At 66.8% G+C, this 55,428-nt stretch carries 52 protein-coding genes, 3 tRNA genes and 1 riboswitch (1 of these 56 cut by a window edge); of the genes, 24 read left to right on the forward strand and 31 right to left on the reverse strand.

Annotation, left to right across the window (positions count from 1 at the left end; genetic code table 11):
• Positions 1-77 precede the first annotated feature (77 nt).
• Positions 78-1,043: a threo-3-hydroxy-L-aspartate ammonia-lyase gene (locus tag WHX56_RS09975; protein WP_129239093.1), complete on the forward strand. Its 966-nt coding sequence runs from the start codon at positions 78-80 to the stop codon at positions 1,041-1,043.
• Positions 1,044-1,146: 103 nt separating this feature from the next.
• Positions 1,147-2,055, forward strand: coding sequence for a complex I NDUFA9 subunit family protein (locus WHX56_RS09980; protein ID WP_338881114.1), 909 nt, complete (start codon positions 1,147-1,149; stop codon positions 2,053-2,055).
• On the opposite strand, the gene ruvA is transcribed toward WHX56_RS09980, so the two are convergent.
• The 6 genes from ruvA to WHX56_RS10010 all read right to left on the reverse strand — a co-directional run bounded on the left by ruvA (position 2,056) and on the right by WHX56_RS10010 (position 7,556).
• A complete protein-coding gene (ruvA, locus tag WHX56_RS09985) occupies positions 2,056-2,628 on the reverse strand; it encodes a Holliday junction branch migration protein RuvA (protein ID WP_129239091.1) in 573 nt (190 codons plus the stop codon). It lies immediately after the preceding gene.
• A 100-nt stretch (positions 2,629-2,728) separates the two neighbouring features.
• Positions 2,729-3,277, reverse strand: a complete 549-nt coding sequence (gene ruvC / locus WHX56_RS09990; protein ID WP_287751898.1) for a crossover junction endodeoxyribonuclease RuvC — start codon at positions 3,275-3,277, stop codon at positions 2,729-2,731.
• A complete protein-coding gene (purH, locus tag WHX56_RS09995; RefSeq protein WP_129239089.1) occupies positions 3,277-4,866 on the reverse strand; it encodes a bifunctional phosphoribosylaminoimidazolecarboxamide formyltransferase/IMP cyclohydrolase in 1,590 nt (529 codons plus the stop codon). The genes ruvC and purH overlap by 1 nt, the downstream gene beginning before the upstream one ends.
• 102 nt (positions 4,867-4,968) lie before the next feature.
• A complete protein-coding gene (locus tag WHX56_RS10000) occupies positions 4,969-5,208 on the reverse strand; it encodes a helix-turn-helix domain-containing protein (protein ID WP_006217670.1) in 240 nt (79 codons plus the stop codon).
• Between the two features lie 36 nt (positions 5,209-5,244).
• Positions 5,245-6,270 (reverse strand): tRNA dihydrouridine synthase DusB, encoded by a 1,026-nt coding sequence (gene dusB, locus WHX56_RS10005; RefSeq protein WP_338881757.1) that lies wholly within the window; start codon positions 6,268-6,270, stop codon positions 5,245-5,247.
• Between the two features lie 116 nt (positions 6,271-6,386).
• A complete protein-coding gene (locus tag WHX56_RS10010) occupies positions 6,387-7,556 on the reverse strand; it encodes a UbiH/UbiF/VisC/COQ6 family ubiquinone biosynthesis hydroxylase (RefSeq protein ID WP_338881115.1) in 1,170 nt (389 codons plus the stop codon).
• An 80-nt stretch (positions 7,557-7,636) separates the two neighbouring features.
• On the opposite strand from WHX56_RS10010, the gene WHX56_RS10015 reads away from it, so the two are divergent.
• Positions 7,637-8,107 (forward strand): hypothetical protein, encoded by a 471-nt coding sequence (locus WHX56_RS10015; protein WP_287751893.1) that lies wholly within the window; start codon positions 7,637-7,639, stop codon positions 8,105-8,107.
• A gap of 21 nt (positions 8,108-8,128) precedes the next feature.
• On the opposite strand, the gene WHX56_RS10020 is transcribed toward WHX56_RS10015, so the two are convergent.
• Positions 8,129-9,472 (reverse strand): aminopeptidase P N-terminal domain-containing protein, encoded by a 1,344-nt coding sequence (locus WHX56_RS10020; RefSeq protein ID WP_338881116.1) that lies wholly within the window; start codon positions 9,470-9,472, stop codon positions 8,129-8,131.
• A 128-nt stretch (positions 9,473-9,600) separates the two neighbouring features.
• Positions 9,601-9,742, forward strand: a riboswitch (yybP-ykoY riboswitch).
• A 78-nt stretch (positions 9,743-9,820) separates the two neighbouring features.
• Between WHX56_RS10020 and WHX56_RS10025 the strand changes: the two genes are divergently transcribed.
• On the forward strand, positions 9,821-10,825 hold the full coding sequence (locus tag WHX56_RS10025) for a sodium:calcium antiporter (RefSeq protein ID WP_129239084.1): 1,005 nt from the start codon (positions 9,821-9,823) through the stop codon (positions 10,823-10,825).
• A gap of 92 nt (positions 10,826-10,917) precedes the next feature.
• Here the strand turns inward: WHX56_RS10025 and WHX56_RS10030 are convergent, their stop codons facing one another.
• Positions 10,918-11,163: a hypothetical protein gene (locus WHX56_RS10030; protein WP_129239083.1), complete on the reverse strand. Its 246-nt coding sequence runs from the start codon at positions 11,161-11,163 to the stop codon at positions 10,918-10,920.
• Between the two features lie 89 nt (positions 11,164-11,252).
• On the opposite strand from WHX56_RS10030, the gene WHX56_RS10035 reads away from it, so the two are divergent.
• The 4 genes from WHX56_RS10035 to WHX56_RS10050 all read left to right on the forward strand — a co-directional run bounded on the left by WHX56_RS10035 (position 11,253) and on the right by WHX56_RS10050 (position 16,917).
• A complete protein-coding gene (locus WHX56_RS10035; protein ID WP_129239082.1) occupies positions 11,253-11,585 on the forward strand; it encodes a hypothetical protein in 333 nt (110 codons plus the stop codon).
• Positions 11,586-12,004: 419 nt separating this feature from the next.
• Entirely contained in the window at positions 12,005-14,803 is a 2,799-nt protein-coding gene (mgtA, locus tag WHX56_RS10040) for a magnesium-translocating P-type ATPase (RefSeq protein ID WP_338881118.1), read from the forward strand.
• A gap of 53 nt (positions 14,804-14,856) precedes the next feature.
• On the forward strand, positions 14,857-15,960 hold the full coding sequence (locus tag WHX56_RS10045) for a porin (RefSeq protein ID WP_129239080.1): 1,104 nt from the start codon (positions 14,857-14,859) through the stop codon (positions 15,958-15,960).
• A gap of 96 nt (positions 15,961-16,056) precedes the next feature.
• On the forward strand, positions 16,057-16,917 hold the full coding sequence (locus tag WHX56_RS10050) for a cytochrome c oxidase assembly protein (protein WP_129239079.1): 861 nt from the start codon (positions 16,057-16,059) through the stop codon (positions 16,915-16,917).
• A 13-nt stretch (positions 16,918-16,930) separates the two neighbouring features.
• Here WHX56_RS10050 and galU read toward each other — a convergent pair whose 3' ends face one another.
• Positions 16,931-17,782, reverse strand: a complete 852-nt coding sequence (gene galU, locus WHX56_RS10055) for a UTP--glucose-1-phosphate uridylyltransferase GalU (RefSeq protein ID WP_129239078.1) — start codon at positions 17,780-17,782, stop codon at positions 16,931-16,933.
• 58 nt (positions 17,783-17,840) lie between these two features.
• Between galU and WHX56_RS10060 the strand changes: the two genes are divergently transcribed.
• A complete protein-coding gene (locus WHX56_RS10060; RefSeq protein WP_129239077.1) occupies positions 17,841-19,364 on the forward strand; it encodes a M48 family metalloprotease in 1,524 nt (507 codons plus the stop codon).
• Positions 19,365-19,605: 241 nt separating this feature from the next.
• On the opposite strand, the gene WHX56_RS10065 is transcribed toward WHX56_RS10060, so the two are convergent.
• The 4 genes from WHX56_RS10065 to WHX56_RS10080 all read right to left on the reverse strand — a co-directional run bounded on the left by WHX56_RS10065 (position 19,606) and on the right by WHX56_RS10080 (position 22,403).
• A complete protein-coding gene (locus WHX56_RS10065; RefSeq protein WP_129239076.1) occupies positions 19,606-20,706 on the reverse strand; it encodes a YheT family hydrolase in 1,101 nt (366 codons plus the stop codon).
• A gap of 17 nt (positions 20,707-20,723) precedes the next feature.
• A complete protein-coding gene (locus WHX56_RS10070; RefSeq protein ID WP_129239075.1) occupies positions 20,724-21,146 on the reverse strand; it encodes a YybH family protein in 423 nt (140 codons plus the stop codon).
• A 35-nt stretch (positions 21,147-21,181) separates the two neighbouring features.
• Positions 21,182-21,403 (reverse strand): zinc-finger domain-containing protein, encoded by a 222-nt coding sequence (locus WHX56_RS10075; protein WP_062679846.1) that lies wholly within the window; start codon positions 21,401-21,403, stop codon positions 21,182-21,184.
• Between the two features lie 79 nt (positions 21,404-21,482).
• Positions 21,483-22,403, reverse strand: a complete 921-nt coding sequence (locus WHX56_RS10080; RefSeq protein WP_129239074.1) for a branched-chain amino acid transaminase — start codon at positions 22,401-22,403, stop codon at positions 21,483-21,485.
• Between the two features lie 190 nt (positions 22,404-22,593).
• On the opposite strand from WHX56_RS10080, the gene WHX56_RS10085 reads away from it, so the two are divergent.
• The gene (locus WHX56_RS10085) at positions 22,594-23,343 is read left to right on the forward strand and encodes an AzlC family ABC transporter permease (RefSeq protein WP_165360050.1); all 750 of its coding nucleotides are present in this window, start codon (positions 22,594-22,596) and stop codon (positions 23,341-23,343) included.
• The gene (locus WHX56_RS10090) at positions 23,340-23,675 is read left to right on the forward strand and encodes an AzlD domain-containing protein (RefSeq protein ID WP_129239073.1); all 336 of its coding nucleotides are present in this window, start codon (positions 23,340-23,342) and stop codon (positions 23,673-23,675) included. Before WHX56_RS10085 ends, WHX56_RS10090 begins: the two co-directional genes overlap by 4 nt.
• Positions 23,676-23,684: 9 nt before the next feature.
• Here WHX56_RS10090 and WHX56_RS10095 read toward each other — a convergent pair whose 3' ends face one another.
• From WHX56_RS10095 to WHX56_RS10105, 3 genes are read right to left on the reverse strand one after another with little or no spacing between them, the layout of a single operon-like run.
• The gene (locus tag WHX56_RS10095) at positions 23,685-24,851 is read right to left on the reverse strand and encodes an FAD-dependent monooxygenase (protein ID WP_129239072.1); all 1,167 of its coding nucleotides are present in this window, start codon (positions 24,849-24,851) and stop codon (positions 23,685-23,687) included.
• Positions 24,844-26,097, reverse strand: a complete 1,254-nt coding sequence (locus tag WHX56_RS10100) for an MFS transporter (protein ID WP_338881119.1) — start codon at positions 26,095-26,097, stop codon at positions 24,844-24,846. Before WHX56_RS10100 ends, WHX56_RS10095 begins: the two co-directional genes overlap by 8 nt.
• An 11-nt stretch (positions 26,098-26,108) precedes the next feature.
• Entirely contained in the window at positions 26,109-28,187 is a 2,079-nt protein-coding gene (locus WHX56_RS10105; RefSeq protein ID WP_338881120.1) for a TonB-dependent siderophore receptor, read from the reverse strand.
• A gap of 108 nt (positions 28,188-28,295) precedes the next feature.
• Here WHX56_RS10105 and WHX56_RS10110 point away from each other — a divergent pair, with 108 nt between their 5' ends.
• Positions 28,296-29,267 (forward strand): helix-turn-helix transcriptional regulator, encoded by a 972-nt coding sequence (locus WHX56_RS10110; RefSeq protein WP_129239069.1) that lies wholly within the window; start codon positions 28,296-28,298, stop codon positions 29,265-29,267.
• A 190-nt stretch (positions 29,268-29,457) separates the two neighbouring features.
• Positions 29,458-30,924, forward strand: coding sequence for a DEAD/DEAH box helicase (locus tag WHX56_RS10115; RefSeq protein WP_129239068.1), 1,467 nt, complete (start codon positions 29,458-29,460; stop codon positions 30,922-30,924).
• A 68-nt stretch (positions 30,925-30,992) separates the two neighbouring features.
• Here the strand turns inward: WHX56_RS10115 and WHX56_RS10120 are convergent, their stop codons facing one another.
• Positions 30,993-31,376 (reverse strand): thioredoxin family protein, encoded by a 384-nt coding sequence (locus tag WHX56_RS10120; RefSeq protein WP_129239067.1) that lies wholly within the window; start codon positions 31,374-31,376, stop codon positions 30,993-30,995.
• Between the two features lie 64 nt (positions 31,377-31,440).
• On the opposite strand from WHX56_RS10120, the gene WHX56_RS10125 reads away from it, so the two are divergent.
• The 3 genes from WHX56_RS10125 to WHX56_RS10135 all read left to right on the forward strand — a co-directional run bounded on the left by WHX56_RS10125 (position 31,441) and on the right by WHX56_RS10135 (position 34,122).
• Positions 31,441-32,250 carry an EI24 domain-containing protein gene (locus WHX56_RS10125; protein ID WP_129239285.1) on the forward strand — a complete coding sequence of 270 codons (810 nt, stop codon included), beginning with the start codon at positions 31,441-31,443 and terminating at the stop codon, positions 32,248-32,250.
• Between the two features lie 34 nt (positions 32,251-32,284).
• On the forward strand, positions 32,285-33,100 hold the full coding sequence (locus WHX56_RS10130) for a competence/damage-inducible protein A (RefSeq protein ID WP_129239066.1): 816 nt from the start codon (positions 32,285-32,287) through the stop codon (positions 33,098-33,100).
• 155 nt (positions 33,101-33,255) lie between these two features.
• Positions 33,256-34,122, forward strand: a complete 867-nt coding sequence (locus tag WHX56_RS10135; protein WP_129239065.1) for an IclR family transcriptional regulator — start codon at positions 33,256-33,258, stop codon at positions 34,120-34,122.
• Between the two features lie 672 nt (positions 34,123-34,794).
• Here the strand turns inward: WHX56_RS10135 and WHX56_RS10140 are convergent.
• Positions 34,795-35,772, reverse strand: coding sequence for a tripartite tricarboxylate transporter substrate binding protein BugD (locus tag WHX56_RS10140; RefSeq protein WP_129239064.1), 978 nt, complete (start codon positions 35,770-35,772; stop codon positions 34,795-34,797).
• A 380-nt stretch (positions 35,773-36,152) separates the two neighbouring features.
• Here WHX56_RS10140 and phaP point away from each other — a divergent pair, with 380 nt between their 5' ends.
• Complete coding sequence (phaP, locus tag WHX56_RS10145; protein WP_129239063.1) at positions 36,153-36,731, forward strand: TIGR01841 family phasin; 579 nt, start codon at positions 36,153-36,155, stop codon at positions 36,729-36,731.
• 283 nt (positions 36,732-37,014) lie between these two features.
• Here the strand turns inward: phaP and WHX56_RS10150 are convergent, their stop codons facing one another.
• The 5 genes from WHX56_RS10150 to WHX56_RS10170 form a co-directional block, all read right to left on the reverse strand.
• A complete protein-coding gene (locus WHX56_RS10150) occupies positions 37,015-38,055 on the reverse strand; it encodes a quinone-dependent dihydroorotate dehydrogenase (RefSeq protein WP_129239062.1) in 1,041 nt (346 codons plus the stop codon).
• Between the two features lie 75 nt (positions 38,056-38,130).
• Complete coding sequence (locus tag WHX56_RS10155; protein ID WP_338881121.1) at positions 38,131-38,868, reverse strand: arginyltransferase; 738 nt, start codon at positions 38,866-38,868, stop codon at positions 38,131-38,133.
• Between the two features lie 41 nt (positions 38,869-38,909).
• On the reverse strand, positions 38,910-39,683 hold the full coding sequence (gene aat, locus WHX56_RS10160) for a leucyl/phenylalanyl-tRNA--protein transferase (RefSeq protein ID WP_338881122.1): 774 nt from the start codon (positions 39,681-39,683) through the stop codon (positions 38,910-38,912).
• Positions 39,680-40,261: an NUDIX hydrolase gene (locus WHX56_RS10165; RefSeq protein ID WP_129239059.1), complete on the reverse strand. Its 582-nt coding sequence runs from the start codon at positions 40,259-40,261 to the stop codon at positions 39,680-39,682. Before WHX56_RS10165 ends, aat begins: the two co-directional genes overlap by 4 nt.
• Before the next feature lie 10 nt (positions 40,262-40,271).
• Positions 40,272-41,204 carry a LysR family transcriptional regulator gene (locus WHX56_RS10170; protein WP_338881123.1) on the reverse strand — a complete coding sequence of 311 codons (933 nt, stop codon included), beginning with the start codon at positions 41,202-41,204 and terminating at the stop codon, positions 40,272-40,274.
• 130 nt (positions 41,205-41,334) lie between these two features.
• Here WHX56_RS10170 and WHX56_RS10175 point away from each other — a divergent pair, with 130 nt between their 5' ends.
• Both WHX56_RS10175 and WHX56_RS10180 read left to right on the forward strand, forming a co-directional pair.
• Positions 41,335-41,733 carry a DoxX family protein gene (locus WHX56_RS10175; RefSeq protein ID WP_129239058.1) on the forward strand — a complete coding sequence of 133 codons (399 nt, stop codon included), beginning with the start codon at positions 41,335-41,337 and terminating at the stop codon, positions 41,731-41,733.
• 39 nt (positions 41,734-41,772) lie between these two features.
• On the forward strand, positions 41,773-42,237 hold the full coding sequence (locus WHX56_RS10180; RefSeq protein WP_208742334.1) for a nuclear transport factor 2 family protein: 465 nt from the start codon (positions 41,773-41,775) through the stop codon (positions 42,235-42,237).
• A gap of 2 nt (positions 42,238-42,239) precedes the next feature.
• On the opposite strand, the gene WHX56_RS10185 is transcribed toward WHX56_RS10180, so the two are convergent.
• From WHX56_RS10185 to WHX56_RS10210, 6 genes are all read right to left on the reverse strand, one after another.
• The gene (locus WHX56_RS10185; protein WP_338881124.1) at positions 42,240-42,839 is read right to left on the reverse strand and encodes a DUF2946 family protein; all 600 of its coding nucleotides are present in this window, start codon (positions 42,837-42,839) and stop codon (positions 42,240-42,242) included.
• A 188-nt stretch (positions 42,840-43,027) separates the two neighbouring features.
• Positions 43,028-43,101, reverse strand: a tRNA-Cys gene (locus tag WHX56_RS10190).
• Between the two features lie 54 nt (positions 43,102-43,155).
• Positions 43,156-43,231, reverse strand: a tRNA-Gly gene (locus WHX56_RS10195).
• Positions 43,232-43,408: 177 nt separating this feature from the next.
• Positions 43,409-43,993: a ProQ/FinO family protein gene (locus WHX56_RS10200; RefSeq protein WP_129239056.1), complete on the reverse strand. Its 585-nt coding sequence runs from the start codon at positions 43,991-43,993 to the stop codon at positions 43,409-43,411.
• A gap of 130 nt (positions 43,994-44,123) precedes the next feature.
• Entirely contained in the window at positions 44,124-45,005 is an 882-nt protein-coding gene (locus WHX56_RS10205; protein ID WP_287755360.1) for an MBL fold metallo-hydrolase, read from the reverse strand.
• Positions 45,005-45,979, reverse strand: a complete 975-nt coding sequence (locus WHX56_RS10210) for a tripartite tricarboxylate transporter substrate binding protein (RefSeq protein ID WP_338881125.1) — start codon at positions 45,977-45,979, stop codon at positions 45,005-45,007. Before WHX56_RS10210 ends, WHX56_RS10205 begins: the two co-directional genes overlap by 1 nt.
• A 741-nt stretch (positions 45,980-46,720) precedes the next feature.
• Here WHX56_RS10210 and WHX56_RS10215 point away from each other — a divergent pair.
• From WHX56_RS10215 to WHX56_RS10225, 3 genes are all read left to right on the forward strand, one after another.
• On the forward strand, positions 46,721-49,552 hold the full coding sequence (locus tag WHX56_RS10215; RefSeq protein ID WP_338881126.1) for an autotransporter domain-containing protein: 2,832 nt from the start codon (positions 46,721-46,723) through the stop codon (positions 49,550-49,552).
• Between the two features lie 161 nt (positions 49,553-49,713).
• On the forward strand, positions 49,714-50,820 hold the full coding sequence (locus tag WHX56_RS10220) for a hypothetical protein (RefSeq protein ID WP_338881127.1): 1,107 nt from the start codon (positions 49,714-49,716) through the stop codon (positions 50,818-50,820).
• A 5-nt stretch (positions 50,821-50,825) separates the two neighbouring features.
• A complete protein-coding gene (locus WHX56_RS10225) occupies positions 50,826-51,635 on the forward strand; it encodes a GSU2403 family nucleotidyltransferase fold protein (RefSeq protein WP_338881128.1) in 810 nt (269 codons plus the stop codon).
• A gap of 179 nt (positions 51,636-51,814) precedes the next feature.
• Here the strand turns inward: WHX56_RS10225 and WHX56_RS10230 are convergent.
• Positions 51,815-51,890, reverse strand: a tRNA-Gly gene (locus WHX56_RS10230).
• 355 nt (positions 51,891-52,245) lie between these two features.
• Between WHX56_RS10230 and WHX56_RS10235 the strand changes: the two genes are divergently transcribed.
• Both WHX56_RS10235 and WHX56_RS10240 read left to right on the forward strand, forming a co-directional pair.
• The gene (locus WHX56_RS10235) at positions 52,246-53,268 is read left to right on the forward strand and encodes a hypothetical protein (protein ID WP_287755365.1); all 1,023 of its coding nucleotides are present in this window, start codon (positions 52,246-52,248) and stop codon (positions 53,266-53,268) included.
• Between the two features lie 68 nt (positions 53,269-53,336).
• Complete coding sequence (locus WHX56_RS10240; protein ID WP_338881129.1) at positions 53,337-54,398, forward strand: 2Fe-2S iron-sulfur cluster-binding protein; 1,062 nt, start codon at positions 53,337-53,339, stop codon at positions 54,396-54,398.
• Positions 54,399-54,463: 65 nt separating this feature from the next.
• Here the strand turns inward: WHX56_RS10240 and WHX56_RS10245 are convergent, their stop codons facing one another.
• A protein-coding gene (locus WHX56_RS10245) for a PDR/VanB family oxidoreductase (RefSeq protein ID WP_338881131.1) crosses the window boundary here: on the reverse strand, positions 54,464-55,428 show its 3' portion. It continues 16 nt past the right edge of the window; 965 of the gene's 981 nt are visible here — the last part of the coding sequence; the start codon falls outside the window, past its right edge; its stop codon occupies positions 54,464-54,466.

Genomic DNA, 55,428 nt, shown 5'->3' on the forward strand with positions numbered 1-55,428 from the left:
CGCCGCCTGCCGGCGGCGCGGCGGGTTTATCATCCGGGAGTACCGTTACCCTTTCGCGATCCAAGGACCGAATTCCCATGCAGCCCGAATTGCCCACTTACGATGATGTCGCGCGCGCCAGCGAGCGCCTGGCCGGCAACGCGCACCGCACGCCCGTCTTGACCTCGGCCACCGCCGACGCGCTCAGCGGCGCCTCGCTGTTCTTCAAGTGCGAGAACTTCCAGCGCATGGGCGCCTTCAAGTTCCGCGGCGGGTACAACGCCATCGCGCGCCTGACGCCCGAACAGCGGGCCGCCGGCGTCGTGACGTTTTCCTCGGGCAACCACGCGCAGGCCATCGCCCTGGCGTCCCGGCTGCAAGGCGTGCAGGCCACCATCATCATGCCGCTGGACGCGCCCGCGGCCAAGCGCGCCGCCACCGAAGGCTATGGCGGCAAGATCGTCACCTACGACCGCTACACCGAGGACCGCGAGGCCATCGCGCGCCGCATCCAGGCGGAAACGGGCGCCACGCTGATCCCGCCCTACGACCACGAGGACGTGATCGCCGGCCAGGGCACCGCCGCCAAGGAGCTGTTCGAGGAAGTGGGCGAACTGGACTACCTGTTCGTCTGCCTGGGCGGCGGCGGGCTGCTGGCCGGTTCGGCCCTGTCCGCCTTCGCGCTGAGCCCGCGCTGCCTGGTCTACGGGGTCGAGCCCGAGGCCGGCAACGATGGCCAGCAGTCCCTGCGCAAAGGTGAAATCGTCCGAATTCCAGCCCCCAAGACCCTGGCCGACGGCGCCGCCACGACGCACCTCGGCAATCTGACCTTCCCGCTGATCCAGAAGTACGTCCGCGACATCGTCACGGTGACGGACGAGCAACTGGTCGCCACCATGAAGTTCTTCGCCGAACGCATGAAGATGGTGGTGGAGCCCACCGGTTGCCTGGCCGCGTCCGCCGTCATGCAGAACGTGGTGCCGGTGCGCGGCGCCCGGGTCGGGGTCATCATCAGCGGCGGCAACGTCGATCTTCCGGCCTACGCCAAGTTGCTGGCGGCCTGACGCGCCTGGCGGCGGCCCGCAAGCGGGCCGCCGATGCGCGCTTGCGGTTGTCGCCCGTGCAGGGCAGAATCGGGGCTGAATCCTGACGAACAGGGGCTGCGACATGCGTATCCTTGTCATCGGCGGCACCGGTTTCATCGGCCGTCACCTGGTAGCGCGGCTGTCCGCGGACCAGCATCAGATCATCGTGCCCACCCGTCTTTACGGCCGCGGGCGCGATCTGCAGATCCTTCCCACCACCACCCTGCTCGAATGCGACGTGCACGACGACGCCACGCTGGACGGCCTGGCGCAAGGCTGCGACGCGGTCGTGAACCTGGTGGGCATCCTGCACGGCAAGGCCGGCCGGCCCTACGGATCGGATTTCGCGCGGGCGCACGTCCTGCTGCCGCAGCGCATCGCGCAGGCGTGCCGCCGCCAGCGCGTGCCCCGCATGCTGCACGTCAGCGCGCTGGGCGCGGACTCCGGCGGCAACAGCATGTACCAGCGCTCCAAGGGCGACGGCGAAGCCGCCATCAAGAAGGAATTCGCGGATTGGCGCGAAGGCGGCTGGACGATCTTCCGCCCTTCCGTCGTCTTCGGCCCCGACGACCAGTTCACCAATATGTTCGCCCGGCTCGCCCGCTGGCTGCCCGTGCTGCCGCTGGCGGGCGAGCACGTGCGCATGCAGCCGGTGTACGTGGGCGACGTGGTGGCGGCCCTGGTGTCGGCGCTGGGCAACACGCACACCTGCGGCAAGACCTACGAACTGGGCGGCCCGCAGGTCTACACGCTGGGCGAGATCGCGCGCCTGTGCGCCGCCTGGAGCGGCCATCCGCGGCCGGTGATCGGCATGCCGATGGGCGTGGGCCGCATGCAGGCCATGCTGTTCGAATGCCTGCCGGGCAGGCCGCTGATGTCGCGCGACAACCTGGATTCCCTGCGCCGCGACAACGTCTGCACGGGGCCGATCGCTCCCGAACTGCACGTGGTGCCGACCGGCCTGGAGGCCGTCGCGCCCCGCTATCTGTAATCAGCGCACCAGGGCCTTCAGCGCCTGCTTGATGCCGTCGGACACGCCCACGCCTTCGGGCAGCGTCTTTAGGGCCGACAGCGATTCCTTTTCGGAGTAGCCGAGCGCCAGCAGCGCGTTCAGGATGTCGGACTGGTTGTCGGGCGTGGCGTGCGCGGTGGCGCCGATATCCGCGCCCAGCTTGCCGCGCATTTCCAGCAGCAGGCGTTCCGCGGTTTTCTTGCCGATGCCGGGCACGCGGGTCAGGCGGCCCGATTCCTGCAAGGTGATGGCCTGGGCCAGGTCCGCCACCGACAGCCCCGATAGCACCGACAGCGCGGTCCGCGCGCCGATGCCGCTGACCTTGATCAGTTCGCGGAAGGCGCTGCGTTCGGCCGCCGTGGCGAAGCCGTAGAGGATGTGGGCGTCCTCGCGCACCGTCAGGTGCGTGTAGAGCGTGACGCGCGCGCCGGTGTCCGGCAGGGAGTACAGCGTGCTCATGGGCACGTCGATGTCATAGCCCAGACCGCCCACGTCCACGCAGATCGTGGGCGGGAGTTTCTCGATCAGGGTTCCGGTGATGCGTCCGATCATGGTGATTGAAGGCCTGGCAATGGTGAGGCCGCCGAATGCGCGGCGAATGCGGGGATTCTATACGCGCGGGCGCGCGCGGGGGAAAAGCGGGGGAAAACGCTCAGCCGATCAGGCGGCCATTGCGGATGCGGGTCTTGCCGCCCATGCGCAGGGTGGCGCCCAGGCGCTCGAGCTTTTCCTGCATGGGCCCGGCGTGGGCGTGGCAGATCGCGCAGGCCAGCGCGTCGGCCGAGTCGGGCGAGGGCGCGCCGTCCAGCGCCAGCAGGTGCTGCACCATCATCTGCACCTGCTCCTTGGCGGCGCGGCCGGTGCCGACCACGGCTTTCTTGATCTGCAGCGCGGTGTACTCGTGCACGGCCAGCGAACTGTCGGCCAGGGCGCACAGCGCCGCGCCGCGCGCCTGGCCCAGGAGCAGCGTGGAGGCGGGATTGGTGTTCAGGAAGATGATTTCGAGCGCGGCCACGTCGGGCCGCGTGTCGCGCGCCACCTGGCGCAGGTTGTCCAGGATGACTTTCAGCCGTTCGGACAGGGTCAGCGCCGGCGGGACCACGATGGTCCCGCTGGAGACGTAGCGCAGCCGCGGCCCGTCGGCATCGATCACACCGAAGCCGGTGCGGCGCAGGCCGGGATCGATGCCGAGGACGCGCATCAGTGGCGGAAGTGGCGGGTGCCGGTCAGCACCATGGCGATGCCATGCTCGTCGGCCGCGGCGATGACTTCGTCGTCGCGCACGCTGCCGCCGGGCTGGATCACGCAGGTCGCGCCCGCCGCCACCACCACGTCCAGGCCGTCGCGGAACGGGAAGAAGGCGTCCGAGGCCACGGCCGAGCCCTTCAGGGTCAGGCCGGCGTTCTCCGCCTTGATGGAGGCGATGCGGGCCGAGTCGATGCGGCTCATCTGGCCGGCGCCCACGCCCAGGGTCATGCCGCCGCCCACGAACACGATGGCGTTGGACTTGACGTACTTGGCGACCTTCCAGGCGAAGGCCAGGTCGTTCATTTCCTGTTCGGTGGGCTGGCGCTTGCTGACCACCTTGAGCGCGTCGCGCGGCACGTTGTAGGCGTCCGGGCTCTGCACCAGCCAGCCGCCGCCCACGCGCTTGATGTCGAAGGCGTTCTGGCCCGTGCCCATGGGCACTTCCAGCACGCGCACGTTCTTCTTGGCGGCCAGGACGGCCAGCGCCGCGCCGTCGTAGGCGGGAGCCAGCAGCACTTCCAGGAACTGCGAACTCACGGCTTCGGCCGTGGCGGCGTCCACCGGGCGGTTGAAGGCGATGATGCCGCCGAAGGCGGAGGTCGGGTCGGTCTTGAAGGCCTGCTGGTAGGCCTCCAGGGTGCCGGCCGCGACGGCCACGCCGCAGGGGTTGGCGTGCTTGACGATGACGCAGGCGGGCGCTTCGAAGCTGCGCGCGCATTCCCAGGCGGCGTCGGCGTCCGCGATGTTGTTATAGGACAGTTCCTTGCCCTGCAACTGGCGGTAATTGCCCAGCAGGCCGGCCGGACGCTGCGCGTCGACGTAGAAGGCGGCGGTCTGGTGGGGGTTTTCGCCGTAGCGCAGCGCCTGTTCCTGCTTGACCTGAAGGGTAAGGGTGCCGGGCCATTCGCTGCGGGCCGGCACGGCTTCCTGCTTGGGCTCGGCTTCGGTCAGGCTGGTCAGGTAGGCGGCGATGGCGCCGTCGTAGGCGGCGGTGTGGGCGTAGACCTTGGCGGCCAGCGCCAGGCGCAGGCCGTAGGACGTGGCGCCGCCCTTGTCCATTTCCGACAGCACGCGCGAGTAGTCGACGGGGTCGATCACCACCGTCACGCCGCCGGCTTCGGTGCCGTGGTTCTTGGCCGCCGCGCGCAGCATGGCCGGCCCGCCGATGTCGATGTTCTCGACGGCGTCGGCGAAGGTGCAATCGGGCTTGGCCACCGTTTCGCGGAACGGATACAGGTTGACCACCAGCATGTCGATGCGATCGATGCCCGCCGCCTTGATGGTGTCCATGTGTTCGGCGCTGTCGCGGCGCGCCAGCAGGCCGCCGTGGATCTTCGGGTGCAGCGTCTTGACGCGGCCGTCGAGGATTTCGGGCGAACCGGTATGGGCGGCCACTTCGGTCACGGTCAGGCCGGAGTCGGCCAGCAGCTTGGCGGTGCCGCCGGTCGACAGCAGGCGCACGCCGCGCGCGGCCAGGGCGCGGGCAAATTCAACGATGCCGGTCTTGTCGGACACCGAAAGCAGGGCGGTTTCGATTTTCATGGTGAGGGACGGGAGTGGGGCGGGTACGCCTTCCTCGTTCTGGTCAGGATGGGAAATCAGGAGGGCGGACGGCGCGTCGCGGCGGCCGTCCGCGCGGGAAAGCTATACCTGGATATTGTGCGCCAGCAGCTTCTTGCGCAGGGTGTTGCGGGTGATGCCCAGCATTTCGGACGCGCGCGACTGGTTGCCGCCGGACCGCTCCAGCGCCACTTCGAGCACCGGGCGTTCCACGCAACGCATCACCATGTCCCACATGTCGTGGGGCTCGGATTCGCCCAAGTCTTCGAAATAGCGCTCCAGGCTGGCGCGCACGCATTCTTCCAGGACATCTTTCTTGCTCATTTGAGTACAGATATTTTTATGTTGGTGTTGAGGCGGTCATGCCGCCAGCAGGGCTTCTGCGACCGGCGCCGGATAAGGCCCGCCGTCGCGCGAGATGATGTCGAACCAGTCCGACACGGCCCGCCACTGGTCTCGGGTATTGTCGATCAGATTCATGCGGGCGCAGAACGAATCCGCGCCCGGCAGGCCGTCCAGGTACCAGCCGATGTGCTTGCGCGCCGTGCATACGCCGGTGTGCTCGCCGTAGAACCGGTAGTGGTCGTCGAGATGTTCGAGCAGCAGCTCGCGCATTTCCCCGTAAGAGGGAGGGGCCAGTGTTTCGCCCGTGCGCAGGTAGTGGTCGATTTCGCGGAAAATCCAGGGACGGCCTTGGGCCGCCCGGCCGATCATGACCGCGTCGGCGCCAGTGTAATCCAGGACGCGCCTGGCTTTTTCGGGAGAATCGATATCCCCGTTGGCAATCACGGGAATGTCCAGCTCCGCCTTGACGGCGCGGATAGTGTCATATTCCGCCTCTCCCGTATAGAGGTCGGCGCGGGTGCGGCCGTGCAGGGTCAGGGCGGAGATGCCGGCGTTTTCGGCCATTTTGGCCACCCGCAGGGCGTTGCGGCTTTCGCGGTCCCAGCCGGTCCGGGTCTTGAGGGTGACCGGCACGCCCAGGGGCGCGCAGGCGGACACCACGGCATCGAGGATGCGGGCGATCAGGTCTTCGTGGCGCAGCAGCGCCGACCCGGAGGCGACGTTGCAGACCTTCTTGACCGGGCAGCCCATATTGATGTCGATGATCCGGGCCCCTTTATTGGCGTTGAACACCGCGGCCTCCGCCATCATGGCGGGGTCGGCGCCGGCGATCTGCACCGAGATCGGGGCGATTTCGCCGTCGTGGTTCAGGCGGCGGGAGGTCTTGACGCTATCCCACAGCTTCGGGTTGCTGGCGGCCATTTCCGACACGGCATAGCCCGCCCCCAGCTTCTTGCAAAGCTGGCGGAAAGGACGGTCCGTCACGCCCGCCATGGGCGCGACAAGAACGTTGTTGGGAAGGGACCACTGGCCTATGCGCATGCTCACATTTTAACCGGCTCGATCGAACCCCCTTTTTCAGCCGGCAAACGCCGGGTAACGAAGAGAGGCGAAAGCAAACCGATCCCGCCCCTTTTCGGGGCCGGATCGAAGGGAAATCAGGCCCGGAAACCTTGCAGCAGGTGCTGCGCCAGCGGCGCGCGCAGCGGCGAGGCCAGGTCCAGCGCCAGCAGGGCCAGGCCGCAGGCATGCTCCACCGGCGCGAGGCCGGTCGAGAAGACCCGGGGCATCAGGTCGGTCAGGCCGGCGGTTATGGCGCGGTCGGCATACCGCGCCCGGGCGAATTCGGCCAGGGCGGGGGCGGGGTTGGCGCCCGGATGGTCCAGCCAGCCGCCCAGCGTCTGGGCCAGGCGGGCCGCGTCGCGCAGGCCCAGGTTCAGGCCCTGGCCGGCGACCGGATGCAGGGTCTGGGCGGCGTTGCCGATGGCCGCCACGCGGCCATGCACCTGCGCGCGGCGCGCGCTGAGCGCCAGCGGAAAGACGTGGCGGGGCGCCTGGCTGGACAGGCGGCCCAGGCGGTCGCCGAAGGCCGCGGACAGCGCCTGCGAAAAGGCCGCGTTGTCCAGCGCGGCCAGTTCGGCGGCGCGGCCGGGCGCGCTGCACCAGACCACCGAATAGGCGTCCGGCGTCTGCGGATGCGGCAGCAGGGCCAGCGGGCCTTCGGCCGTGAAGCGTTCCCAGGCCCAGCCGCGGCGGGGCAGGGAGGCATGGGCGGTGGTCAGCACGGCGTGCTGGCCGTAGTCGCGGCGCACGTCGGCCGCGCTCGCGCCGTCGGACTGCACGGCGACCCGGCACAGCAGCGTGTCCTCGCCTTGCTCGACGCGCACGCCGTCCGCATCCTGGCGGCCGATCCGGGCGGGCGGGCCCGGCAGGACGGTGACGCCGCAGGCGGCCACGCATTCGTCTAGCTTGGCGTGCAGGCCGGAATAGGCGACCACGCTGCCCAACTGGGGCACGCCGAAGTCGGTGTTTTGGATCAGGGTGCGGCCCAGCCGTCCGCGTTGCGACACATGGATATTGCGGATGTCGGCCGAGCGTTCGGGCCAGGCGTGCAGCGATTCCAGCAGCACGCGGCTGCCATGGTTCATGGCCAGCACCCGGGGGTCGGCGGCGGGCACGGCCGCCGACGGCGCGGCCGGAGCGGGCGCGCTGCCCGCGAGCAGGGCGATGCGGGCCGGGTCCGGCGCCACGCGCGCCAACATCAGGGCCAGCACGCGGCCCACCGGGCCCGCGCCGAGAATCGCAATGTCGAAGGCGGATGAGGTCATCCGCGGATTTTAACCGTCCACTACAATCGCTGGCAGCCGGCGCGTCTTGGCGCCATGGTTTCCTTTTACGGTTGATTGACATGACGCAGGCCCAGGCCCAGGCTTCTTCCCCATTGTCCGCCGCATCCGCCCGCCGCCCGCGCGGCAAGGTCGCCGTGGGGCTGCTGGCCTGCCTGCTCGGCACGGTGGGGGCGCACTGGTGGTACCTGGGCCGGCGCCATGCCTGGCTGGTGACCGCGCTGGCCCTGGCCAGCGGCTTCTGCGCCTACAGCTTCTATCCGGTCTGGTACGACAACCCCGCCTTCTTCCTGCTGTTCATTCCCATGATCGACGGGTTCATCGAAAGCGCGGTGTTCTCGCTGATGCCGGACGAAAAATTCGACCGCCTCTACAACGCCGGCCTGGGCCGGCCCACGAAGACGGGCTGGGGGCCGGTGCTGGTCGCCATCCTGGCCTGCCTGGTCGGCGCGACCGTCTCCATGTTCGCCATCGCCATGGTGGTGGTCTACACCTGGGTGGCCATGGGCTGGCTGGACGGCTACGTCTTCTAGGCTAGGGCCCGCCCCGGGCGCCTATTCACGCATCAGCGCTTCGATCTCGCCGGCCTGCACCGGCACGCCCCGCGTAATGAGTTCGCAGCCCTCGTCGGTGACCAGCGCGTCGTCTTCCGTGCGGATGCCGATGTTCCAGTAGGCCTCGGGCACGTCGCCGGCGGGCCGCACGTAGATGCCGGGCTCGATGGTCAGCATCATTCCCGTTTCCAGCTTGCGCCAGGGCCGTTCGGCGCCCTGGGCGGGGCCCGGCTGGCGGTAGTCGCCCACGTCGTGGACGTCCAGGCCCAGCCAGTGCCCGGTGCGGTGCATGTAGAAGCGGCTGTAGTCGCCGGATTCCAGCACGCCGTCCAGCGATCCCTTCAGCAGCTTCAGGTCGAGCATGCCTTGCGCCAGCACGCGCAGGGCGGCCTGGTGGGCGTCGTTGAAGCTGCGGCCGGGCGCGGTGGCCTGGGCGGCGGCTTCCTGGGCCGCCACCGTCAGGTCGTACAGCGCGCGCTGCGGGCCGCTGTAGCGGCCGTTGATCGGAAAGGTGCGGGTGATGTCGCTGGCGTAGCTGTCCACTTCGCAGCCCGCGTCGATCAGGACCAGGTCTCCGTCGCGCAGCAGGGCCTCGCCGGCGGGGTAGTGCAGCACGCAGGCGTTCGCGCCGGCGGCCACGATGCTGTTGTAGGCCACCGACTGCGCGCCGTGGCGGCGGAATTCATAGAGCAGTTCGGCTTCGAGTTCGTATTCGCGCATGCCGGCGCGGCAGACGCGCATGGCGCGGACGTGGGCGCCGGCGGAAATCTTCGCCGCGCGCCGCATGGCCGCGATTTCCGAGGCGTCCTTGATGAGCCGCATGCCGGCCAGCAGGGCGCGGATGTCCTGCTGCCGGGAGGGCGGGGCGTGCCCGCCGCGGCTGGCTTCGCGCGCCGCGGCCAGCCAGCGGTGCAGCCGCCCGTCCGTGCGCTTGTCGCCGGCCAGGGGGGCGTACAGGGTGGGGTGGTCGAGCAGCAGCGAGGGCATCAGTTCGTCCAGCGCGTCGACCGGATGGGCGTCGTCGAAGCCGAAATGCGCCGCGGCGGCCTCGGGGCCGTAGCGCTTGCCCTCCCAGATCTCGTGCTCGACATTGCGCGGCCGGCAGAAGAGCAGGGAACGGTCGGAAGCGCCGGCGACCAGCACCAGCCACGCGTCCGGCTCGGTAAAGCCGGTCAGGTAGAAGAAATCGCTGTCGTGCCGGTACGGGTACTCGGCGTCGCGGTTGCGGCGGGCTTCCGGGGCGGTCGTCAGGATGGCGATGCCGCCTCCTTCGGCGCGCATCTGGTCCATCAGGCGCTGGCGCCGGGCGGCGAAGGGGGCGATGTCGTCGGGAGGCAGGCTCATGGCGGGCGGGGCGCGAACCCCGGCAAAGGTGCGGATGCCGTTTACTTTACCCGCCATCCCCGAAACACGACACCCCGCGCGGCCCCTGGGGGAATTGCTGGACGGGCGCGGGCAAGCTGCTACAATCGCCGCTCTGTCATTGGGGAGTAGCCATCCTTTGCCCCCAAAGGAGCTAGCGTCAACAGACTTGGCGGTTCAGTGAACCCCATGGCGCTAGCGGTTTCCATGCACGGCGGCACGCCCGCCGCATGGATCAGCCAGGCGAGACCTTTGGCCGCATTGCGTTCACCCTAGCCGGGCGAGCCGCGATGTCGCGCCAATGGTTTCTGCTCGTCCGGCTGCGTCTATATGTTGCTCACCCTGTTCCTGTTTTTCCTGTCCGCGGCAGTGATCTATTTCGCCTGCGAGTTCTTCGTGAACGGCGTCGAATGGGTCGGCCACCGCTTCCAGTTGGGCGCCACCGCCACCGGCACCGTGCTTGCCGCGTTCGGCACCGCCTTGCCGGAAAGCGCCGTGACCTTCATGGCCGTGGTCTTCGGCGAGACCCCCGAACAAAAGGACATCGGCGTCGGCGCCGCCATGGGCGGACCGCTGGTGCTGGCGACGCTGGCCTATGCGGTGGTCGGCCTGGCCCTGTGGCGCGCGCGCCGCGGCCGGCCCAACCAGGCGGACTGTATCAACGCGGACCAGCGCCGGCTGGCCCGCGACCAGGCCTGGTTCATGGTCATCTTCGTCTTCAAGGTAGGCCTGGGGCTGCTGGCGTTCGCCTGGAAGCCCTGGCTGGGCATCCTGTTCCTGGCGACCTACGGCCTCTACGTCAAGCGCGAGCTGAGCAATGACGAGGCCTGCCTGGACTGCGAGGACCTGGAACCGCTCAAGCTGCGTCCCAGCGACGAAAATCCGACTCTTTCCTGGGCCGTCTCGCAGACGGTCCTGGCGCTGGTGGTGATCGCCGGAGCGTCGCACGTGTTCGTGAACCAGATCGAGGCCCTGGGCGTGGCCATGGGCGCCTCGCCCCACGTCGCCGCCTTGATCCTGGCGCCCGTCGCCACGGAACTCCCCGAAATCATGAACGCGCTCATCTGGGTGCGGCAGGGCAAGGAACGCCTGGCGCTGGGCAATATCTCGGGCGCCATGATGATCCAGGCCACCATCCCCAGCGCGCTGGGCATCTTCATGACGCCGTGGATGCTGGACGCGCCCTTGCTGGTGGCGGGCCTGTTCACCATGCTGTCGATCAGCCTGCTGTGGCTGCGCTTCCACCGCTCGGCCATGAGCGTGCCGGCCCTGTCGGCGGTGGGCGGTTTGTACGCCTTGTTCGCCGCCTATCTGGGCTGGCATTTCTACGCCTGACGGGCGCGGCGGCGCGGGTTCGTCCGGCGCCGCCGCTTTTTTCTGCGGGCAAGCCTTGTCCATCAGTAAAAACCCGCGTAAAATCTTGCACGTTATCCATCCCAGGAGCAGTCTTCGTGAATACCGATTCCGGCGAAAGTTGTCGATCTTGCATCGACGCCGCTGTCTGACAGGTCCACGCAGAACTCCATCTGCCGCAGCCTGTTGAACAGGTTGCGGTCGTATCCCAAGCCCCAGGCTCCGGCCAGGGCAACAGCGCAAGCCAGCGGCTTGCCGGGAACCTCCCCAACGTAAACCGCCAGAACCGCCGCCCGGCCGCAGCGCCAGCGTTCGCGCACGTTCGTTTTCCGTGCCCGTCCGCCATGCGCCGCGCAGGCGTGCGCGCGTACTCGCGATCACGCTCCCCATTCTTGCAATGGAGGTCGTTATGCGTTTCTTCGACTTGTTCCTGCGCCGCGCCGGCGTGGACCGTGCCGCCGCCCTGAGCCGCCGCCGCGGCACTTCGCGCTTGACGGTCGTTTGTCCGCGCGACGAGCTGGGCGCCTTGCGCAAGCAGATCTACCTGGACTTCAGCGCCGCCGGCCTGGCCGTCTCGCAGGTCCAGATCGACCAGGGCCACGACCCGGACATGGCGTCCGCCTGCATCACCGTCAATTGCCCCCCGGAACTGCGGGCCGAACTGATGTCGCAGGCGCGCCGCCTGAGCGCCAATCCCGCCGTGCGCCACGTGCACTTCGGCGCGCAAGCCGCGCTGGCCTGACGCCGCCCACCCCTACACAGGAGAGACCATGCCCAGTGCCTTAGACCCCGAGCCTCGATTGCGCCCAGTGCGCGGCATCGGCATGCCTGTCTGACCCGTCTTCTCGCTGCGAGCCGACGATCGGATAGTCATTCCGGTCCGTACGGAGTCCGCAGCCCAGGATCCCCGGCCTGGCCCACCTCGCGTGCGCCGTTTCCGCCGGCCAGGATTCCTCCGCCAGCTCCCCTTCCGTTTTCCGCACCCGGCGCATCCACGACGCGATCCGGACACCGGCAACATCGCCCCGGTGCCTGCGCACGTCCGTAAGCGGACCGGCGGCTTTCCCCGAGCAAGCCGCGGCCCGCGGCCGGCCGCGCGCGGCCGCCGCGGGCGGGGTCGTCCGTGTCTCCGACAACAACACCAAGAACCGGAGCACTCCGATGTTGAATTTCCTGAAGTCATTCTTTTCGTCCGCCGCCGGCCTGCGGCGCACCGGGCGCCATTTCCGCCGCTCGCCGATGCCCTTGCGGGTGGGAGAGGCCGCCAACGCGTCCTCCGAAGCCGGCCGCCACGCCAACCGGCAGATGCTGGACCTGTCGCGCCTGGACGATGGCGCCTTGTTCTCGCTGTTCGGCAGCGGGCGGGGAGGATTGTCCGAAGCCCAGGCCCAGACCTCGCGCGAGCGCTACGGCGCCAACGAAGTCGATCACGAAAAACCGCTGTCCTGGCACGCCCACCTCTGGCTGTCCTACCGCAATCCGTTCAACCTGCTGCTGACCGCGCTGGCGGTCCTGTCGTGGATCACCGACGTCCGCATGGCCGAGCCCGAAGAGCAGTCCTGGACGGCGGCCCTCATCATCGGCTCGATGGTGCTGATCTCCACCGTGCTGCGGTTCGTGCAGGAGCGGCGCTCCAACCGCTCGGCCGAAGCGCTGAAGGCCATGGTGCAGAACACCGCCACCGTCCTGCGCAGCGACCGCGCGGGCGGGGAAGGCAACGGCGCGCACCGCTTCTTCGGCGAGACGCTGCATGCCAGCGGGTCGAGGCAGGTCGAGGTTCCGCTGGCGGAACTGGTGCCGGGCGACGTGGTGCTGCTTTCCGCGGGCGACATGATTCCCGCCGATTGCCGCATCCTGGCCGCCAAGGACCTGTTCGTGGCGCAGGCCGCCCTGACCGGCGAATCCCTGCCCGTCGAAAAGCACGTCCGGCAGCGCATCGCGACCGGCAACGCGCTGGAACTGGAAAACATGGCGTTCATGGGGACCAACGTGGTCAGCGGCTCGGGCAGCGCCCTGGTGGTCGCGACGGGGTCGCGGACCTATTTCGGCCAACTGGCCGGCCGCGTCACCCAGGCCAGCCGCGCGCCCACCCAGTTCCAGCAGGGCATCAACCGCGTGAGCTGGGTGCTGATCCGCTTCATGCTGGTCATGGCGCCCATCGTCATGCTGATCAACGGCTTCACCAAGGGCGACTGGCTGGAAGCGCTGCTGTTCGCCCTGGCCATCGCCGTGGGCTTGACGCCTGAAATGCTGCCGATGATCGTCACGGCCACGCTGGCCAAGGGCGCCTTGCGCATGTCGCGGCGCAAAGTGGTGGTCAAGCGCCTCGACGCGATCCAGAACCTGGGCGCGATGAACGTGCTGTGCACGGACAAGACCGGCACCCTGACCCAGGACCGCATCGTGCTGGAGCGGCACACCGACGTCTATGGCGCGAGTTGCGACGACGTGCTGGCCTACGCCTATCTCAACAGCCATTACCAGACCGGGCTGAAGAATCTCCTGGACGTGGCGGTGCTGCAGCACGCCGAAGTGGAGCGCAAGCTGGATCTGGCGTCGACGTACCGCAAGGTCGACGAGATCCCCTTCGATTTTTCGCGGCGCCGGATGTCGGTGGTGGTCAACGAAACCGAGAACGGCCGCGACCATCACGAGCTGATCTGCAAGGGCGCGCTGGAAGAGATGCTGTCCGCATGCACCCGCCTGCGCGTGGGCGGCGAGGAGCACCCGCTGACCGAGGTGCGCCGGGCGGACATCCGCCGCGTGACCGCGGAACTGAACCGCGACGGCCTGCGCGTCATCGCCGTGGGCGTCAAGGAAATGCCGCCCACCCAGGAGGCCTATGGCGTGGCGGACGAATCCGACCTCGTCCTGGTGGGATACATCGCGTTCCTGGATCCGCCCAAGGAATCCACGGCGCCCGCCCTCGCGGCGCTCAGGAACTCGGGCATCGAGGTGAAGGTGCTGACGGGCGACGTGGAACTGGTCACGCAGAAGGTCTGCCGCGAAGTGGATTTCGACGTCCGCAAGGTCTATCTCGGCGCCGAGATCGAGGAAATGGACGACCGGCAACTGGCCGCCGCCGTGCGGGAAGCCAACGTGTTCGCCCGCCTGACGCCGGCCCACAAGGAAAGAATCGTGCGCAGCCTCCGGGCGCAGGGCTGCACCGTGGGATTCATGGGCGACGGCATCAACGACGCGCCGGCGCTGCGGGCGGCGGACGTGGGGATCTCCGTGGACTCGGCGGTCGACATCTCGAAGGAGGCCGCCGACATCATCCTGCTCGAAAAGAGCCTGATGGTGCTGGAGGACGGCGTCATCGAAGGCCGCAAGACCTTCTGCAACATGCTCAAGTACCTGAAGATGACCGCCAGCTCGAACTTCGGCAACGTCTTTTCGGTGCTGGTGGCCAGCGCTTTCCTGCCGTTCCTGCCGATGCTGCCCATCCATCTATTGCTGCAGAATTTGATGTACGACATTTCGCAGACCGCGATCCCGTTTGACAATGTGGACGAAGAACTGCTGAAACAACCCCAGCAATGGGATCCCGACGGCCTGGGACGCTTCATGGTGTTTTTCGGGCCGATCAGTTCCATTTTCGACATCGCCACGTATGCGCTGATGTGGTACGTATTCCAGGCCAATGCCCCCGAGCACCAGACGCTGTTCCAGTCCGGCTGGTTCGTGGAAGGCCTGTTGTCGCAGACGCTCATCGTGCACATGATCCGCACGCGCAAGATTCCCTTCCTGCAAAGCCGCGCCGCGTGGCCGCTGATGGGAATGACGCTGATGGTCGTGACCCTGGGACTGTTGTTGCCGTTCTCGCCGCTGGCCGAGTATTTCCAGCTTCAGGCGCTGCCATGGAGCTACTTCCCCTGGCTGGTGGGCATCCTGCTTGGCTACTGCGTCCTGACGCAACTGCTGAAAGGAATCTGGGTACGCCGCTACGGCTGGCAATAGGCCGTGGCGCCCGGCGGCGGGCGGATTGCCCGCCGCCGCATCGGGAGACAGGCATGAAGTACATTTTTCTGGGCGCGCTGGCGGCCGCGGGCATGGCGATTTCGCCGGGGGCGCTGGCCGCCGACGACGGACTGGGCCTGCAGTTGTACGGCGTGGTGGACGCGGGCGCGGCCGTCACCAAGACCTCGGGGCAGGGCAGCCATGCCGGCCTGCTCGATGGCGGCCTTACCGATTCCCTGTGGGGTCTGACGGGGACGGAAGACATGGGCGGCGGCTGGCGTTCCCGTTTCCAGTTGGAGAGCGGCTTCGATCCCTCTTCGGGCAAGGCGGCGGACGACAACAGCTTTTTCAACTATGCCGCCTGGGTCGGCCTGGGCCACGCCGACTACGGCGAATTGCGGCTCGGCCGGCAGCACACGGTGGGGCAGGTCTACGGCAACGCGCTGGAGATCGCCTCCTGGAAGGAAATGGGCATGGGCGCCACGTTCAAGGCGTCCGACAACTACCAGTTCGACAACCTGGTGAACTACTTCTCGCCAGTCTGGGAAGGCTTCCAGGCGGGTGTCGGCTATTCCTTCGATGCCGACGGCCAGGACCGGTTCCGCACCGCCGCGAACAACCGCGCCTTCAGCGCGGGCCTGAAATACGAGGACGGGCCCCTGCTGGCCGTCGCCACCTGGGACCAACTGCGGCTGGCGGACGCGCCCGCGGGCAGCAGCCGCCGGCCGCAGGCCGTCCAGTTGGGGGTTTCGTACGATTTCGAGGTGCTGAAGCTGTCCGTGGCCTGGTCGCGCCAGCGCAACGGCTATGCCGGGCTGGATGGCGGCGATCCGGACGGCCTGGACCTGGGCCTGGGGCCGGCCGCCTTCGTCCGCGGCGGCAAGGCCGACGCCTGGCTGGTGGGCGCCAGCGTGCCAGTGGGACCCGGCGCCGTGCTGCTGCAATGGTCGCTGGCGCGTCCGGACTGGCGGTGGGACGACGGCTCGGCGGCGCGCAACGCGCAGGTGATGACGCTGGGCTATACCTACGGCCTGTCCCCGCGCACCACGCTCTACGCCTTTGCCGGCTATGCGTCGAACTACACGCTGGACAACCAGTTCGACCCGGCCCATTCCCACACCACCCGGTTCGGCACGGGCATTTCGCACCGTTTCTGAGCGCCGGGGCGGCCCGCGCCGGGGTCTACTACAATCGACGGGATGCGGCGCCTGGCGCCGGTCCTCGTCTTCCCCGAAGTTCTCCGGACGGTTTGCATGGATAGTCTCGAATGGCTCGTACCCTGGGAGTTCTCTCCCACGCTGGTGGCTTCCTTCCTGGTCGCCATCGTGCTGTTCGTGCGCGGCCAGCGGATCCATCGCGTGACGGGCGCCCGCAAGGCGCTGTTCTGGGCGGGGATGGTGCTGCTGTACCTGTCCATGCATACCCGGCTGGACTACTACGCCGAGCGCATGTTCTTCATCCACCGCATCCAGCACCTGGTGCTGCACCACCTGGGGCCGCTGCTGGTGATGGCGGCGTTTCCGGGGCAGGCCATGCGGGCGGGCCTGCCCATGGCCTGGCGCGTCCGGCTCCGCGATTTCCTGCGCACCGGCGCGGGCCGCGCCACCGTGGCGGTGCTGACCAACAAGATCTTCGTGCCGTCGCTGTTCGTCTTCCTGGTGCTGGTCTGGCTGATCCCGTCGGTGCAGTTCTATTCCATGCTGGACTGGCGCCTCTACCGCCTGATGAACTGGTCGGTGGTGATCAGCGGCTTCATGTACTGGAACCTGATCCTGGACCGCCGGCCGGCGCCGCCCGCGGCCATGACGCCCGGCGGCCGGGTCATTTCGCCCGTGCTGACGATGCTGCCGCAAATGGTGGCGGGCGCGGTCATCGCCTTCACCGAAAGCGACATCTACCCGCTGTTCGAACTGTGCGGCCGCGCCATCGCGATGTCGGCCCAGACCGACCAGACCATCGGCGGGCTGACCATGTGGATTCCGGCCGCGCTGGTCGAGGTGATCGGCCTGATGGTGGCCCTGGGGACCTTGATGCGCCTGTCCGCCAGAGGGCGCCTGCGCAAGGCGGACCGGGACGCGCAGGCGCGCGCCAGGGCCCGCGCGGCCTCAGCCTAGGCGGGGCCCGCGTTCATTCCGGCTGCAGGCCGTGGTATTTCCTGCCCAGCGCCACGGTGGCCTGGAACATGCCGGCCTTGCTGCCGCAGTCGTAGCGCACGCCTTCGTAGCGGTGCGCGAACACGGCGCGCTCGCGCATCATCGAGGCGATGCCGTCCGTAAGCTGGATCTCGTTGCCGGCGCCCATCTTGGTGGAGCGCAGGTGGTCGAAGATGGCGGCTTCCAGCACGTACCGGCCCACCACCGCCAGCGTCGAGGGCGCGGCGTCGGGATCGGGCTTTTCGACGATATGGGTGACGCGTTCCGTGCGGCCGTCCGAGCGGGCGTCTCCTTCGCGGGTGGCCACGATGCCGTACTTGCGGGTATCGGCACGGGGCACGTCCTGCACGCCCAGCACGCTGGCGTTCTGCGCGACGGCCACGTCCACCAGTTGCTTCAGCGCGGGCGTGTCGGAATCGATGAGGTCGTCCGCCAGCAGGACGGCGAACGGCTCGTCGCCCACGGCGGGGGCGGCCGACAGCACGGCGTGGCCCAGCCCCAGGGGCGCCGATTGCCGGATGTAGAGGCAGTTGACGTGCGCGGGTAGAATGCCCCGCACCATGGCCAGGAGCTCGTGCTTGCCCTTGCTTTCGAGGTCGGATTCCAGTTCGGGGGCGGAGTCGAAGTGGTCTTCGATTGCGCGCTTGTTGCGTCCCGTCACGAAAATAAGGTCGGTGATGCCGGCGGCGACGGCTTCTTCCACGGCATATTGGATCAGCGGCTTGTCGACCACGGGCAGCATTTCCTTGGGCATCGCCTTGGTGGCGGGCAGGAAGCGCGTGCCCATGCCGGCGACAGGGAAAACGGCTTTACGGACGGGACGCATTGAGACCTCGTTGGGGGGTATCGATGAAACATTTTAAGCGCATCGCTATCATAGGCTTATGAACCGCAGGAAAATGCCATCCATTTGCTCGATTGCGAAACGAGGCGCAATCATCGGCCTGTCCGCCGCCCTCGCCATGCCCGGTCTTCCCGCCACAGCCTGGGCGCAGCCGGTCGGGCTGCCCTCCATGGGCGCGGCCTCCGCGGCCGAGCTGTCGCCCATGCTGGAACGCAGCCTGGGCCAGGCCATCATGGCCCAGGGGCGGCGCGACCCGACCTACGTCGACGACCCCGAGCTCAGCCAGTACCTCACGACCATGGGCCGCAAGCTGGCGTCCTTCGCTCCGGGCGCCGTGCCCGAGGTCGAGATGTTCGGCGTGCGCGATCCCGAAATCAACGCCTTCGCCATGCCCGGCGGGTACATCGGCGTCAATACCGGCCTGATCGTCTCTTCCGCCAGCGAATCCGAACTGGCGGCGGTGCTGGCGCACGAAATCGGCCACGTCGTGCAGCGCCACATCGCGCGCGGCATGACCCAGCAGAGCCAGAACGGCATGCTGATGCTGGCCAGCCTGGCCGGCGCGCTGCTGGCGGCCCTGGCCGGCGGCGGCGGCAACCTGGCGATGGGCGTGGCGGCTTTCGGCCAGGCCGCGGCCATCAACCGCCAACTGGGTTTCTCGCGCGACGCGGAGCGCGAGGCCGACCGCGCCGGGTTCCAGATGCTCACCAAGGCGGGCTACGACGCCCAGGGCATGTCGCAGATGTTCTCGCGGCTGATGAACGCCTCGCGGCTGAACGAAGGCGCGGGCGGCGGTTCGTGGGCCAGCACGCACCCGCTGTCCATAGAACGCATGTCCGACGTGCAGAACCGCGTGCGCAGCCTGCCGGCATCGAACCACGTGGACAGCGACGATTTCTGGTACGTGCGCGCCAAGATGCGCGTGGTCCAGGGGCGCGACGCCGTCAGCCTGCGCTCGGCCGCGCAGCAATTGCAGGACGAAGCGCAGGCGCTGTCTGGCGTGCGCCGGTCGGCCGCCTACTACGGGCTGGCGCTGCAGGCGTTCCAGCGCAACAACCTGGCCGAGGCCGAGCGCAACCTGGGCCTGGCCTCGGCGGACGGCCGCAGCTCGGCCCAGTTGTCCAAGCTCGCCGTGGATGTCGCGCTGGCGCGCAAGGACTATCCGCGGGCGCTGGAACTGGCCCAGGCCGCCACGCGGCGCTGGCCCGACCAGCGGGCCCTGGGCATCGTCTATGCCCAGGCGCTGCAAAGCATCGGCCGCCACGCGGACGCGCAGGAATACCTGCGGGCCAAGATCAAGCAATGGGGCAGCGACGAGCCCAGCCTGTACCAGATGCTGGCGCAAAGCGAGGAACGCACCGGCAAGCCGGTGGCCGCGCGCAGGGACCTGGCGCGTTTCTACGTCATGACCGGGGCCTTCGCGGCCGCCGAATCGCAGTTGCAGCAGGCGCGCGGCATGTCCACCGATTTCTACGAGCAGTCGCAGATCGACGTGCAGATCAAGGAAGTGAAAGACAAGCTGGCCGAAGAGCGCCAGTTGCTGGAACGTTTCAAGTCGGGTTGAGGGCGGCTGCGGCCGCACGCCGGTGTCTGACACCCGGGAACATCGCGGCTATCCGCAGCGCCGTCTCGTACGGGTGTCAGACACTGGGAAGAGGCGCGCCGCACGTCGGTGTCAGACACAGGGAAGAGACGCGCCGCTCGTCAGTGTCAGACACCCCTGCGGCAAGACGCAACAAGCCTGAAGCAACGTCACATGGGTGTCTGACACCACCCACAGCAACCACATTCCCACAGAAAAAAACCTACAGCCCCGTCTCGAAGAACCGCCCCAGCCTTTGCGGCAGCCAATTCAAGTGAGCCGGGAAGCTCCCTGTGGGAAAGCCCGCATGTCCCCCGTCCGTCGGCTGGTGCAGCAGGATGGACGGCGAGCATTCTTCCACCCCGGGCAGCGACGCGGCCGGGATGAAGGGGTCGTTGCGGGCGTTGAGCACCAGCGTAGGCACGGCGATCTTGGGCAGCCAGGGCTTGCCGGACGCGCGCGTCCAGTAATCCAGCGCGTTCCGGAAGCCATGCATGGGCGCGGTGTAGGTGTCGTCGAATTCGCGCAGGTCGTGCGCATGGGCGATGCGCATGACGTCGACGGCGCCCGGGAAGCGATGCGCCTTTTCCAGCACCTTGTGCTTGAGCGTCTTCAGGAAGTGGGCGGTATAGACCCGGCGGTTGAACACGCCCGTGGACAGCGTCTTGCCGCAGGCCACCAGGTCCAGCGGCGCGGACACGCCCGCGCAGGCGGTCAGCCAGCGGGTGTCCTCCTGGTGCTCTCCCAGGTACTTGAGCAGCGCGTTGCCGCCCAGCGAGACGCCCACGGCGTGCCAGCGCGCGTGCGGAATGCGCTGGCGCACCGTTTCCAGCATGAAGCCCACTTCGGCCGAATCGCCCGAGTAGTAGGCCCGGGCCAGCCGGTTGGGCACGCCCGAGCAGCCGCGGAAATGCGCGATCACCACGATCCAGCCGCGCGCCCGGAAATGGTGCGCGATGGATTGCGCATAGCGGCTGTTGCTGCCGCCTTCCAGGCCGTGGAACAGGATCAGGGCGGGCGTGTCGGGATTGTGCGGCAGGGATTTCCAGTCCGCGTCCGTCATCCACCTGGCCGCGGCGGTCTTGCCGTTGGCGACAGGGCGCTGCCCGCTGACCGGCGCGCCGTCGGCCGCCTTGTGCGGAAACAGTCCCGGGCCGGTCCAGTCGAAGTCGACGAAATCGGTATCGGGCGTGTCCACCCGTTCGCGCACGAACGCGATGCGGTGGTACTGCGCGAACAAGGCGGCGTAGACCGTCTGGCTGTCGCCTCCGGGAAGCCAGGAGGGAGCGGGGCAGGGCGTTGTATCAAGACGAGCAGCGGCCAACGAGGAATCCACCCGGTTCAATGCAGCATGTCGGGTACGTCGTGCAAGTCGAGCACCCCGGCTTCCGTGGGCGCCGGCGAGGCATGGTGCATGACCATGCGCCAGCCGGTGGGGCCCTTGTGGTAGATGTTCGTGGCATAGCAATTGGCGAATTGCGTGCCTTCCCGCGTGCGCACCGCCACCTGTTCGACCAGCACGTGCACCGCGCACATCATGCTCAGCATGACCAGCGGGCGCAGCGGGCGGATGTGCAGGGGGCCGTTGCCCAGCACCTGCTGCCAGGACTCCTGCACCGCCGAGTGGCCGACGATGCGCAGGCCTCCCGGATGGATGCAGACGACTTCCTCGTCGTCGGCCCAGACTTGCATCAGGCGGACGGCGTCCGCCTGCTCAAGGGCTTCGTAGAACGCGTGTTCTGCTTCTTCGGGCGTGGCGAACATGGCTGCGGAAACGGGTATGCGTTGTAGGGCGGCGTTCAGTGCCCGTGGCCGTGCAGCACCGTGCCGGCCTTCAGGCGGTACTCGGCGCCACAGTACGCGCAACTGGCGGAGCCGGTGCGCGCCACGTCCAGGAAGACGCGCGGATGCATGCTCCACAGCGGCGCCTTGGGGCCGGGACAGAAGACGGGCAGGTCTTCCGCGCCGACTTCGATGACTTCGTGGGGGTGGGGGACGGCGGCCGGTGCAGCAGCGGTCATGGATATTCCTGAAAAAAAGAACCGGTAAACGGCAGGTTGGGGCTAGGGCGCGGCCTGGCGATGGGCCGGGCCGCTCGGATCAGACTTTGCTCAGCCAGTGATGGTACTTCGGGTTGCGGCCATTCACCATGTCAAAAAACGCTTTCTGCAGTTGCTCGGTGATGGGGCCGCGCCGGCCGGAGCCGATCTGGCGGTTGTCCACTTCGCGGATGGGCGTCACTTCGGCGGCCGTGCCGGTGAAGAAGGCCTCGTCGGCGATGTAGACGTCGTCGCGCGTCAGGCGCTTGGTCACCACGCGAAGGCCGAGGTCGGCGGCCAGCGCATGGATGGTATTGCGGGTAATGCCGGTCAGGGCCGAGGCGATCTCCGGTTCGCAGAGCACGCCGTCCTTGACGATGAAGAGGTTCTCGCCGGAGCCCTCGGCCACGAAACCCTCGGTGTCCAGCAGCAGGGCTTCGTCGTAGCCGTCCTGCAGGGCCTCGGTATTGGCCAGGATGGAGTTGGCGTAGGTGGTGGCCACCTTGGCGCGCGGCATGGTGACGTTCACGTGCTGGCGCGCGAACGACGACACCTTGACCCGGATGCCCTGGGACAGCGCTTCTTCGCCCAGGTAGGCTCCCCACGGCCACGCGGCGATGGCGACGTGCACCTTGGCCCCCTTGGGCGAGACGCCCATCTTTTCGGGGCCGTAGAACACCAGGGGGCGCAGGTAGCCCGATTCCAGTTGGTTCTCGCGCACGACCGTCCGCTGGGCCTCGTTGATCGTGTCGCGATCGAAGGGCATGGGGATCTGGTAGATGTGCGCCGAGTTGAACAGGCGGTTGGTGTGGTCGGCCAGGCGGAAGATGGCGGTGCCGATCTCGGAGCGGTAGGCGCGCACGCCCTCGAATACCGACAGGCCGTAGTGCAGGGAGTGCGTCAGGACGTGCGTGGTCGCGTCTCGCCACGGGACGAGCTTGCCGTCATACCAGATGAAACCGTCACGGTCAGCCATCGACATGGTGTTCTCCGCCAACAATCCTGAGGCGCATATTGTATCAAGCGACGAGGTTACAATACGCGCCTATTCGCGCCCCGGCGTGGTGCCGCCAGGCCCGCGCATCGTGATCCCGGCGGGCGAACGGGTTGTCGTGCGTTCCTTTTCCTTAGAGTTTCCATGTCGTCCTGTCCGAATCGCCAGGGGCCAGCCGTTGTCCTCTGAATCCGCGCTTCCTGAATCCGAAAGTCCGGCCGCGGTCCGGCAGGAACGCGCCGCCGCCTTCCGCGCCGGGGTCCACGCCATCGTGCCCGCCCTGATCGCCACGGCGACCTGGGGCCTCGTCACCGGGGTGGCCATGGTCAAGTCGGGCCTGACCGAGTCCATGGCGCTGGCGATGACCCTGCTGCTGTACGCGGGCTCCGCCCAACTGACGTCCTTGCCGCTCATCGCCACGGGCGCGCCGCTCTGGCTGATCTTCGCCGCCGGCTGCGTCGTGAACCTGCGCTTCCTGATCTTCGGCGCGGCGCTGCAGCCCTATTTCCGCCACCTGTCCTGGCCCAAGCGGCTGGGCCTGGGCTATTTCACGACCGACATGGGCTTCGTGCTGTTCATGCCGCGCTACGGCGACGCGGCCGAGCGCGGCACGCGCGAACAGCTCTGGTTCTTCCTGGGGGCCATCGCGCCGGGCTGGTTCGTCTGGCAGACGTCCTCCATCGTCGGCATCTACCTGGGCACGATGGTGCCCGCGGACTGGTCGCTGGATTTCGCGGCGGTGCTGGCGCTGTTGGCCATCACGGTGCCGCTGGCCAACACCCGGCCCATGCTGATTTCCATGCTGGCGGCCGGGCTGGTGGCCTGGACCGGGCAGGTGCTGCCCCTGCGCCTGGGGCTCGCGGCCGCCGTCGTGGCCGGCGTGGTCGCCGGCATCTGGGCGGAACGCTTCTTCAAGGCCCGCGCATGACCCTCTGGCCCTCCGAGATCTACGTTTATTCCGCCATCCTGCTGCTGGCGCTGTGCAGCGTGCTGACCCGCGCCGGCTTTATGCTGTTCGGCGATTACATCCCCCTGCCGGAAGGCGTGCGCCGGGCCCTGCGCTACGCGCCCGCCGCCGCCCTGACCGCCATCGTCGTGCCCGACCTGCTGCCCTGGAAGGCGGGGCTGGGCCCGGCGTTCGACTACAAGCTGGTCGCCGGCGTGCTGGCCATCCTGGTTTTCCTGCGTACCCGCAGCGCGGTGCTGGTCATCGTCGTGGGCATGCTGGCCCTCTGGGGCCTGCGCTGGCTGGCGGGCTGAGGCGGCGGGTCAGTCCAGCGCCGCGGCCGCTTCCATCTCGGATTTCAGTCCGGACAGGAAGTACCGCTTGAGCAGCAGCCGGGGCAACAGCCGCATGGCCGTGTTGCGCAGCCCGAAGGCGAAGCCCGAATCGGGCACATAGACAGGCGCCAGCTTGCGGCTGCGCAGTTGCAGCCGTTCGACGATCGGCCGCAGGCGCCGGTCGTGCGCCGCCAGCGCCTGGTCCACCGGCAGCCTGCCCAGCTCCTGGGCCAGCACATAGGCGCTGGCCATCGCCATGCCCGCGCCTTGCCCTGAAATCAAGGACAGACTATGCGCGGCGTCGCCGGCCAGCAGGACGCGTCCGCGCCGCCAGCTCGGCAGCTCCACCAGGGCAAGATCGTCCATGACGATGGGCGCGTCGGACGGCAGGGCATCCAGCAGGCGGCCGACTTCCGCGTGCGCGCCGCGGGAAAGGTCGCGCAAGAGGCCCAGCCGGTCCGGGGCTTCCACCCAGCCGGTGGCGCGGCTGCGCCAGACGTGCAGGACGGCTTTGCGGCCATTGCCCAGCCCGTGGTATTCCACCTGGTGGCCGGGGGCGGCGTAGGACAGGAAATCCCGGTCCATGCCGGTATCGTCCGCCGCGTCGTAGGCCGCGTAGCGGTAGCCCAGGGGCGAGAGTCCGGCCGCGCCGGCGCCGGACACCGCCGCGCGCAGCGACGAGCGCACGCCGTCCGCGCCGATCAGGAGGTCGGCGCGCAACTGGCTGCCGTCCGACAGCGCGACGTCCACGCCTCCGGCGTCCTGGGCATGGCTGGCGACCGTCGTCGCCAGGCGGATGTCGGCGCGTTCGCGGGTGGCGGCATGCAGCACTTGCACCAGATCGGTGCGGCGCAGGGTGATCCAGTCCAGCTCGGTCAGCAGGTCGCGATAGCGGATGCGCATGATTTCGCGGCCGCGGCGGTCGCGATAGACGTTTTCGCCGATTTCGCGCTCCACCTCGCGCAGCGCGGGCACGAGATCCATGCGGCGGGCGGTCAGCAGGCCGGGGCCGGACAGGCCCATCATGTAGCCGCCATCGCGCAAATGCGCGGCGCGCTCGACGACCACGGCGCGCCAGCCAAGCCGGGTCAGCCACCAGGCGCAGGCCAGGCCGGCCACGCCGGCGCCCGCGATTACGGCAGTACGGTCAGACACTTCTTTCTCCGGAAACAGGGTGGGGCGCCAGGCGCCGCATCAAGGCGGGCACGGCGATCGTGCCGGCCGCGCCCAGGGCCGCGGCGAGGCCGAAGCAGGCGCCATAGCCCAGGTGTTGCGCCAGCGTGCCGGCCGCCAGTCCGCCCAGCGTGGCGGTCAGCGCGTCGGCGCACTGGAACAGGGTGAAATCGACACCGGCTTGCGCCAGCGAGGCCTGGCCCATGAGGAAGGCATACAGGGTCACGAATCCCGCGGCCATGGCGCCCGCCTTGAACAGGGCCAGCGCGATCAGCCAGGAGGGGGCGGCGGAGCCGTCCAGGACGACCGCCAGGAAGGCGGCCAGCGTCCCGGCCTGCACCGCCATGGCCGCGGCCGCGGCTTGCAGCGCGCCCCAGCGCTGGATCGCCAGCGCGCCCGCCAGCGTGCCGGCCAGGCCCGCGGCGACGCCGCCCGCGCCGTTTATCCAGCCGACCGATGCCAGTTCCACGCCGCGGTCCAGCAGCAGGGGGCCGGTCATGCCGTAGGCCAACCGGGTGCCGGCCTGGAAGGCCACCGTGATCGCCAGGCTCAGGCGGACGGCGGGCCGGCCCAGGGCATGCGCCAGGCTGGGGCGGTGCGGCGCCGTCCCGGCCGGCCGCGCAGGTTCGCGGACCAGGCTGAAGGGCAGCGTCAGCAGCAGGATCAGCCCGCCCATCGCCGCCGCGGCGACGCGCCAGCCCTGGCTTGCGGCCAGGACGAGGAACAGCCCCGCGCCCAGGAACATGCCCAGGTAGCTGGCTCCGACCTGGATGGCGTTGCCCCAGCCGCGCCGGCCGGGCGGCAGTTGTTCCACCGCGAAGCCGTCGCAGGCGATGTCGATGGTGGCGGCGACCAGCGCGATCAGGCCCAGCACGGCCAGCAGCACCGGCAAGGCGGGCTGGCCCAGCCCGGCCAGCAGGAACAGCAGCGCGGCCAGCAGCCACTGGCCCGGCAGCACGATGCCGCGGGTGCGCCGCCGCAGGCTGTCCTGGGGCAGCCGGCGGCGTTCGACCAGCGGCGCCCAGAGGAACTTGAGCGCCCAGGGCAGGAAGGCTAGGTAGGCGAGCCCCACCTGGTCCAGGCGCGCGCCGCCGTCGCGCAACAGCGCGGGCACGCCCTGGAAGGCGATGCCTCCGACCACGCTCTGGGCCATGTAGATACCGCCGATGGCGGCCATGACCTGGGCGGCCGGAAGGGCGGCCGGGGCGGCGCTGGAATGCGGGGACACCGGTACGGATCCTAGTACTCGAACGCCACGTTCAGGCCCACCGTGCGGCCGGCGTCGACCTGCGCGAAGTTGCCCAGCGGGCCGCCGGAGAAGCCATAGGTGCGGTAGCGCTTGTCGGTGAGGTTGTTGGCGTACAGCGTGGCCTCGACCTGGGGCCGGATGCGCCATGCCACGCTGAGGTCGATCAAGGTGTAGGCCTCTTGCCGCAGGTCGTTGCCGATGTCGAAGAACTGCGATCCGATCCGGCGCACCGCCAGCGCGGGCGACAGCCGGCCGATGCCCGTATCGAAGTTGCCCTGCGCCTTCGCGGTCAGGCCGTAGCTCGGCGAGAACGGCACGCGGTTGCCCGCGCAGCCGGCGCAGACGGCGTCGCTGTTGAAGCCGCGGAACTCGGCTCGGTCGATGAAGCCGTCCAGCCCCACCGTCCATTGCGGCGTCACGTCCCAGCTCGCCTCGAATTCGACGCCGGTCGAGCGCGTCTTGCCCACGTTCTCCAGGTGCTGGTAGCCGACCTGGTCGCTGACGTAGAGCTGGGCGTCGCGCACGTCGATGCGATAGACGGACGTGGAAAGCCGCAGCGTGTCGCCGTCATAGCGCGCGCCGGCTTCGTAGCTCACGCCTTTTTCCTTGCCGTAGGGCTGGGCGTCGGCCGGGCTGGACGGCGCCAGGTTGTAGCCGCCGGGCTTATAGCCCTGCGCGGCGCTGGCATAGACGCGCCATTCCGGCGACAGGCGGTAGCCCGCCGACAGTTTGCCCAGCACGCTGCTGCCGGAGGTGGAATCGGCGCCGCCGAACGCATCCTGGCCGAAGGTCGCGAAGTTCAGCGCCGTGCCGTCATAGCGCGTGGACGCCTTGTCGCGCGAATAGCGCAGGCCGGCCGACAGGTCGAACGCCTCCGTGACGTGCCACGTCGCGTCGGCATAGGCGGCGATCGATTCGCTGGTGTTGTCGGATTCGGTGTTCAGCGCGTCGATCTGCATCGGCGCCTGCAATTGATTGATATAGGTGCGCGACTGCGTGACCCGCTGGCGGTACAGGCCCAGCACGCCGTCCACGCGGCGCTTGCCGGTGGTCGACAGGCGCAATTCCTGGACCTGCTGGCGCCAGCGCTCGGGCTGATAGGAGTAGTACGGGCCGATAGGGTAGTGGCGGTCGTAGTGCAGGTTCTGCCATGCGGCCACCGCGTTCAGGCGCCAGCCGTCGAAGTCGTACTGGCCGGTCAGCGACTGGCTGCCGCCGCAGCGCTTTTGGTAGAAGTCGGCCAGCGAAGCCGGCATGCCCGGCGCGATATAGGCTTGCGTGCTGTGGATGTCGTCGAAGGGCACGTAGGCATCCTGGCTGGCGCGCGTGCATTCGCCGCTGACCGCCAGTCCCAGTTCCCACGGGCTGCCGGCGGGCGCCAGGCGCAGGCGCGCCGCGCCCGCGGTGGCCGAGGTCCCGCCCACGCCGTCGGCGCCCGTCACCGGATTGTCCAGGCGGCCGGGGGCGTCGTTCACCGCGGCGGTCACCGACCCGTACAGCAGGTTCTCGACCAGCGGCCCGCCGCCGGTCGCCTTGAACAGATAGCCGTCGCGGCTGGCCACGCCCGCGCTGGCGCGGAAATAGGGCTCGTCGCCCGGTTGCCGCGACACGATGTTCAGCACTCCGCCCATGGCGCTCTTGCCATACAGCGTGCCCTGGGGGCCTTTCAGCAGTTCGACGCGATCCACGTCCGTCAGCAGTTGCGACGTGAAGGTCGGCAACTGCGGCACGCCGTCCACGTACACCGTCAGCGCGGGGTTGTAGAAGTCCTGCGCGGACGTGACGCCGCGCACCGATACGATGGGAAACAGGAAGGAGCCGCTGCTGGAGAGCTGCACGCCCGGCAGCACGCGCGACAACTGCATCGTGCCGTCCACCTGCGCCGCGCGCAGCGCGTCGGCGGGGACGACGACCGCGGCACCGTTGATGTCGCGCAGCGCCTGATCCTGCTTGCTGGCCGTGACGGTGATCGGCGCCAGTTCGCTGACGGGCTGGGCGGCGGCGGGGGCGGCAAGCGCGCAGAGCGCGGCTGCCAGCGCGGTCTGGCGGAGGGGGGATGAAATCGTCATGTCGTCGGGCTGGGCTTTTGGGTAGAATTATTAATGAGAATTATTGTTATTGAAGCGACGGGCGGCTAACGGTTTCCGTGCCGCCGTTGTTCAAATCGGGGTCTAAATTTGGATATCGCCACCGGGGCGCCGCCCGCGGCCGATGGATTGCTGCACGTATCCGGCCACCCGCTGCTGCCGGCCGTGTCCATTCCGCCCGAGTGGGCGGCGCTGGTGCGGCTGGAGGAATTCGACGGCGAACTGGCCCTGTCGGCCTGGAGTGGCGCGCCCGGCGTCGGCCTGGACGTCCATGCGGAAGGCCCGCCCATGTTCTGCATCGCCGTGTTCGTCGAGGGCCAGGCCTGCATGTCGATCGAGGGCGGCGAACCCCTCCGGGTCGGGCCCGGAATGGCCGTGGTGCAGACGGGCGATCGGGGCGCTCGCGGTCATTTTCAGATGAATGGCGGGCAGACTGTCCGCCTGCTGGACATCCGTTACACACCCGCCGGACTGCTGCGCGCGGGCGGCCGGCCGCTGGCGGCGCTGCGCGGCGCCTTCGTGCTGGACCGCAGCGTGCCGGCCACCGGAGCACTGATGGCGGGCTTTCCCGCCCCCGCCGCGTTGCTGCGCCTGGCCACCGATGTGCTGGAATGCCGCTACACTGCTCCCGCGACACGCCGGCTGTACATGCGGGCGAAGGCCCTGGAAGCGCTGGCCATCGTGCTGGAAACCATGAATGGCGCGGCCGACGGGCCTCCGGTGGCGCCTCGCGAACGGCGCCAACTGGCCCAGGCCAGGCGCTTGATCGAGGCCCGCTACGGAGAGGAATGGACGGTCTTGCGCCTGGCGCGCGAAGTGGGCCTGAGCGAGAAAAAGCTCAAGGCGGGCTTCCGGCAAGTGGCCGGACGCTCAGTCCACGCCTATCTCCGGGAGGTCCGCCTGGAGGCCGCGGCGTCCATGCTGGAGGCCGGTTACAGCGTCACGGAGACCGCCCTGGCGACCGGATTTGCCAATCTCAGCCATTTCAGCAAGAGCTTCCGCCAGGCCCGCGGAGTCGCCCCCCGGAACTGGGTTGACCGTCCCGGAGCCCTCCTGCGCTAAAATTAAGTTATCCACAGCAATCCGGGCCTGGTACTGCCCTCATAAGTATCGAATCCAGAATGCGCCGCGCGGCCTGAAAGGCAGGGCGCGATTGCGCGTGCTCAAGATTGTCCCGATGCATATGTAGTGCAGTGCGTGTAGCACTCTCGTTTTGTTCTTTTTTATTGGTCCCGGTATCTGCCTAACCCTGATGACTGAATCCACTCAACCTGTAGCACCCGCCGCTGAAGCCCCCGCGCCGACGTTCGCCGATTTCGGGCTGCACCCCCTGCTGTTGCAGTCCATCGCCGAAACCGGCTACACCACTCCCACGCCCATCCAGGCCCAGGCCATCCCCGTCGTGGTGGAAGGCCGCGACGTCATGGGCGCCGCGCAGACCGGCACGGGCAAGACGGCGGCTTTCACGCTGCCCATCCTGCACCGCCTCATGCCGCTGGCCAACACCAGCGCATCGCCCGCGCGCCATCCGGTGCGCGCGCTGATCCTCACGCCCACGCGCGAACTCGCGGACCAGGTATACGAAAGCGTCAAGCGCTACAGCAAGCAGACGCCGCTGCGTTCCGCGGTGGTGTTCGGCGGCGTGGATATCGGCCCGCAGAAAGAAGCGCTGCGCCGCGGATGCGAAATCCTGGTGGCCACGCCCGGCCGCCTGCTCGACCACGTCGAACAGAAGAACGTGAACCTGAGCCAGGTCGGCATCCTGGTGCTCGACGAAGCGGACCGCATGCTGGACATGGGCTTCCTGCCCGATCTCGAGCGCATCATCCGCCTGCTGCCCGCGCAGCGGCAGGGCCTGCTGTTCTCGGCCACCTTCAGCAACGAAATCCGCAAGCTCGGCCGTTCGTACCTGAACCACCCCATCGAAATCGAAGTCGCGGCGCGCAACGCCACCGCGGCGACGATCACGCAGATTGCCTACAAGATGCCCAGCGACGCCAAGCGCGCCGCCGTCGTGCACCTGGTGAAGTCGCGCGGCCTGAACCAGGTCATCGTGTTCTCCAATACCAAGATCGGCACGGCGCGCCTGGCACGCGAACTGGAGCGCGACGGCGTCAAGGCCGAATCGATCCACGGCGACAAGACCCAGGCCGACCGCATGAAGGCGCTGGAAGCCTTCAAGGCCGGCGAACTGGAAGTGCTGGTGGCCACCGACGTGGCCGCGCGCGGCCTGGACGTGGCCGGCGTGCCTTGCGTGATCAACTACGACCTGCCGTACAACGCCGAAGACTACGTGCACCGCATCGGCCGCACCGGCCGCGCGGGCGCGTCGGGCGAGGCCATCGCCCTGTTCACGGCCGACGAAGAGCGCTACCTGCTCGACATCGAAAAACTCATCAAGCGCGAAGTGCCGCGCGGCACCCTGGACGTGCCGGCCGACCTGGTCGCGCGCAGCCACCGCCGCAGCGACGAGCGCCGCGGCGCGGCGCCGGCGCGCGAAGGCCGGGGCGATCGCGGCGATCGCGGCCGTCCGGCCGACCGCCGGTCCGGCTACGCTTCCGGCGCGCCGCGCCAGCCCGTGGACGATTTCTTCCTGAAGCCCTACGAACCCTCGGCCTCGTCCGCTCAGGCCGACGCGCCCGCGTCCAAGCCCAATGGCGGTTCGTCCGCGCCGAAGCGGCAGATCGCCGTCCTGCTGGGCGGCAGCCGCAAGCCCTGAGGCCTGGCGCCGCCCAATGAAAAACCGCAAGGTCCGAAGGCCTTGCGGTTTTTTTTCGGCGGGACGGATCAGGAGGCCAGCAGCCGCGGCAGGTCCGGCAATGCCGTGCTGACCGCGGCGCTGTGTTCGTCCAGGCTTTCCAGCAGGCGTTCCAGGTGGCCGATGTGCGGCAGCATCGGCCCGTAGAACACCACGCGCGGGCCGATCTGCACCAGCAGGGTGGGGAAGTTCTCGACGTCTTCCTCGCCCAGCAATTCGGCATGGTCTTCGATGTCGATCCACGCGAAGACGTGCTGCGGCATGGCCTCGGCCAGCGCCTGCAATTTGGGCTTGTATTGTTCGCAGGTATCGCACCACGCCGCGCAGAAACAGGCGACCAGCCAGGTGTCGGGCGACGAGCCCAGGCGCGCGCGCAGGGCGGCCCGGTCGGTATCGGGTACAAGTAGAGGCATGTGGGCAGATCGGGGCGTGTTTGACTATCATACCCGGGATGCCCACCCCCTCATTTCCTCCGCCATGACCGTTATGCGCACCGATTCCGCCACGCCCGAGCCCGGCCGCCTTTCCAGCGCCGGCGCGGGCGCCGCCAACGTGGGGCAGGCGTTCAAGCGCGCGCTGGTCTCCCAGTGCCATCCGACGATGCTGTTCGCGGTGCTGCTGCCGTTCCTGATCGCGCTGGCGGGCTGCCTGCTGCTGCTCTACCTGTTCTGGACGCCGCTGAACGATTGGCTGGCGGCCGAGGCGGCGCGCTGGGACTTCGTGAACCGCGCGGAAGACTGGATGCTCGCGATGGGGCTGTTCTCGCTCAAGGTCTATCTGGTTCCCATCATCGCGGTGGCCATCCTGTTGCCCGTATCGGGCATCCTCGGCCTGGCGATCGCCGCCGTCTTCGTGATGCCGCTGGTGCTGCGCCACGTCGGGCAGCGCGAATACGCCGGCATCGCGCGGCAGGGCAAGCACGCCACCGCGGTCAGCGTGTGGAACGCCGTCTGGGTGTCCGCGGCATTCGCCGCCGGCTGGCTGCTGACGCTGCCGCTGTGGCTGGTGCCGCCCATGGCGGTGGTGCTGTCGATCTTCTGGTGGGCGTTCGCGTTCTCGCGCATGATGCGGGTGGACGCCATCGTCGAACATGCCAGCCCCGCCGAACGCAAGCTCATCCTGGAACGGAACAACGGCGGCTTCTGGACCATCGGCCTGATCTGCTCGCTCTTGAACCTGTTGCCGCCCGCGTGGGTCGTCCTGCCGGTATTCTCGGCCCTGGTCTACGCGCACTACGGACTGGAAGCGCTCAAGCGCTTGCGCCAGGACCGCGTCATCGACGTCTGACCGGCGTCATCCCACTCAACTTCTGGAATCGGACATGGCCGCAGAATCCGCCGCCCGCCGCATCGGCCTCATCATCGTCGGGGACGAAATCCTCTCGGGCCGCCGTCAGGACAAGCATTTTTCCAAGGTCGTCGAGCTTCTGAGCGCGCGCGGCATGCAACTGGGCTGGGCCGAGATCCTGCCCGACGACCGCGATACGCTGGTGGCCGCCTACCGGCGCAGTTTCGCCTCGGGCGACGTGGTGTTCTCTTGCGGCGGCATCGGCGGCACGCCGGACGACCATACCCGGCAGGCCGCCGCCGCCGCCCTCGGCTTGCCCCTGGCGCTGCACCCCGAAGCCGAACGGGCCATTGCGCAGCGCACGGCCGAGATGGCCGCGAAAGGGCAGGGCACGGCCGACATGAGCGCGCCCGAGAACCAGCAGCGCCTGCAGATGGGCGTGTTCCCGGAAGGGTGCGAAATCGTGCCGAACCCCTACAACCGGATTCCGGGCTTCTTCATCCAGGACCACACCTTCGTGCCGGGCTTTCCCGTCATGGCGTGGCCGATGCTGGAATGGACGCTCGACACCCGCTATCGTGCGCTGCAACATGCGCGGGTCCACACGGAGCATTCCTTTCTGGTCTTCAGCATGCCCGAATCGCGCATCACGCCGGCCATGGTCAGCGTGGAAACGCGCTGGCCCGGCGTGCGGGCCTTCAGCCTGCCCAGCGTCGGCGAGGCGGGCGGGACGCCCCATATCGAACTGGGCGTGAAGGGCGAACCCGAGGGGGCGGCCGCCGCCCTGGAGTTTCTGCGGGCCGAGGTGCTGCGCCTGGGAGGGAAGCTGGCGCCGCCGCCTGCCGCTTGACCGCGGTGCCAATAAACAGGGGGCGACCCTGTTTTATTGGTTAAAAACCCATTGCCAAATGGGCCGGTAAATTTCACAATACGGGAAAGAACTGTTTGCTGCGTTGCCGCAAGGCCGGTTCCTCCGGTCCAGCGGTGCTAGCCCACATCGATCCCATGGCCCGTCTCTCGACTCCCCGCAATCCCCTGGACGCTGAAACCGAAGGCGCTTCCGCCCATCCCATCGCCATCCAGGTGATCGAGCGCGCCATGCGCCTGCTCGACGCTCTGGCCGCGCAGCCGGATCCCGTGACGCTCAAGGAATTGTCCGCCACCACCGGCCTGCATGCGTCCACGGCGCACCGCATCCTGAACGACCTGGTCGTGGGCCGCTACGTCGAGCGCGTCGACAACGGCCTGTACCAACTGGGCATGCGCCTGCTGGAGCTGGGCTCGCTGGTCAAGGGGCGGCTGAACGTGCGCGAGGCGGCCATCTCCGCCATGCGCTCGCTGCACAAGCTGACGGGGCAGACTATCAACCTGTCGGTGCAGCAGGGCGACGAGATCGTCTACATCGACCGGGCCTGGAGCGAGCGTTCGGGCATGCAGGTGGTGCGCGCCATCGGCGGCCGCGCCCCTTTGCACCTGACTTCCACCGGCAAGCTGTTCCTGTCCACCGGCGACGCGCGGCAGGTCCGGGCCTATGCTCTGCGCACCGGCCTGGCCGGGCACACGCGCAACAGCCTCACCGACCTGGACCGCCTGGAACGCGAACTGGCGCTGGTGCGCCGCCACGGCTATGCGCGCGACAACGAAGAACTCGAACTCGGTGTGCGCTGTATCGCCGCGGGCATCTTCGACGACACCGGCAAGCTGGTGGCGGGCTTGTCCATCTCGGCCCCGGCCGAGCGCCTGCAGGACGAGTGGATCAAGGCGCTGGTCGACACCGCCGCCAGCATTTCGGAAGCGCTGGGCTACGAACCCTCGGTGTCGTCCACGGGTTTCAACGGCCTGGGCATGGCGGCGGAAGCGCTGCGCCCTTGAGCCTTGGGCAATGGCGGGACTTCCCGGCTGGGCCAGGTGTCTGACACCCCCGAGACGTCCGCGCAGACTGAAGCCCGTCTCCCGCGGGTGTCAGACACCCGTGAAGAAGCCTTTCCATCGCCAGGTGTCTGACACCCCCGAGACGTCCGCGCAGGCTGAAGCCCGTTTCCCACGGGTGTCAGACACCCGTGAAGAAGCATTCCCATCGCCAGGTGTCTGACACCCCCGAGACGTCCGCGCAGGCTGAAGCCCGTTTCCCACGGGTGTCAGACACCCATGAAGAAGCATTCCCATCGCCAGGTGTCTGACACCCCCGAGACATCCGCGCAGACTGAAGTCCGTCTCCCACGGGTGTCAGACACCCATGAAGAAGCGTTTCCATCGCCAGGTGTCTGACACCCCCGAGACATCCGCACAGGCTGAAGCCCGTTTCCCACGGGTGTCAGACACCCGTGAAGAAGCATTCCCATCGCCAGGTGTCTGACACCCCCGAGACGTCCGCGCAGGCTGAAGCCCGTCTCCCACGGGTGTCAGACACCCATGAAGAAGCATTCCCATCGCCAAGTGTCAGACACCCCCGTGAAGAGCGGGCGCCACACACCGACGACATCCCCCCGGCGCGCCAAAACAAAAAAGCCCCTTGCGGGGCTTTTCTTCATTCATTCAACGGCTTTATTGCTGCTCGACGCCGGCCTTCTTGAACAGCTCGGCCCATTGCGGGACCTGCTGCTTGACCTTGGCTTCCAGGGCTTGCGGATTGGCTTCGGCCGTGAGCACGGTCGCGCCCAACTGCTTCATGCGTTCCTGGAACTTGGGGTCGGCCAGGCCGGCCTGCAGGCTCTTGACCAGCTTGTCCACCACGGGCTTGGGCGTGCCCTTCGGCACCCACATGCCATGCCAGATACCCACTTCGAAGCCCTTGTAGCCGGATTCGTCCATGGTCGGCAGCTTGGGCAGCGTGGGGACGCGCTTGAGGCTGGTGACGGCGTACGCCTTCACCTTGCCGCTGTCGATCTGCTGCGTGGTGTTGGTGGTCTGGTCGCAGAGCAGGTCCACCTGCTTGCCCAGCAGGTCGTTCATGGCCGGGGCGGTGCCCTTGTAGGGGATGGTCAGCAGTTGCACGCCCAGCGCCTCGACCAGCATGGTGCCGCACAGGTGGCTGGCGGCGCCGATGCCGGCGTTGGCCAGGGACACCTTGTCCTTGTTCTGTTTGACGTACTCGGCCAGTTCCTGGATGGTGTTGGGCGGGAAATCCGAGCGCGCGACGATAGTCATCGGCACGTCGACCACCAGGCCGATGGGCTCGAAGCTCTTGTAGGGGTCATACCCGGGGTTCTTGTACAGCGACGGCGCCGTCGAGAAGCCGGCGTGCATCAGCAGGACGGAATAGCCGTCGGGCTGCGCGCGCGCCACCTGGGTGGTGCCGATCGTGCCGCCGGCGCCGCCCTTGTTTTCGACCACGACTGTCTGGCCCAGAGACGGCCGCATGGCTTCCGCCAGCGAGCGCGCGACGTTGTCCGTCGGGCCGCCTGCGGCGAACGGCACCACCATATTGATGGGGCGATCCGGATAGTCCGCCTGGGCGGCGCCGGCGGCGAGCATGGTGCTTGCCGCGAGCAGGGCCGTAAGCGTGCGGGGAATGAGGGTCATGGAGTCTCCAGTTGCAGGGTTTTGCTTGCTGCGATTTAGTTATTGCCGGGTGACTTATCGGTTGTCTTTATCTGTCATCAGCATGAAAGCAGTGTAGAAAAGAATTGATACGCCGTCACGTCCGGTATTTCCCCAACCATGAAACATTTGTGCGGCGTCAAATCCCGGCGCGGCGTGCACCGTCAAAGTGCAATCATATGTTGCGCCGCACAAAAACTCCTTGACAAGTTTTTTTCCCAGCCTAGAATGTCAATTGTGCAGTGCATCAAACGAGCCGGCGGTAGCTTGTAGTACCAGTTTCCGCGCACGTTTACTTATTTCGTCGCAGACACCCATCCTTATTCGCCGGAACCCCCCGGCTACCCATCGAGGAGCATTCTATGAGCGCCATTCCGCAACAAGTCCTGGACCGTCAAAAGGCCGGCATCAATACTCTCGTGGCCGCCCAATCGGCCGTTTTCGCCGGCTTCGAAAAGCTGGTCGAACTGAACCTGAAGGTCGTGAAGGCCACCCTGGACGAAGTCGCCCAGAAATCGCAGCAAGCCACCGAACTGAAGGACGCGCAGGAAGCCGCCGTGTTCGCGTCGGGCCTGCTGCAGCCGGGCGCCGAAAAGGCCATGGCCTACACCAAGCATGTGTACGACATCGTTGCCGGCGTGCAAGGCAACCTGGTCAAGCTGACCGAAGAACAGATCGCCGAAAGCCAGCAGCAGTTGAGCGACGTCGTCGACCAGTTCTCGAAGAACGCCCCGACCGGTTCCGAAAGCGCCGTTGCCCTGATCAAGTCGTCGCTGGCCACCGCGACCAGCGCCTACGATTCGATGACCAAGGCCGCCAAGCAGGCCGCCGAAGTCGCCGAGTCGAACCTGAATGCCGCCGCCAACGCGACTTTCAAGGCCGCTTCGGACGCCGCCGACGCCGCGACCAAGGTCGCCAGCCGCAGCCGCCGCAGCGCCTAAGTATTTGGCGCGCCATGGTGCGCAAACCGCAGTAATGTAGTACTGTTGAGTGACAGAGCAGAGCTGGAATTAGGGCCACCCGACGGGTGGCCCCTTTTTTTGCCTGTTTTCAGCGGGCTTCTGCCTCAGTGTCTGACACCCGTACGGGATGGCCTTGGATCCAAAGCATCTCTTCCCGGGTGTCTGACACCGACTGAGTTTGACGGCCGGTGTCAGACACCCGCGGAACATCGCTACAGCTTATAGGCCATCCCGTACGGGTGTCAGACACTCGAACGCATACTCACCCGGCGACCGCCCGCACGCATTCGCCCACCAGCGCGGGGCCGCGGTAGATCAGCCCGGTATAGAGCTGGACCGCGTCGGCGCCGGCTTCCATCTTCTCGCGGGCCTGCTTGCCCGACAGCACGCCGCCCACGCCGATGATGGCCAGGCTGCTGCCCAACTGTTCCTTCAGCCGGCGGATCACCGCCAGCGACAATTCATGCACCGGCGCGCCGGACAGGCCGCCCGCCTCGTCGGCATGCGCCTGGCCCGCGACGGCGTCGCGCGACAACGTGGTGTTGGTGGCGATGACGCCGTCGATGCCGTGGCGCGGCAGCGTGTCGGCGATCGCGTCGATCTGTTCTCGCGTGAGGTCCGGGGCGATCTTCACCGCCATCGGCACGCGGCGCTGGTGCCGGTCTTCCAGGGCGCGGCGCTTGTCCGCGAGCTGCGCCAGCAGCGCGGACAGTTCGTCGCCGCCCTGCAGCGCGCGTAGGTTCTTGGTGTTGGGCGACGAGATGTTCACCGTCACGTAATCGGCTTGCGGGTACACGCCTTCCAGCCCGATCAGGTAGTCGTCCGCGGCGCGTTCGATCGGCGTGTCCGCGTTCTTGCCGATGTTCAGCCCGAGTATCCCGCCCTGGGTGCGCCAGGCGCTGCGCTGCACGTTGGCCAGGAAGGCGTCCAGTCCCTGGTTGTTGAAGCCCAGCCGGTTGATGAGCGCGTTGGCGCGCGGCAGCCGGAACATGCGCGGCTTCGGATTGCCGGGCTGCGCGCGCGGAGTGACCGTGCCCACTTCGATAAAGCCGAAGCCCAGGTTGCCCAGCGCGTCGATATAGGCGCCGTTCTTGTCCAGCCCCGCGGCCAGCCCGATCGGGTTGGCCATCTGCATCCCCATCAGCGTGCAAGGCGCCTTGGGCTGCGCGTGCAGCAGCTTGCGCGTGGCGCCGCATTCATAGGCGCGCTGCAGCCCCGCCAAAGTGACTTCGTGGGCGGTTTCCGCGTCCATGGCGAACAGCGCCGGGCGGGCCAGGGGATAGGCGTGGAAGAGGATAGACATGGGGCGGAATTGTAGAGCGAATTTCGGCGGCCTTGCGCCCGGCGGGCGCGGCCGGCGGTCCCGCGGAGGCCGGGATCAGGCGGCGGGCGGCTCCGGCTGGTCGCGCCAGGCGCCGTCGACCAGGAACTGGGCGGGGTGGAAGCTCGACTTATAGGACATCTTGCGGCTGTCGGCGATCCAGTAGCCCAGATACAGCCAGGGCAGGTTGAGCGTTCGGCACTGTTCGACCTGCCACAAAATGCTGTAGGTGCCCAGGCTGCCGGGGACGTCGGGGTCGTAGAAGGTGTAGACCGAGGACAGGCCGTCGTCCAGCACGTCGATGATGGACACCATGACCAGGACGCCTTCGGGGCTGCGGAATTCCACGAGCCGGGTGTTGACCCGGCTGGTAAGCAGGAATTGCGCATATTGGGTGCGGCTGTCCTCGTCCATGCCGCCGCCCGGATGTCGGCCTTGCTGGTAGCGCGTGTAGAGCCGGTAGTGCTCGGGCGACCACGCCAGTTCCGCCACGAAGGATTGCAGGTCCTGGTGCGTCCGCCAGGCGCGCCGCTGGCTGCGGTTGGGCGCGAAGCCCGCCGCGTCCACGCGCACCGGGATACAGGCGTGGCAGTTGTCGCAATGGGGGCGGTAGGTGAAGAGCCCGCTGCGGCGGAAGCCTTGCTCCACCAACTGGGAATACGTGCCCGCGTTGATCAGGTGGCCGGGCGCGGCCACCTGCGACCGTGCCTGGCGACCCGGCAGGTAGCTGCAAGGGTAGGGAGCGGTGGCGTAGAACTGTAGGGTGGAGAAGGGAAGTTCTTTGAGCTGGCTCATGGGCGATCCCGGAGGACGGCGGCAGGTCCGTGACGGGATGGCTACATATTAACGCCTAACCCGGCGCCGGACGCGGTCTCGGGATGCAGGCGCCCGGCGCTGTCCAGCGTGCCGCGCGCCCAGGGGACGGGGGGTAGCGCCGCGGCGCCGCGGACGTGCCGCAGGAAAGCGGCGCGGGAGATGGGGCGGGCGCCCAGGCTTGCCAGGTGGCGCGTCTGCTGCTGGCAGTCGATGCGCTCCACGCCCTGCGCGGCCAGGTAGCGCACCAGGTAGGCCAGCGCCACCTTGGAGGCGTTGGGCGCGCGGGTGAACATGGATTCGCCGAAGAACATCCGGCCGAGGCTGATCCCGTAGAGGCCGCCGGCCAGTTCGCCGTCGATCCACGTTTCGATGCTGTGCACGTAGCCGGATTCGTGCCAGGCGCGATAGGCCTGCTGCATGGCGCCGGTGATCCAGGTGCCCGGCTGGCCGTCGCGCGGCGCGGCGCATCCGGCCATGACCTGCGCAAAGGCGGTGTCCACGCGCACCTGCACGCGCGGCGCGGCGGAAAGCTCCTGGCCGGCGATCTGCCGCAGCAGCTTGCGCAGGGAATGCGAAGGCGCGAAGTCCTCCACCGCCAGCACCATGCGGGGATCGGGGCTCCACCACAGGATGGGCTCGCCTTCGGAATACCACGGGAAAATGCCGTTGGAATACGCCTGGATCAGCCGCGGGATCGACAGGTCCGCGCCCGCCGCCAGCAGGCCGTCGGGATCCGTCAGCGCGAACTCGGCTGGCGGGAAGGGCGTGTCGACGGCAAGCCAGGGAAGCTTCAACGGTGCGATTCTAGGGTGTAGTGATGGGGGCCGAACACGCCGAGCTTGCGGTCTTCGAAATAGTGGCGCAGCGTCGTCGCCACGGTGCGGAAGGCCAGGTCGTCCCAGGGGATTTCGGATTCTTCGTAATAGCGCGCTTCGAGGCTTTCGGGGCCCGGGTCCAGGTCCGGGGACACCGCCTGGGCCAGGTAGAAGACATGGACCTGGTCGATCTGGGGCAGATCGATCATGGTGTAGAGCTCGCCGAGCTGGATATGCGCGCCGGCTTCCTCCAGCGTTTCGCGGGCCGCGCCTTGCGCGGTGCTTTCGCCCAGTTCCATGAAGCCGGCGGGCAGCGTCCAGGTGTTGTAGCGCGGTTCGATCGCGCGCCGGCAGAGCAGGACGCGGTTTTCCCAGACCGGCACCGTGCCGACCACCAGCCGCGGGTTCTGGTAATGGATGGCGCCGCAGTGGTCGCAGATGTCGCGTTCGCGGTTGTCGCCCTCGGGAACCCGGCGGTTGATGGGCGAGCCGCATTGGCTGCAGAAACGCGAACGGCGGGGCGCGGGGAAATATTCGATGGGCGATTTTGCGGTCATGGGTACGATTCTAACGGCTGCGGCGGGGACTGGCGCGCCGGCCCGGCACGGCCGGGGACGGAGCGCCGAAACGGTCCTCGAGGTGTTCGACGAAGGACCGCACCTTGGGCGACAGGAAGCGCCGGTGGGGATAAATGGCGTACATGGAGATCGGGGTGTGCGCGTAGTCGGCCAGCAGGGTGACCAGCCGCCCGGCTCGGATATCTTCGCCCACCAGGAACTCGGGCTGCAGGATGATGCCGTGCCCGGCCAGCGAGGCCGTGCGCAGGACGTCGCCGTTATTGGCGCGCAACGCGGCGTTCACGCGCACCAGGTGCGTCACCCCGTCTTTCTCGAAATGCCATTCGTTGCCTGTGCTGGCATAGGCGTAGTGCAGGCAGCGATGCTGCTTGAGGTCTTCCGGCGTGCGGGGCGCGCCATGGCGCGCCAGATAGGACGGGGCGGCGCAAACCAGCAATTGCTGGGGCGCCAGCGGCCGCGCGACCAGCGAGGAATCGAGCAGCGGGCTGATGCGCACCGCCACGTCGAAGCCGTCTTCCACCAGATCGACCACCCGATCGTTGAGGTCCAGGTCGATGACCACGTCGGGGTAGCGCTGCAGGTATTCGGCGATGGCGGGGCCCAGATGCAGGATGCCGAACGACACCGGCGCGCTCACGCGCAGGCGGCCGCTGGGCCGCTGGCCTTCGGCCTGCAGCGACAGCTCCAGGTCCGCCACTTCGGCGAGGATGGGGCGCACCCGTTCATAGAAGGCCCGGCCGGCGTCGGTCATGCTCAGCTTGCGGGTGGTGCGGTTCAGCAGGCGCACGCCGTATTTCTGTTCCAGGTAGGCGATCTGGCGCGTGACCACGGAGCGGGCCTGGCCCATTTTGTCGGCCGCCGCCGCGAACGAGCCCAGCTCCACGACCTTGGCATAGGTCTGCATGGCGGTGTGCGTATCCAAGATTGTTTCCTATCGGGGAACAATAATTTGCAATTCTGCATGTTTATCTTTGTTTTTGGAATCGCAAGAATAGCGTTCCTGAAGAATCTTCCCATCCTGGGCGATTCCACAACCGCTCTAGGAGAGTGCAATGGTTGATACCCGTACCGCGCCCTATGCCGCGCTGTTGCTGCGCGTGGCGCTCGGCGTCATGTTCCTGGCCCACGGCCTGACCAAACTGCTGGTGTTCACGCTGCCCGGCACCGCCCAGTTCTTCGCCAAGATCGGCTTTGCCGGCTGGCTGGCCTATCCGGTCACCTTCTTCGAAATCGGCGCGGGCGCGATGCTGATCCTGGGGATCGTGCCGCGCTGGGTCGCCGCCATCGCGGTCGTGCAGTTGTTCGTGGCGTCCACCGTGCACTTCGGCAACGGCTGGGGCTTCGGCAATCCGGGCGGCGGCTGGGAATACCCGATCTTCCTGACCGTGGCGGCCGCGGCGTTGGCCCTGCTGGGCGACGGCAAGTTCGCGCTGGTCAAGAGCCGCCGCTGAGCGCCGCGCACCCGACTATCCACCGCAACGGGAGTTCCCATGTTCTTGTCCATGCCATTCCTCAAGCGCGCCGCGGGCGCGGCGCTGCTGGCCCTTGCCGTGTCGCCCGCCGTCCATGCCTCCGCCGGGCAGGAGGCCGCCAACAAGGCGGCCGTGCTGGCCTTCTACGAGAAAGGGCTGAACCAGAAGGATGCGGACGCCGCCCTGAAGTATGTGGGCGACCGTTACGTGCAGCACAACCCGAACGCGGCGGACGGGCCCGAGGGCTTCCGCAAGTTCATCGCCTTTCTGCGCGACAAGTTTCCCAAGTCGCACAGCGAGATCAAGCGCGTCTTCACCGATGGCGACTACGTGATCCTGCATGTGCACGCGGTGCGCGAGCCCGGCTCGCGCGGCAGCGCCATCATCGACATCTTCCGCCTGGAACAGGGCAAGATCGTCGAGCATTGGGATGCAGTGCAGCCCATACCCGAACAGTCCGCCAATTCCAACGGCATGTTCTGAATCTAGGCGGGCTGCGGCCTGGGGTCGGGGTCGAAGCCCAGGTCCCGCGCGATGTCCTCTTGCGCGATCGGCGATAGGGGCGCCGCCGGATAGGCGCCGGGGAACGCGACCCGGATCGTGTCGCCGGGCGCCAGGCCGGCCAGTGCGTCCAGCAGCGGCGCGCCGTTATCCAGAACCAGCTTTTCGAGCAGCGGCGGCAGATCGCGGTCCAGCACGATGCCGGCGCCCATCGGCGTCATCGCGTACAGTCGGCCGGCATCGTCCAGCCGCCACGAATCGACCGCCGCGACCGCGGCGTTGGTGTGGGTGAGCAGGCCGCTATTGTCGTCATTCAGCCGCAGCGTGTAGGGAGCCGCGTCCAGGCGCAGGAACACGCGCTGGGGGCCGTTCTGGAAATACCAGCGGCCCGCCTCGTCGTGTTCGTAGTTGCGGTTGATGAATTCCAGGATCTGGCTGTTGGTGATCGATTCGCCCGGGCCGCCCTGCGCGGACTGGCCCTGCGGATGCAGGCGCCAGCGGCCCCTGGCGTCCAGGGACAGCCAGCCATAGACCGCCGGCACGTCGGGCCAGCGGGCAAGGGCGTCTTTCACGGATTGATCCATGTTCAGGAACGAATGACGATGGGAGGCGGGGTGATGGCGGGCGCCGTCCCAGTATCCCCCTTTGTGCTCGCGGGGTCGAGGGATCGGAATGATGCGCCGGGATCGTCGCCGATTGAAAACGGCGTCGCGATGGCAATCATTCGATTGGCGAAGCGTGGGGAGGGGGAACGGGATGCGGAGGAAGTTGCTGGAGGCGCAAGCCGGAATCGAACCGACGTACACGGATTTGCAATCCGCTGCATAACCACTCTGCCATTGCGCCAGCACTTCAAGAAAAAAGGAAGCGCGGTGTTGGCCGTTGCTTCCTTTTTGTATTTGGAGCGGGAGACGAGTCTCGAACTCGCGACCTCAACCTTGGCAAGGTTGCGCTCTACCAACTGAGCTACTCCCGCGTATGCATTGCATGCATCATTTGGTGCGATTCCTGAAGTTTCTTTCAGAAGGCCGTGTCCACCAAAGACAGCGATTATACACAGAATTTTTGACTTGTGCAGTGCGGGCGAAAATCGCGGAAAGAAAAAAGCGCCCGCGCAATCGCGCGGGCGCCAGGGTCCTTCCGGCGCCCAGGGTCAGGGCGTTTCGGCGGCCTGCGTTGCCGCGGTTTGCTCTACGGCGGGCTGCGCTTCAACGGACGGCGCGGCGGCGGCTTGCGGGGCGGCGGGCTTCTTGGCGGGGCGGGGCTTGCCGCCGGGCCGGCGGCTGGCCTGGCGGCGCGCATAGGCTGCCTGTTGCGCGGTCACCTTGCCGACGGGCTGCCCTTGCAGGTCGACGCGGGGAGCGTCTTCCGTCAGGCAGGCCCAGTAGCGGCTTCCCTTGCACCAGGCGGCAATCGCCTGCTTGAGCTGCTCTTCCGTCATGGAAAGCGCTTCGAGATGCTGGGCGGCATCCGCCAGGATGCCTTCCTTGAGAGGCACCTTGGGCGCGGGATTCTTCGGGAAAGCCAGCGGAAACTGCTTCTGCAGGCGCCAGATCGCTTCGACCGTCGGGTCGACAGGCTCCCGCGTCCTGGCGGGTTCCTGCTTCCTGGAGGGTTCCCGCTTCTTGGCGGATTCCCGCTTCTTTGCCCGGTCTGCCTGTTTCGGTTGGACTGGCGCCGCTTGCTGAGCTTGCGCCCGGAGCTGCTCTCGCAGGTCGGCAAGTTTTTCAAAACCCATTGTTCTTTCCAACACCTCTGATTTGTGCAACCAGAAGGTTACCCCATGTGCAGCGCCTCGGTCATGTGCGGGCGATGGGGGCGGCGTCTGCCCTGTCCTGCCCGGTTGCGCCTTGCGTGGCCGAGGCGTTTCACAGCGCGACCTCGTCCAGGTCGTTGGCAATGATCAGGCGCCCAGGAAAGTCGCGCGCCACCTCCTCGCGCAGCCGTTCGATCATGGCCATGTCGCCGCGGGGGCGGTGATGGGTCAGCACCAGGGTGCCGACGTTGCAGGCGGCGGCGATCTTGCCCACGGTGTCGCCGCAGGCCAGTGTGTACTTGGCCAGATTGCGGAAATGCTCGGAGTCGATTTCAGCGTCCGCCAGGTAGCAGCATTGGACCAGTACGTCCGCGCCCTTCGCGAGGCGCCGCAGCCCCGCGCAATCGACGGTGTCGCCGCTGATGGCGATGACTTTCCCCTGGCTCTCCACCCGGTATCCGTAGCAAATCCAGCGCTTGAGAAACGCCTGGGAGAAGGCCAGCCCATGTCCGTGCACCACGGGCTCGGCGAAAACCCGCCAATGGTCCGTTTCCGCTATCGGGCCGGGCGCCACGTCGATGGCCTCGATCGCGGACCAGCCGCCATGGGTGGGTTCGCCGTCCGAACGCCATTCGATGTCCTTGTCGTAGACCTGCGTCAGCAGGGCGTTCATGATGCGCTTGGTGTCTGGCGGCCCGCGAAATGCAATGGCGTGACGGCGCCCGTGCAGCCAGGTGCTGAGCGCCACGTCGAACACGTCGCCGATATGGTCGAAATGATGGTGGGTGATGAAGACGTCCTTCAGGGACTCCAGCGCGATGCCTGCCCGCACCATCTGGACGACGACGCCGCGACCGGCGTCGAACAGCAAGGTTTCATCGCCGATCTTCACCACCGTCGCAGGTCCGGCCCTTTCGGGGTCTGGGCGCGGTCCGCCGGTTCCAAGCGTCTGGATGCGCACGGGAAGCTCCGTGCCTGTGCTGTGTTGCGTCATTATTGCTCCAAGGTGAAACCGGTCGTGCGAATGATGCCGCCCCAGACCTCGTTGTCGAGCCGCACCCGTTCAGCGAATTCGGCGGCCGACGGATAGCGTGTGCGCAAGTCCTGCTGCGCAATCTGCCGCTGCACCTCCGGTGCCTTCAGCGCCGCGGCCAGGGCCTGGTTGAGCCTTTCGGCCTGTATTGCATTCGTGCCCTTCGGCGCGAAGAAGCCGTACCACAGCGACACATCTTCCATGTCGCGCAGGCGCGGCACGGCCTGCGACATGGTGGCGACGTCCGGCAATAGGGGAGAGCGCTCCTTGCCCGTCACGCCCAGTATCCTTATGCGCCCTTGTTTGTGCAGTTCCACGGCTTCGCCCGAGGTAACGATCGCCGCCTGGATCTCGCCACTCTGTACCGCGATCAGCACCGGCGCCGCGCCCTTGTAGGGAATGTGGAGCATGTCCAGCCCCGCCGCGCGGTTCAGCATCACGCCCAGGAAGTGCGACGGGGTTCCGGCGGACATGGAGCCATAGTTGACGGTGCCCGGCCTGGCCTTGGCATACTCGATGAACTCGACGAGATCCCCAGCCGGAACGGTGGGCGCGGTCACCAGTGCCAGACTGAAATCGCCCAGTTCCGCCACGGGCGTCAGATCGCGGACGGGATCGAAGGACATCTTCGGGTAAAGGGCAGGGAAAAAGGCCGGCACGACCACCGGCGCCAGCAGAATCGTGGAGTCGTCCGGTTGCGCCCGCGCTACCGCCTGCGCTGCGATCAGGCTGCCTGCGCCAGGCTGGTTTTCCACCACGACGGGGCGGCCCAGCGTCTCCGTCAGGCGCTGTCCGATGACGCGGGCAAGAATGTCCAGCGCGCCGCCTGGCGGAAAGCCGACCACAATGCGCAGAGGCGCTTCCGCCGCGATTGCGAGGCCGATGACGGAGCTGGCCGCAATCAATCCACAGAGCAAGCGCCTTCCAGGGTTCATGGCTATCCGTACATTCATTGGGCTCTCCCGTATGTCCACCAAGTATCGCCAGTGCATTGCGCGTCGAATGTAGATGGCATATCTATACTTGTATATACAGGGTTGTCCCTAGCCTGCGGCCGGGGTCCGGCTTGGTCTTGCTCAAGGGTGCGCGGCCGTCGTCCGGGGGAATCCGTCCGCGCATAGAGGGGCTGCTCGATCCGCAGCGGGAAAGGCTGGGCGCCGACTCCCTTCGTAATTCACTGAAGAACCCGCCGTTTATAGGACCAAGTCCCGGACTGAATTCCCGTTCCGCCAAAACCGCCTTGGATCGTTCCGCAATGTGCGCTCCATGTCTTGGGCGGTATTTATGCCCATTTGTTTCACGGATGCACGGTAAACGTCATGGAAAAAGGGCCGGACTACGCCGATATAAAAGGTATTTCAATAACTTGGATGTATCCGTCCGTGTTTTCTTAACAATATGAATTGTATGAATTTTTTCGTATTTGAATAATATGGACGGTATCCATGCGTGCTTTCTGGATAATCGGGATGGTATCCATTAACGCTATTTAAATAATCTGGATGGTATCTATCCATTAATTCTTGGTAATGCGAAAAAATCGGTATAAATTGCGTCCTTTTTTTCGCGAAGACTCATTACGTTCATATAGATTGGTTTGTTACGCGGTAATACTTTTATAACAATCCAGTAATGCCTGAGCGTCAGAGGATTAGCCGAGACAGGGAGGATCCACATTGATATATGGCACGAAGAAGTGGCTGACGGCGACGCTCGCGCTCAGCGCGTCCTACGGCAGTGGCGTCACGGCCGCTGACCTGACCGTTACGTCAGGCAATACGCAGGTGTTCGACGGCTCGGCCGGCTTCCCCGGCGGAGTCGACGTCAACGGCGGCACGATGGTGATCGGCGGCAACGGTGGCGGAGCGGGCGTCACCATCAACGGGAACGTCAACGCGGCATCGAATTCCACCATCGCGGGGTTCGGCTCGATCAACGGCGATCTCAACGTGACGGGCAATTCGCGTGTCGCGCCCGGTTATTCCGTCGGCACGCCGACCGGCGTTTCCAACGGCAATCTCGTCGTCAGGGGCAACCTGTCGATGAACAATGCAGTGTTCGATTTCGAGACCGGCTACGCGGGGCTGCCCATTACGCAACCGGGCACCGGCGACAACATTACCGTCGGCGGCAACGTCGCCCTCAATAACACGACGCTGAATGTTTCGGTGAATACCCTGGGCGTCAATGCCGGCTACTACCGGATCCTGTCCTACGGCGGCATGTTGAGCGGCAACGGCCTGTCGCTGGGCACGGTCACCGGCGACTCGCTGCCCGCGGCGACCATCCAGTCGTTGACCGGCGACAAGCAGATCAACCTCATCCTGGGGCCAAGCACGACCAACTTGTGGAACGGCAACGGCGCGGCGTCCGCCACCCGGGCCGGGGGCGGCAATGGCACCTGGAGCGCCGCCAGCACGAACTGGAATAGTCCGAGCAATGCCGCGGGGGCCTTGCCCGATGGCGGATACGCCATTTTCACCGGCGCGGCCGGCACCGTGACCGTCGATGGCGGCGCCGGCCCGGTGCGCGTGTCGGGCATCCAGTTCGCCACCGATCGGTATCGCCTGCAAGGCGCTCCCATCACCCTGGTCGGCAGCGGCGGCAACCCGCCCGCGATCGTGGTGGGCGATGGCACCTATGCTTCCGGCCAGTTCGTCGACACCATCGACAACCCGCTGCAAGGCACGCAGGGCTTCGTCAAGACCGGCCCGGGATCGGTGATCCTGACCGCCGACAGCAGCGGCCTCACCGGCCCCATCCTGATCGCCGACGGCGCGCTGGAGATCGACGGCAAGCTGAACGGCCCCATGGATATCGGCCGCGAAGTCGTGCTGGCGGGCGTAGGCCAGGTCGGCAGCACCAATCTCTATCCCACCGCGGTCATCTCTCCCGGCAACGATGGCTCGCCCATGGGCACGCTCACCGTCAATGGCAACCTGACCTTCGGTCAGAACACCATCTACCGCGTGCATGCCGATCCGGCCAGCAGCGCCAGCGACCGCATCCACGTCACCGGTGTCGCCTACCTCGACGGCACCGTGGCGCACGTGGGCCCCAACGGCAACTATGCGCCGCAGACGACCTACAACATCCTGACGGCGGACGGCGGCATACAGGGCCGGTTCACCGGCGCCACGAGCGCGTATGCCTTCCTGACGCCCACGCTCAGCTACGACACGAACAATGCGTTCATGACCCTCACGCGCAACGACGTGCCGATCGGCAGCGTTGGCGGCACGGGCAACGAGAGCAGCGTGGGCGGCGCGTTGGACAACGAAGCGCCTCCCTTGATGGGAAGCGGGTCGCCTTCGACGGGAAGCGGATCGTCTCCGGCTGGAAGCGAATCGTCTTTGACCGGGAGCGAATCGTCTTCGATCGGAAACGGATTGTCGGCGGCCGGGAACGGCAGTGCGCCGGGTATGGCTACCGGCGCCAGCCAGGTGGCGACGGCGGTCCTCTCCATGACGCCGGACCAGGCGCGCTCGGCCTTGAAGATGCTTTCCGGCGAAGCGTACGCAAGCACCCCCAGTGTGTTGCAGAGCATGGGGGACACCGTGCGCACGCTGCCGCTGGCCCATTTGCGCGGCAACCTCGACGCGCCGGCGCTCGCCGGACGGCCCACGGCCCAATTGGGTTCGCCGTCGTCCGATGCCCTGCCGCAAAGCGGCGCATCTCCGGTCTGGGCGCAAGTATTCGGCAACTGGAGCACGTTCGGGAGCGACGGCAACGCGTCGAGCGTGAGCCAATCGTCCGGCGGGCTCTTCGTCGGCGGCGATGGCGCGGTGGGCGGCGGCTGGCGATTGGGCGGCGCGCTGGGCTACATCGGCAGCCACAGCTCGATCGCCGATACCGCGTCGCGCACCAATGTCGACAGCTATACGGCGACGTTGTTCGGCGGACGGAATTTCCCCGCCGGCCCCGGCCATGTCCGCTTCATGGCCGGCGCGGCCTACACCTGGCACGATATCGACACGAAACGCGATGTGGCGGCCGGGAGCCTGGCCCAGCGGCTCGAGTCGTCCTATCACGCCTCGTCGACGCAAGTGTTCACCGAACTCGGCTACCACCTGCCGCTGGGCGATGCCTACAGCATTGAACCCTACGCCGGCGTGGCGTGGAACCAGTTGCGCACCCGCGACTTCGACGAAACGGGCGGTACGGCCGCCCTGCACGGGGCGGGAAGTTCCGACGATGTGACGAGCACCACGCTGGGACTGCGCGGCGCGTGGCTGTTCGGTTCCGACCGAGCGCCGGGCCGCCTGACCGCAACGCTGGGCTGGCGCCACGCCATGGGCGATGTGAAGCCGAGGCAGGAACTGGCTTTCGAAGGCGGCAGCACGTTCTCGGTGACGGGCGTTCCGATCGCGCGCGATGCCGCCGTGCTCGGGCTAGGCGCCGAAATGGCCATCACGCGCAACACGACGGCCGGCGTCGCCTACGACGCGCAGTTCGGTGGCGGCAACCGGCAGCAGTCCGGCCAGCTCAAGCTGGCCATGCGTTTCTAGACCGGTGGCAGGCGGGTGCGCAGGCGTCGCGATCGCGACGCCTGCGGCCAGCCGGAATCCGAGTAACATGGCCAAGGTTGACAACATGGCCGTGTTAATTAAAATGGCCATGTTAAATCCGTTCCACCATGGCCACCCCACCATCTCCCAACAAACGCGCAATGTCTGCCGAGCAGCACGTAGCCGATTTCTTTCGAGCCAACGATTGGGCCGTCGAGATGCTACCTCGCGGCCCGAACGGCGCGGACTTGATCCTCCAGCGTGGAACGCGACGATTCATTGTCGAGATTAAAGCGCTCTCCGAAAGCCGCGCCGATCGTGTGATACCGCTGCTCTCGATGGCGATCCTTCAAGCCCGGGCCGCAGCCGAACAGTTTGGCGATGCCCTTCCCCTCGCGATCGTCTGCGTGCCGGACGTGTCCCCGTCTTTGGCCAGGCATGTGAACGCATTTGCCCAGAGATTCGCAAAGGATGTATCCGTCGGCCTCATCGCGAGACGTGGTGGGCAGTATTTCTGCGGCGCGGCGTTCCAAGAGCTGAGCCGATTGCCAGAGGAACCCAGGCGCACTGCCGCCACGCATCCACCCCAGCGCATCAATCTGTTCTCGGATCTCAACCAGTGGATGCTGAAGCTCCTCTTGGCGAGGGAACTGCCCGAAGGCTTGTTGAATGCCCCGCGCAAGAAGTTTCGCAACGGCTCCGAACTGGCCGAAGCAGCGCGGGTGTCCGCCATGAGCGCATCCCGATTTCTGCAGCAGTTGCGCAGCGAAGGGTATCTGAGCGATTCGTCCCCCTACCTGAAACTCGTCCGTCGCGAAGCGCTGTTTCGCCGGTGGAGCGCTGCCACGATGCGCTCATGTCCGGAGATGCCATGCCGCTTTCTTCTACGGATGCCTGTCCTTCCGCAAATCCAAGGCCTATTGGGCGGACATACGGAAGACGCTTGTCTGGGGCTTTTTGCCGCCGCCGATGAACTGGATATCGGGCACGTCAGTGGCGTGCCGCCGTATGTCTATGTCCACAAGCTGCCCCGGCCGGGTTCTCCGGACTGGCCGGAGCTGATCGCTCATCCCACCGAGCAGCCAGACCTGATCTTGCGGCAAGCCGCTTTTCCGCAGTCGACGTTCAGGGGGGCTATCGATCGAAACGGGGTAATGGTGTCTGACGTCATCCAGGTATGGCTGGACGTCATGCACCATCCGGCGCGGGGTGCTGAACAAGCCGCGCTGATCTATAAGAAATTTCTTTTGCCGATTGTCGGGGGCTGAGGCCGATGAACGATCTGGAAGCTTTCGCGCGATTGGTGCAGGCGCTGGCTCCCTGGCGCCGGCAGTTGATTTTCATTGGAGGGTGGGGGCATCGCCTCCACCGGCTGGATCGAAGGGCAAATCAGCCGGATTACCAACCCGTGTTCACTCGCGATACGGACCTCGCATTTGCCAACACGGAGCCCATGGAAGGCGACATCAAGCAAGCGCTGATGCAGCATGGATTCCAAGAAGAGTTGAGCGGTGACCACCGGCCTCCCGCGGCGCACTATACGCTTGGCGACGAGGCTGGGGGCTTCTACGCCGAATTCCTCACGCCTCTGGTAGGAAGCGGCTATAAGCGAGGGGGCGTGCCTGATGCGACTATGGCGAAGGCCGGTATTTCAGCTCAGAAGATCCGACACCTGGACATTCTTCTCGTCGATCCTTGGGTGATCAGCCTTGGGCACGATGACGGCGTTCTTCTGCCGGAGCGAATGGACGTCCAGGTGGTCAACCCCCTGTGTTTCATGGTCCAGAAATTCCTGATCCAACAATATCGACCGGCAAACAAAAGAGCCCAGGACGTTCTGTACCTCTATGACACCGTCGAGCTTTTCGGCGCGTTGCTGGATGAATTCAATGCGCACTGGCATGCGCGTGTCGCGCTAGAACTCGGAAATCTGGCCGACGATGTGCGAAGACTCAGCGTGCAAACATTCGCCGAGGTCAATGATCTGGTTCGCGAAGCCGCGCGCATCCCCGCCGATCGCAATCTATCCCCGCAGCAAATACAAGCGACATGCAGGTACGCGTTCGAGCGCATGCTGCGTTAGCGCGTTGTCCTGTGGCGAGGTAACGGCAGCGCGGAGCGAATTCGGGCCTCAAGAAGGGCCTTGAAAACACTGGCTGCGTGGACATCCGTGGACGTCCTGCGGGCGCTCCAAAAAAAAGGAGCCGAAGCTCCCATTTTCTGCACTCCATGGCCCTCTGTGAACTTTCATGGAGGTTTTATTGGAGCGGGAGACGAGTCTCGAACTCGCGACCTCAACCTTGGCAAGGTTGCGCTCTACCAACTGAGCTACTCCCGCAATGCTGTGCCTCGGCCCGTCCGCGATCTCTGCGATCGGTATCGGCTTGCGGCAAGCGAGGCGGAAGTATACCCAATTTTCCGCGAAATGCCAGCGGCCCCGAGAGAGATATGCGCAGGCGCGCTCGCCGCCTCGATTCGAGTCCTTGGCATCGGACGCGTTGGCGGCCTCGGGTTGATCTATATCAAGGTTTCGGCTTTGCGTTGATGGACACCGCCAAGGCTCTGGTTCCATACTCTCCACCAGAGAAAATGATACAGAAAAATCATATTTCTAATAAATTTAGTATCACTTAATCCGGTCGCGACGCTATGCGATTGAACTGTGCCAAGCACGATCAAGGAGGAGAGTAGACATGGAAAAGCAACGTTATGCAGCCACGCAGGAATTGCCGCCCCCGATAGAGCAGCCCAACGTATATCCGTTGTCCTGGGTCTGTAAGACCAAGAAGCTGCAGGAAGTCTGGGAGGCATCCTTGCGGGAGAACTGGGACCCGGAGAAGCTGCCCTGGGACACCCTGGATCTCGAAAGCTATACCTGGGAAGAGCGCGAGTCGATCGCGTATTGGTGGACGCTGTTGTCCGTGTTCGACGCCTCGGCGCCGCCCGTGTTCGCGGAGGCCCTGATCAAGACCTACGAGGTGCACGAAGAAGACGTCGTCCGCAAATGCTTCTTCTCCGTCACGCGCGACGAGCAGAATCACGAGATCATGTGCGGCCTGGCGATCACGCGCCTGCTGGGCCATTCCGACCCCCTGACGTACACGCCCAAGACCGAATTGGGCAAGCGGCTGCAGAAGAACGCGCAGTGGCTGTACTTCAACGGTTCCCGCTACTGGACCGGCTACAAGAAGGCCGTGCCGAAATACGATCTCGCCGTGCTGTTCAGTTCTTTCCTGATGGGCGAAATCGCGGCCGCGACGATCTTCAAGCAGATGTACGAAAACTCCCGCGAAGCCGTGTTCAAGGAAGGCTTCAAGAACATCGGGCGGGACGAGGGCCGCCACATGGCCATTTGCATGGCCGTCATGGAGCGCGACTACCCCGGCCTCAAAGACGACATCAAGGCCGTGGTGACCAAGCAGATCCGCGCCGGCTACCTGTTCCTGTCCGCCGTGCTGTTCGAGCCGCCGATGGAGTTCTGGGACCTTCCCGCCGATTTCATCGCGAACCAGCGGGAGGCGGAGGAGGTGGCCCGCGCCGCGGGCTTCGGCATCCCCAGCTACGAAGCCAAGCTGGAGAACTGGCGCAACGCGATGATCAATCTGAAAAGCGTCCTGGACCGGTACAACATTCCGTTCCCCGCCATTCCCGAGGTCGGCATAACGGGCCAGGAAGTGTCGGACGTGGACCTGGAAGACATCATTCCCGTGTTCTGACCATATGGCGTGGCGGCCGGCGCGCGGATACCGCGACGCGCCGGCCGCACAGGGAGCGGCCGAAAGACATGGCAATCATTACGATACAGCCGTCCGGCAGGACGGTGGAGTGCTCGCCCGGCGACACGGTGCTTACCGCGTTGGAGCGGGCGGGATACGCATTACCGAACAACTGCCGGGCCGGCGCTTGCGGCGAATGCAAGGTGAAGGTGCTTGCCGGCGCCTTCGACCAGGGCACCGTGCTCGACATGGCGCTGACCGCCGAGGAGCGCGCCCAGGGCTATGGCCTGATGTGCATGGCCAAGCCGCTGGCGGACAGCCTCGAGATCGAATGGGGAACGGCCGATGCGCGGCCCAAGCTTTTCCCGCCTCGCGAAAACGTGTTGTTCGTCGTGACGGACAAGCGGCAACTGACGCCGCGCGTCGTGGAGTTGCGCTTGCGGCCGTTGGGCAAGCCCCTGCGCTATTGGCCCGGCCAGTATGTGATGCTCGGGGATCCCGGCGCCGGAATTGCGCCGCGGGCGTATTCGATCTCGAACGCCCCGCGTCCCGACGGCGAACTGGTCTTGCAGGTCGCCCGGCTGGACGGCGGCGCCACCAGCTCATGGGTGCATGAAACGCTGATGCCGGGCGACAGCATCAAGCTCTCGGGGCCGTACGGCACGTTCATCGGGGATCCCGCCGTGGACTCTCCCATACTCTGCCTGGCCGCGGGAACCGGGCTGGCTCCGATCCTTGCCCTGACCGAAGCCGCCATGCGCCGCGGATTCCGGCAGCCGGTCATGCTGGTGGTCTCGGCGCGCACGCATGCGGACGTGTACGGACTGGGGCTATTGGCGTGGTGGCGCACCAAGCACCGGAAATTCGATTACCGGGTCACGCTGACCCGGGAAGCGCGCGACGGCTGTCTTTCGGGCCGCGTCGGCGAGGTGCTGCCCGGCGTGCTGGCGGACCTGTCGAAGCACACCGTATTCGCGGCAGGCAGTCCCGCCTTCGTTACGGCAAGCGTCGACGCGGCCTTGCGGCTGGGGGCGAAGCCGGACGCGATATTCACGGAAGGGTTCAATGCCCAGCAACGGCCGACGGTCGTCGATGACGAGCATCTGCTGGCGGCGGCCGGCGCGTCCTAGCCCGACGATCCTGTCTCAAGGATTTTCGGCGGGAATCGCCCGGGAGGACTGGGCGCCGCGCGGCATCACAGATCCAGCACGAGCCGCGCGGAATGGGCCCTTGAACAGCATAGGGCCATCTGGTCATGGCGCGCCCGTTCTTCCTCGGACAGCACGTAATCGCGATGATCCACCTTTCCTTCCAGTACCCCGGTCAGGCAGGTGCCGCAGATACCTTGCCCGCATGACGTCGGCACTTGCAGGCCACTTTCCGCCAGCGCTTGGGAAATGGATTTTCCGGAGGGAACGGCGATGATTTTTCCGGTGCCGGCGATCTGCACCTCAAACGCCCGCTCATCCTGAGCGGACGACAGCGGACCGAAGCACTCGTGATGGAGGGCCGCGGCGTCCCATCCGGCGCCGCGCGAGGCGTTCAAGGCGGCATCGACGAATCGTGGCGAACCGCAAATGTAGACATGACTCTCTCGCGGGCGCTTCGAAAAAAATGCGTCCAGGTCCAATCGCGATAGCCGCGCATCGCCGCTGTCTCCGGTGTAGAAGCAAACCTTGTCCGCGAAGGGCGCGCGCCGCAGCCGTTCATAGAATGCCGTTTGCGCTCGAGAGCGGACGCAGTAAACCAGTTCGAAATCGCTACCGCCGCTGTGCAGGTGTTCGGCCATGCTGATGATGGGAGTGATGCCGATCCCGCCCGCCAGCAGTATGCTGCGGCCGCTCGGACTCGCCAGCGGGAAATGATTCCGTGGCGGGCTGATGGTCAGCCGGTCTCCCTCGCCCACCAGATCGTGCATGGCGATGGATCCGCCCGCGCCGGATGCGACCCGTTGCACGCAGATCTGGTAGCGGTGCCGCTCGGACGGCGAATTGCACAGCGAGTACTGGCGTACGCGGCCGTTGGGCAAATGGACGTCGATGTGCGATCCCGCGGAGAAGGGGGGCAAGCATTCGCCATTCGGCGCCACGAATTCGCAGGAAACGATATCGGCCGCCTCTACGGTCTTGCGCGATACGCGCACGGGCAAGGTGCCGGACT

Origin of the sequence: Achromobacter veterisilvae (assembly GCF_037619525.1) — a bacterium.
GTDB classification, from domain to species: domain Bacteria; phylum Pseudomonadota; class Gammaproteobacteria; order Burkholderiales; family Burkholderiaceae_B; genus Achromobacter; species Achromobacter veterisilvae.

Coding starts and splice junctions, on each gene's coding strand:
- WHX56_RS09975 (WP_129239093.1), top strand. CDS start 78: ATGCAGCCCGAATTGCCCACTTACGATGATGTCGCGCGCGCCAGCGAG.
- WHX56_RS09980 (WP_338881114.1), top strand. CDS start 1,147: ATGCGTATCCTTGTCATCGGCGGCACCGGTTTCATCGGCCGTCACCTG.
- ruvA (WP_129239091.1), bottom strand. CDS start 2,628: ATGATCGGACGCATCACCGGAACCCTGATCGAGAAACTCCCGCCCACG.
- ruvC (WP_287751898.1), bottom strand. CDS start 3,277: ATGCGCGTCCTCGGCATCGATCCCGGCCTGCGCCGCACCGGCTTCGGT.
- purH (WP_129239089.1), bottom strand. CDS start 4,866: ATGAAAATCGAAACCGCCCTGCTTTCGGTGTCCGACAAGACCGGCATC.
- WHX56_RS10000 (WP_006217670.1), bottom strand. CDS start 5,208: ATGAGCAAGAAAGATGTCCTGGAAGAATGCGTGCGCGCCAGCCTGGAG.
- dusB (WP_338881757.1), bottom strand. CDS start 6,270: ATGCGCATAGGCCAGTGGTCCCTTCCCAACAACGTTCTTGTCGCGCCC.
- WHX56_RS10010 (WP_338881115.1), bottom strand. CDS start 7,556: ATGACCTCATCCGCCTTCGACATTGCGATTCTCGGCGCGGGCCCGGTG.
- WHX56_RS10015 (WP_287751893.1), top strand. CDS start 7,637: ATGACGCAGGCCCAGGCCCAGGCTTCTTCCCCATTGTCCGCCGCATCC.
- WHX56_RS10020 (WP_338881116.1), bottom strand. CDS start 9,472: ATGAGCCTGCCTCCCGACGACATCGCCCCCTTCGCCGCCCGGCGCCAG.
- WHX56_RS10025 (WP_129239084.1), top strand. CDS start 9,821: ATGTTGCTCACCCTGTTCCTGTTTTTCCTGTCCGCGGCAGTGATCTAT.
- WHX56_RS10035 (WP_129239082.1), top strand. CDS start 11,253: ATGCGTTTCTTCGACTTGTTCCTGCGCCGCGCCGGCGTGGACCGTGCC.
- mgtA (WP_338881118.1), top strand. CDS start 12,005: ATGTTGAATTTCCTGAAGTCATTCTTTTCGTCCGCCGCCGGCCTGCGG.
- WHX56_RS10045 (WP_129239080.1), top strand. CDS start 14,857: ATGAAGTACATTTTTCTGGGCGCGCTGGCGGCCGCGGGCATGGCGATT.
- WHX56_RS10050 (WP_129239079.1), top strand. CDS start 16,057: ATGGATAGTCTCGAATGGCTCGTACCCTGGGAGTTCTCTCCCACGCTG.
- galU (WP_129239078.1), bottom strand. CDS start 17,782: ATGCGTCCCGTCCGTAAAGCCGTTTTCCCTGTCGCCGGCATGGGCACG.
- WHX56_RS10060 (WP_129239077.1), top strand. CDS start 17,841: ATGAACCGCAGGAAAATGCCATCCATTTGCTCGATTGCGAAACGAGGC.
- WHX56_RS10070 (WP_129239075.1), bottom strand. CDS start 21,146: ATGTTCGCCACGCCCGAAGAAGCAGAACACGCGTTCTACGAAGCCCTT.
- WHX56_RS10075 (WP_062679846.1), bottom strand. CDS start 21,403: ATGACCGCTGCTGCACCGGCCGCCGTCCCCCACCCCCACGAAGTCATC.
- WHX56_RS10080 (WP_129239074.1), bottom strand. CDS start 22,403: ATGTCGATGGCTGACCGTGACGGTTTCATCTGGTATGACGGCAAGCTC.
- WHX56_RS10090 (WP_129239073.1), top strand. CDS start 23,340: ATGACCCTCTGGCCCTCCGAGATCTACGTTTATTCCGCCATCCTGCTG.
- WHX56_RS10105 (WP_338881120.1), bottom strand. CDS start 28,187: ATGACGATTTCATCCCCCCTCCGCCAGACCGCGCTGGCAGCCGCGCTC.
- WHX56_RS10115 (WP_129239068.1), top strand. CDS start 29,458: ATGACTGAATCCACTCAACCTGTAGCACCCGCCGCTGAAGCCCCCGCG.
- WHX56_RS10120 (WP_129239067.1), bottom strand. CDS start 31,376: ATGCCTCTACTTGTACCCGATACCGACCGGGCCGCCCTGCGCGCGCGC.
- WHX56_RS10125 (WP_129239285.1), top strand. CDS start 31,441: ATGACCGTTATGCGCACCGATTCCGCCACGCCCGAGCCCGGCCGCCTT.
- WHX56_RS10130 (WP_129239066.1), top strand. CDS start 32,285: ATGGCCGCAGAATCCGCCGCCCGCCGCATCGGCCTCATCATCGTCGGG.
- WHX56_RS10135 (WP_129239065.1), top strand. CDS start 33,256: ATGGCCCGTCTCTCGACTCCCCGCAATCCCCTGGACGCTGAAACCGAA.
- WHX56_RS10140 (WP_129239064.1), bottom strand. CDS start 35,772: ATGACCCTCATTCCCCGCACGCTTACGGCCCTGCTCGCGGCAAGCACC.
- phaP (WP_129239063.1), top strand. CDS start 36,153: ATGAGCGCCATTCCGCAACAAGTCCTGGACCGTCAAAAGGCCGGCATC.
- WHX56_RS10150 (WP_129239062.1), bottom strand. CDS start 38,055: ATGTCTATCCTCTTCCACGCCTATCCCCTGGCCCGCCCGGCGCTGTTC.
- WHX56_RS10155 (WP_338881121.1), bottom strand. CDS start 38,868: ATGAGCCAGCTCAAAGAACTTCCCTTCTCCACCCTACAGTTCTACGCC.
- WHX56_RS10165 (WP_129239059.1), bottom strand. CDS start 40,261: ATGACCGCAAAATCGCCCATCGAATATTTCCCCGCGCCCCGCCGTTCG.
- WHX56_RS10175 (WP_129239058.1), top strand. CDS start 41,335: ATGGTTGATACCCGTACCGCGCCCTATGCCGCGCTGTTGCTGCGCGTG.
- WHX56_RS10180 (WP_208742334.1), top strand. CDS start 41,773: ATGTTCTTGTCCATGCCATTCCTCAAGCGCGCCGCGGGCGCGGCGCTG.
- WHX56_RS10185 (WP_338881124.1), bottom strand. CDS start 42,839: ATGGATCAATCCGTGAAAGACGCCCTTGCCCGCTGGCCCGACGTGCCG.
- WHX56_RS10200 (WP_129239056.1), bottom strand. CDS start 43,993: ATGGGTTTTGAAAAACTTGCCGACCTGCGAGAGCAGCTCCGGGCGCAA.
- WHX56_RS10205 (WP_287755360.1), bottom strand. CDS start 45,005: ATGACGCAACACAGCACAGGCACGGAGCTTCCCGTGCGCATCCAGACG.
- WHX56_RS10210 (WP_338881125.1), bottom strand. CDS start 45,979: ATGAACCCTGGAAGGCGCTTGCTCTGTGGATTGATTGCGGCCAGCTCC.
- WHX56_RS10220 (WP_338881127.1), top strand. CDS start 49,714: ATGTCTGCCGAGCAGCACGTAGCCGATTTCTTTCGAGCCAACGATTGG.
- WHX56_RS10225 (WP_338881128.1), top strand. CDS start 50,826: ATGAACGATCTGGAAGCTTTCGCGCGATTGGTGCAGGCGCTGGCTCCC.
- WHX56_RS10235 (WP_287755365.1), top strand. CDS start 52,246: ATGGAAAAGCAACGTTATGCAGCCACGCAGGAATTGCCGCCCCCGATA.
- WHX56_RS10240 (WP_338881129.1), top strand. CDS start 53,337: ATGGCAATCATTACGATACAGCCGTCCGGCAGGACGGTGGAGTGCTCG.